This is a genomic window from Lentisphaera araneosa HTCC2155, assembly GCF_000170755.1.
Lineage (GTDB): Bacteria > Verrucomicrobiota > Lentisphaeria > Lentisphaerales > Lentisphaeraceae > Lentisphaera > Lentisphaera araneosa.
On sequence record NZ_ABCK01000015.1, the window covers coordinates 1 to 57,671 of the forward strand.

General features: G+C 41.0%; 51 protein-coding genes, 3 tRNA genes and 2 pseudogenes (1 of these 56 running past the window's edge). 26 read left to right on the forward strand and 30 right to left on the reverse strand.

Annotated features, from left to right (window positions below; all coding sequences use genetic code 11):
• The 4 genes from LNTAR_RS14960 to LNTAR_RS27245 form a co-directional block, all read left to right on the forward strand.
• On the forward strand, positions 1-434 hold a 434-nt coding region (locus tag LNTAR_RS14960), incomplete at its 5' end, for a hypothetical protein (protein WP_007279569.1).
• Between the two features lie 21 nt (positions 435-455).
• Positions 456-1,379: a hypothetical protein gene (locus LNTAR_RS14965; protein WP_007279570.1), complete on the forward strand. Its 924-nt coding sequence runs from the start codon at positions 456-458 to the stop codon at positions 1,377-1,379.
• A gap of 2 nt (positions 1,380-1,381) precedes the next feature.
• Complete coding sequence (locus LNTAR_RS14970) at positions 1,382-1,828, forward strand: DUF3465 domain-containing protein (protein ID WP_007279571.1); 447 nt, start codon at positions 1,382-1,384, stop codon at positions 1,826-1,828.
• Between the two features lie 15 nt (positions 1,829-1,843).
• Entirely contained in the window at positions 1,844-1,987 is a 144-nt protein-coding gene (locus LNTAR_RS27245; RefSeq protein WP_007279572.1) for a hypothetical protein, read from the forward strand.
• Positions 1,988-2,088: 101 nt separating this feature from the next.
• Here LNTAR_RS27245 and LNTAR_RS14975 read toward each other — a convergent pair whose 3' ends face one another.
• The 6 genes and pseudogenes from LNTAR_RS14975 to LNTAR_RS15000 all read right to left on the reverse strand — a co-directional run bounded on the left by LNTAR_RS14975 (position 2,089) and on the right by LNTAR_RS15000 (position 8,971).
• On the reverse strand, positions 2,089-3,282 hold the full coding sequence (locus LNTAR_RS14975) for a tyrosine-type recombinase/integrase (protein ID WP_238527773.1): 1,194 nt from the start codon (positions 3,280-3,282) through the stop codon (positions 2,089-2,091).
• 133 nt (positions 3,283-3,415) lie between these two features.
• A tRNA-Ile gene (locus LNTAR_RS14980) sits at positions 3,416-3,489 on the reverse strand.
• Positions 3,490-4,560: 1,071 nt separating this feature from the next.
• Entirely contained in the window at positions 4,561-5,910 is a 1,350-nt protein-coding gene (locus LNTAR_RS14985; RefSeq protein WP_007279574.1) for a sulfatase family protein, read from the reverse strand.
• A 212-nt stretch (positions 5,911-6,122) separates the two neighbouring features.
• Positions 6,123-6,917 (reverse strand): annotated as a pseudogene (locus LNTAR_RS14990) (transposase); the annotation flags it as partial.
• Between the two features lie 3 nt (positions 6,918-6,920).
• Positions 6,921-8,390, reverse strand: a pseudogene (locus tag LNTAR_RS14995) (IS5 family transposase).
• 98 nt (positions 8,391-8,488) lie between these two features.
• The gene (locus tag LNTAR_RS15000) at positions 8,489-8,971 is read right to left on the reverse strand and encodes an IS110 family transposase (RefSeq protein ID WP_007279577.1); all 483 of its coding nucleotides are present in this window, start codon (positions 8,969-8,971) and stop codon (positions 8,489-8,491) included.
• Between the two features lie 336 nt (positions 8,972-9,307).
• On the opposite strand from LNTAR_RS15000, the gene LNTAR_RS15005 reads away from it, so the two are divergent.
• Positions 9,308-10,474, forward strand: coding sequence for an IS256 family transposase (locus tag LNTAR_RS15005; RefSeq protein WP_007277098.1), 1,167 nt, complete (start codon positions 9,308-9,310; stop codon positions 10,472-10,474).
• 535 nt (positions 10,475-11,009) lie between these two features.
• Here LNTAR_RS15005 and LNTAR_RS15010 read toward each other — a convergent pair.
• The 8 genes from LNTAR_RS15010 to LNTAR_RS15045 all read right to left on the reverse strand — a co-directional run bounded on the left by LNTAR_RS15010 (position 11,010) and on the right by LNTAR_RS15045 (position 18,790).
• Positions 11,010-11,924 carry a sugar phosphate isomerase/epimerase family protein gene (locus LNTAR_RS15010; protein WP_007279578.1) on the reverse strand — a complete coding sequence of 305 codons (915 nt, stop codon included), beginning with the start codon at positions 11,922-11,924 and terminating at the stop codon, positions 11,010-11,012.
• Position 11,925: 1 nt separating this feature from the next.
• Positions 11,926-12,219 carry a putative quinol monooxygenase gene (locus tag LNTAR_RS15015; RefSeq protein ID WP_007279579.1) on the reverse strand — a complete coding sequence of 98 codons (294 nt, stop codon included), beginning with the start codon at positions 12,217-12,219 and terminating at the stop codon, positions 11,926-11,928.
• 138 nt (positions 12,220-12,357) lie between these two features.
• Positions 12,358-13,353, reverse strand: a complete 996-nt coding sequence (locus LNTAR_RS15020) for a dihydroxyacetone kinase subunit DhaK (protein WP_007279580.1) — start codon at positions 13,351-13,353, stop codon at positions 12,358-12,360.
• 1 nt (position 13,354) lies between these two features.
• Positions 13,355-13,996 carry a dihydroxyacetone kinase subunit DhaL gene (gene dhaL, locus LNTAR_RS15025; RefSeq protein ID WP_007279581.1) on the reverse strand — a complete coding sequence of 214 codons (642 nt, stop codon included), beginning with the start codon at positions 13,994-13,996 and terminating at the stop codon, positions 13,355-13,357.
• Positions 13,997-14,193: 197 nt separating this feature from the next.
• Positions 14,194-15,066 (reverse strand): 3-hydroxy-5-phosphonooxypentane-2,4-dione thiolase, encoded by an 873-nt coding sequence (gene lsrF / locus LNTAR_RS15030; RefSeq protein WP_007279582.1) that lies wholly within the window; start codon positions 15,064-15,066, stop codon positions 14,194-14,196.
• Between the two features lie 110 nt (positions 15,067-15,176).
• Positions 15,177-17,141, reverse strand: coding sequence for a bifunctional aldolase/short-chain dehydrogenase (locus LNTAR_RS15035; protein ID WP_007279583.1), 1,965 nt, complete (start codon positions 17,139-17,141; stop codon positions 15,177-15,179).
• Positions 17,142-17,143: 2 nt separating this feature from the next.
• Complete coding sequence (locus LNTAR_RS15040; RefSeq protein ID WP_007279584.1) at positions 17,144-17,983, reverse strand: sugar phosphate isomerase/epimerase family protein; 840 nt, start codon at positions 17,981-17,983, stop codon at positions 17,144-17,146.
• A gap of 3 nt (positions 17,984-17,986) precedes the next feature.
• The gene (locus LNTAR_RS15045; protein ID WP_007279585.1) at positions 17,987-18,790 is read right to left on the reverse strand and encodes an alpha/beta fold hydrolase; all 804 of its coding nucleotides are present in this window, start codon (positions 18,788-18,790) and stop codon (positions 17,987-17,989) included.
• Between the two features lie 169 nt (positions 18,791-18,959).
• On the opposite strand from LNTAR_RS15045, the gene LNTAR_RS15050 reads away from it, so the two are divergent.
• The 9 genes from LNTAR_RS15050 to LNTAR_RS15105 all read left to right on the forward strand — a co-directional run bounded on the left by LNTAR_RS15050 (position 18,960) and on the right by LNTAR_RS15105 (position 31,943).
• Entirely contained in the window at positions 18,960-19,700 is a 741-nt protein-coding gene (locus tag LNTAR_RS15050) for a helix-turn-helix domain-containing protein (RefSeq protein ID WP_007279586.1), read from the forward strand.
• Between the two features lie 52 nt (positions 19,701-19,752).
• Positions 19,753-20,376 carry a dioxygenase family protein gene (locus LNTAR_RS15055; protein WP_007279587.1) on the forward strand — a complete coding sequence of 208 codons (624 nt, stop codon included), beginning with the start codon at positions 19,753-19,755 and terminating at the stop codon, positions 20,374-20,376.
• Positions 20,377-20,803: 427 nt separating this feature from the next.
• A complete protein-coding gene (locus tag LNTAR_RS15075) occupies positions 20,804-21,532 on the forward strand; it encodes a hypothetical protein (RefSeq protein WP_007279588.1) in 729 nt (242 codons plus the stop codon).
• Entirely contained in the window at positions 21,529-22,068 is a 540-nt protein-coding gene (locus tag LNTAR_RS25865) for a lytic transglycosylase domain-containing protein (protein ID WP_007279589.1), read from the forward strand. Before LNTAR_RS15075 ends, LNTAR_RS25865 begins: the two co-directional genes overlap by 4 nt.
• Complete coding sequence (locus LNTAR_RS15085; protein WP_007279590.1) at positions 22,065-22,895, forward strand: hypothetical protein; 831 nt, start codon at positions 22,065-22,067, stop codon at positions 22,893-22,895. Before LNTAR_RS25865 ends, LNTAR_RS15085 begins: the two co-directional genes overlap by 4 nt.
• The gene (trpC, locus tag LNTAR_RS15090) at positions 22,882-23,664 is read left to right on the forward strand and encodes an indole-3-glycerol phosphate synthase TrpC (RefSeq protein WP_007279591.1); all 783 of its coding nucleotides are present in this window, start codon (positions 22,882-22,884) and stop codon (positions 23,662-23,664) included. Before LNTAR_RS15085 ends, trpC begins: the two co-directional genes overlap by 14 nt.
• Before the next feature lie 27 nt (positions 23,665-23,691).
• Positions 23,692-27,831, forward strand: a complete 4,140-nt coding sequence (locus LNTAR_RS15095) for an amylo-alpha-1,6-glucosidase (protein WP_007279592.1) — start codon at positions 23,692-23,694, stop codon at positions 27,829-27,831.
• Positions 27,832-28,028: 197 nt separating this feature from the next.
• The gene (locus LNTAR_RS15100) at positions 28,029-28,442 is read left to right on the forward strand and encodes a hypothetical protein (RefSeq protein WP_007279593.1); all 414 of its coding nucleotides are present in this window, start codon (positions 28,029-28,031) and stop codon (positions 28,440-28,442) included.
• 177 nt (positions 28,443-28,619) lie between these two features.
• On the forward strand, positions 28,620-31,943 hold the full coding sequence (locus tag LNTAR_RS15105; RefSeq protein WP_007279594.1) for a DUF7133 domain-containing protein: 3,324 nt from the start codon (positions 28,620-28,622) through the stop codon (positions 31,941-31,943).
• A 69-nt stretch (positions 31,944-32,012) separates the two neighbouring features.
• Here LNTAR_RS15105 and LNTAR_RS15110 read toward each other — a convergent pair whose 3' ends face one another.
• The 4 genes from LNTAR_RS15110 to LNTAR_RS15125 form a co-directional block, all read right to left on the reverse strand.
• Positions 32,013-32,459, reverse strand: coding sequence for a GatB/YqeY domain-containing protein (locus LNTAR_RS15110; protein WP_007279595.1), 447 nt, complete (start codon positions 32,457-32,459; stop codon positions 32,013-32,015).
• Positions 32,460-32,552: 93 nt separating this feature from the next.
• Entirely contained in the window at positions 32,553-33,269 is a 717-nt protein-coding gene (locus tag LNTAR_RS15115) for a TVP38/TMEM64 family protein (protein WP_007279596.1), read from the reverse strand.
• A 155-nt stretch (positions 33,270-33,424) separates the two neighbouring features.
• Entirely contained in the window at positions 33,425-34,405 is a 981-nt protein-coding gene (locus tag LNTAR_RS15120; RefSeq protein ID WP_007279597.1) for a LacI family DNA-binding transcriptional regulator, read from the reverse strand.
• A gap of 259 nt (positions 34,406-34,664) precedes the next feature.
• Entirely contained in the window at positions 34,665-35,108 is a 444-nt protein-coding gene (locus tag LNTAR_RS15125; protein ID WP_007279598.1) for a SufE family protein, read from the reverse strand.
• A 185-nt stretch (positions 35,109-35,293) separates the two neighbouring features.
• On the opposite strand from LNTAR_RS15125, the gene LNTAR_RS15130 reads away from it, so the two are divergent.
• Positions 35,294-35,367, forward strand: a tRNA-Arg gene (locus LNTAR_RS15130).
• A 190-nt stretch (positions 35,368-35,557) separates the two neighbouring features.
• On the opposite strand, the gene LNTAR_RS15135 is transcribed toward LNTAR_RS15130, so the two are convergent.
• Positions 35,558-36,076: a hypothetical protein gene (locus LNTAR_RS15135; RefSeq protein WP_007279600.1), complete on the reverse strand. Its 519-nt coding sequence runs from the start codon at positions 36,074-36,076 to the stop codon at positions 35,558-35,560.
• A gap of 552 nt (positions 36,077-36,628) precedes the next feature.
• Positions 36,629-36,829 carry a hypothetical protein gene (locus LNTAR_RS15140; RefSeq protein ID WP_007279601.1) on the reverse strand — a complete coding sequence of 67 codons (201 nt, stop codon included), beginning with the start codon at positions 36,827-36,829 and terminating at the stop codon, positions 36,629-36,631.
• A gap of 684 nt (positions 36,830-37,513) precedes the next feature.
• Between LNTAR_RS15140 and LNTAR_RS15150 the strand changes: the two genes are divergently transcribed.
• The 4 genes from LNTAR_RS15150 (at position 37,514) to LNTAR_RS15165 (ending at position 40,969) form a co-directional block, all read left to right on the forward strand.
• Positions 37,514-38,761: an IS110 family transposase gene (locus LNTAR_RS15150; RefSeq protein WP_007279603.1), complete on the forward strand. Its 1,248-nt coding sequence runs from the start codon at positions 37,514-37,516 to the stop codon at positions 38,759-38,761.
• Between the two features lie 296 nt (positions 38,762-39,057).
• Positions 39,058-40,206, forward strand: coding sequence for a 3-dehydroquinate synthase (gene aroB, locus LNTAR_RS15155; protein WP_007279604.1), 1,149 nt, complete (start codon positions 39,058-39,060; stop codon positions 40,204-40,206).
• Between the two features lie 98 nt (positions 40,207-40,304).
• A tRNA-Arg gene (locus tag LNTAR_RS15160) sits at positions 40,305-40,378 on the forward strand.
• A gap of 294 nt (positions 40,379-40,672) precedes the next feature.
• Positions 40,673-40,969 carry a Dabb family protein gene (locus tag LNTAR_RS15165; protein ID WP_007279605.1) on the forward strand — a complete coding sequence of 99 codons (297 nt, stop codon included), beginning with the start codon at positions 40,673-40,675 and terminating at the stop codon, positions 40,967-40,969.
• 14 nt (positions 40,970-40,983) lie between these two features.
• Here the strand turns inward: LNTAR_RS15165 and LNTAR_RS15170 are convergent, their stop codons facing one another.
• The 4 genes from LNTAR_RS15170 to LNTAR_RS15180 all read right to left on the reverse strand — a co-directional run bounded on the left by LNTAR_RS15170 (position 40,984) and on the right by LNTAR_RS15180 (position 45,035).
• Positions 40,984-41,808 carry a MaoC/PaaZ C-terminal domain-containing protein gene (locus LNTAR_RS15170; protein ID WP_007279606.1) on the reverse strand — a complete coding sequence of 275 codons (825 nt, stop codon included), beginning with the start codon at positions 41,806-41,808 and terminating at the stop codon, positions 40,984-40,986.
• A gap of 265 nt (positions 41,809-42,073) precedes the next feature.
• The gene (locus tag LNTAR_RS15175; protein WP_007279607.1) at positions 42,074-43,243 is read right to left on the reverse strand and encodes an acyltransferase family protein; all 1,170 of its coding nucleotides are present in this window, start codon (positions 43,241-43,243) and stop codon (positions 42,074-42,076) included.
• Between the two features lie 469 nt (positions 43,244-43,712).
• On the reverse strand, positions 43,713-44,039 hold the full coding sequence (locus LNTAR_RS27250; protein ID WP_157473613.1) for a hypothetical protein: 327 nt from the start codon (positions 44,037-44,039) through the stop codon (positions 43,713-43,715).
• A gap of 402 nt (positions 44,040-44,441) precedes the next feature.
• Positions 44,442-45,035 carry a hypothetical protein gene (locus LNTAR_RS15180; RefSeq protein ID WP_007279608.1) on the reverse strand — a complete coding sequence of 198 codons (594 nt, stop codon included), beginning with the start codon at positions 45,033-45,035 and terminating at the stop codon, positions 44,442-44,444.
• A 196-nt stretch (positions 45,036-45,231) separates the two neighbouring features.
• Here LNTAR_RS15180 and LNTAR_RS15185 point away from each other — a divergent pair, with 196 nt between their 5' ends.
• Positions 45,232-46,329 (forward strand): FAD-binding domain-containing protein, encoded by a 1,098-nt coding sequence (locus LNTAR_RS15185; protein WP_007279609.1) that lies wholly within the window; start codon positions 45,232-45,234, stop codon positions 46,327-46,329.
• Complete coding sequence (locus LNTAR_RS15190) at positions 46,316-47,761, forward strand: cryptochrome/deoxyribodipyrimidine photo-lyase family protein (RefSeq protein WP_007279610.1); 1,446 nt, start codon at positions 46,316-46,318, stop codon at positions 47,759-47,761. The genes LNTAR_RS15185 and LNTAR_RS15190 overlap by 14 nt, the downstream gene beginning before the upstream one ends.
• Before the next feature lie 417 nt (positions 47,762-48,178).
• Here LNTAR_RS15190 and LNTAR_RS15195 read toward each other — a convergent pair whose 3' ends face one another.
• Positions 48,179-48,484 carry a nucleoside triphosphate pyrophosphohydrolase family protein gene (locus tag LNTAR_RS15195; RefSeq protein WP_007279611.1) on the reverse strand — a complete coding sequence of 102 codons (306 nt, stop codon included), beginning with the start codon at positions 48,482-48,484 and terminating at the stop codon, positions 48,179-48,181.
• A 315-nt stretch (positions 48,485-48,799) separates the two neighbouring features.
• Between LNTAR_RS15195 and LNTAR_RS15200 the strand changes: the two genes are divergently transcribed.
• The 4 genes from LNTAR_RS15200 (at position 48,800) to LNTAR_RS15210 (ending at position 51,560) form a co-directional block, all read left to right on the forward strand.
• Positions 48,800-49,960 carry a PAS domain-containing sensor histidine kinase gene (locus LNTAR_RS15200; protein WP_007279612.1) on the forward strand — a complete coding sequence of 387 codons (1,161 nt, stop codon included), beginning with the start codon at positions 48,800-48,802 and terminating at the stop codon, positions 49,958-49,960.
• A 152-nt stretch (positions 49,961-50,112) separates the two neighbouring features.
• Complete coding sequence (locus LNTAR_RS28250; RefSeq protein ID WP_007279613.1) at positions 50,113-50,247, forward strand: hypothetical protein; 135 nt, start codon at positions 50,113-50,115, stop codon at positions 50,245-50,247.
• A 334-nt stretch (positions 50,248-50,581) separates the two neighbouring features.
• Positions 50,582-51,001, forward strand: coding sequence for a globin domain-containing protein (locus LNTAR_RS15205; RefSeq protein ID WP_162026408.1), 420 nt, complete (start codon positions 50,582-50,584; stop codon positions 50,999-51,001).
• Positions 51,002-51,134: 133 nt separating this feature from the next.
• Positions 51,135-51,560: a hypothetical protein gene (locus LNTAR_RS15210; protein ID WP_007279615.1), complete on the forward strand. Its 426-nt coding sequence runs from the start codon at positions 51,135-51,137 to the stop codon at positions 51,558-51,560.
• Between the two features lie 227 nt (positions 51,561-51,787).
• On the opposite strand, the gene LNTAR_RS15215 is transcribed toward LNTAR_RS15210, so the two are convergent.
• The 3 genes from LNTAR_RS15215 to LNTAR_RS15225 form a co-directional block, all read right to left on the reverse strand.
• Complete coding sequence (locus LNTAR_RS15215) at positions 51,788-53,269, reverse strand: ISNCY-like element ISLar7 family transposase (protein WP_007277838.1); 1,482 nt, start codon at positions 53,267-53,269, stop codon at positions 51,788-51,790.
• Between the two features lie 372 nt (positions 53,270-53,641).
• A complete protein-coding gene (locus LNTAR_RS25870) occupies positions 53,642-54,316 on the reverse strand; it encodes a type II secretion system protein (RefSeq protein ID WP_007279616.1) in 675 nt (224 codons plus the stop codon).
• A gap of 152 nt (positions 54,317-54,468) precedes the next feature.
• Positions 54,469-55,575 (reverse strand): YHYH protein, encoded by a 1,107-nt coding sequence (locus LNTAR_RS15225; protein ID WP_007279617.1) that lies wholly within the window; start codon positions 55,573-55,575, stop codon positions 54,469-54,471.
• A gap of 278 nt (positions 55,576-55,853) precedes the next feature.
• Between LNTAR_RS15225 and LNTAR_RS15230 the strand changes: the two genes are divergently transcribed.
• Positions 55,854-56,576 (forward strand): YebC/PmpR family DNA-binding transcriptional regulator, encoded by a 723-nt coding sequence (locus tag LNTAR_RS15230; protein WP_007279618.1) that lies wholly within the window; start codon positions 55,854-55,856, stop codon positions 56,574-56,576.
• A gap of 107 nt (positions 56,577-56,683) precedes the next feature.
• Here LNTAR_RS15230 and LNTAR_RS15235 read toward each other — a convergent pair whose 3' ends face one another.
• Both LNTAR_RS15235 and LNTAR_RS15240 read right to left on the reverse strand, forming a co-directional pair.
• Positions 56,684-57,487, reverse strand: a complete 804-nt coding sequence (locus LNTAR_RS15235; RefSeq protein ID WP_007279619.1) for an enoyl-ACP reductase FabI — start codon at positions 57,485-57,487, stop codon at positions 56,684-56,686.
• A gap of 1 nt (position 57,488) precedes the next feature.
• A protein-coding gene (locus LNTAR_RS15240) for a tRNA threonylcarbamoyladenosine dehydratase (RefSeq protein ID WP_007279620.1) crosses the window boundary here: on the reverse strand, positions 57,489-57,671 show its final stretch. It continues 609 nt past the right edge of the window; the window shows 183 of its 792 coding nt (coding positions 610-792); its start codon lies off the right edge, out of view — the gene reads right to left on this strand; the stop codon is at positions 57,489-57,491.

The window sequence follows — 57,671 nt, forward strand, 5'->3', positions numbered from 1 at the left end:
GTAAAGCAGGCGAACATTATGTCACGTCAGAATTGCTTTTCAGAGGCTACAATGCCAGTATAATGAGCGTTGATGTGGGAATGGATATTATCGCGACCAAGAATAACAAACTCTTATCACTGCAAGTTAAAACATCTAACTGGCACAAGCGTACAAACTCTTATGTATTTGATATGCGCACGGTGGCCTTGGAAAGAGATTACGCCGGAAATGTCTTTTATGTTTTTGTCATGCTGCATACCGACGGCACAAAGTCTGCACTTATTTTACCCACCGCCAAAATCGATGAGCTGATGCACAGTAATGCGATAAAGGCAATTCAGAATAAGGAACGCTTCCGTGTAACACTCAAAATTCGTAAAGACCAGATCTATATAGGAACACTTGATAATCCTATTGATTATTTCTGGAATAACTGGGGCTGTATTAAGTAGATTGAAGAGAGGGAAGTAACCATGAATACAAAGAAAATATCATCATCGCAATTATCGAAAGCTAATAAGCTTCAGACACGCGAAGTCTTTGCACAGCTACTGGCGGCTGGTTTAACGACGCAAGTCGAAGGCAAGTGGCAACTAACAGATAATGGTAAAATACTAGGTGGAGAAATTCGTAGTTCTAAGCAGTATGGCGATTATATTGTCTGGCCGGAGGACTTATTACAGAAATTGAATAGTGCGCCGGAGTCATCTGGACAGTCACCCACGACGGCCGCTCCAGGGAAATCCAAAACAACTTTGAGCTCAACTAAGATCGGTTCTCACTTCAGTTACTCCGCATCCAAGATCAATAAGATTCTGGCGGAATTGGGCTGGATTGAGAAAGGCGTTAAGGGCTGGAAGATCACTGATGCTGGGCGACAGCACGGTGGTGTTGAACAGGAGCATTATCAATCAGGTATTCCCTATACACGCTGGCCTGAATCAATTCTTCAGGACTCCGTTCTAACGAAAACAGTTGAGAGCCTGAGTAATACAAGTATTGCGCCACCTCAAATCAATGAGGATAAAGATACCACAGATGATTATCGCAAGAAATATCCAGCTAATATTCGAACTCATGATGGACACCGCGTGCGCTCACGTGGCGAGGCAATGATTGATAACTGGCTCTACATTTCCGGTATTGTTCACGCTTACGAACGCCGTCTACCAATCGAGGAAGATGTTCTTTGCGATTTCTATATTCCGCACGGTAAAGTTTATATCGAGTACTGGGGGCTCGAAGAACAAGAACGCTACGCTGCCCGCAAAAAGCAAAAACAGGAAATCTATGCCAAATACGGCTACAAACTCATCGAACTCACCGATTCCGACATTGAGAGCCTCGACGACGTTCTCCCCCGTAAACTCCTCAAATTCGGTATCTCGACAGAATAGATATGAAAAACTTCCTAATAATCCTAGTTATTGCTACGATTGCTTATGCTGTAAATCAGCAGAAGAGTTCTTCAAGTAAGCCTTCTTCGAATACTCAGCTTAATACTTCGTCTATTGAAGATCAAAGGATTCAGAAGGCCTTTAGAAATCAGCAGAGTGATATTCAAGTTAAGGGCTCCGGCTCCGTGATTAAAGTATTACCCGATGATACCAAAGGCAGTAAACATCAGAAGTTCATTCTCAAGTTAGCCTCTGGTCAGACAGTACTCATTGCTCATAACATTGATTTGGCTCCGAGAATCAATTCTCTTCGCAAGGGTGATATCGTGAGCTTTAATGGTGAATACGAATGGAATTCACAAGGGGGAGTGATTCATTGGACACATCACGATCCTCAACGCCGTCACGAAGATGGCTGGTTAAAGCATAAAGACAAAATATATAAATAAAAGGAGATGACGATTATGTCTAACAACGAATATGAAGAAGATCACGAATATCCGAAACAGGATGAAACTTGCCCTGATTGTGAGGGGACTGGTTTTCAAATTGGTGATGATGGAGAAGAATCATGTGATAACTGTGCTGGGTCAGGTGAAGTAGATTAAATCGCTGGTAATCATTTGTTCAGTCTAAAAATCTAGAAGATTCCATTTGTTATCAATGACTCATGAATCATACATGCACCATATTTTGTATGTCACCTAAACTAATTTTTCTTTGAGAGAATTTCTTTTTTAAGCTCTTTCCAATTAGACTTATTCATGGATTCTACCAAAGCAAATAGTTCATTTATTTCAATTTTAGGGACTTCTTTATTTTTAGGCTCTAGCCACTTGCGGGCAGATTCTATATCAATATGTGTATAATGGCGCGTCATGGCTGGTGAACCATGCCCAACGATGGCCTGAACTACTGACATCGGCACACCAGCTTTCGCACAGGTACTTACGAAAGTGTGACGGAGTGAATGGAACCCGACCTTCCCATCCCTTATTTTAAGGTCGATAAAAATGCGCTTCACTAAAGAACTGAGATTTGTTCTACTCTTCTGATATGATGCTGCCATCTCCGGCAAAACTAAGTCATTACTTAGTTTTTGTTGTTTTACCCATTGCAAGGCTTTTCTTAATTCCGGTAAAATAGGAACGTGAACTACTTTTTCAGATTTGGCTGTTTTCCATGGAGTGAAAATTATTTTTTCCCGCTTCAAATCTACATCTGCCCATTTGAGTAAAGCGGCATCTTTTAATCTCATCCCCGTATAGATACCCAAATTCATTAAAACCCACACCTCCCCTTTGGGGTAACTTGTCAGCTTATCGACTTCATCATCATTGAGTTCTCGCCACGATTCCTTCTTCAAACTCTTAGAAATAATTCCCTCAAAAGGATTCTTAGTCACACCACAATCTTTACTGACTGTATCAAAATAGAGCTTCAAGAAATTTTTATACTTATTGTAGGTATTGGGTGACACCTTTAAAGATTCTAAAAACTCCTCTGCTACCTTGGGAGTTAATTCATCCAAATAGATCAGCTCATCATACTCCGCTTCGACAAACCTCACAAATTTCTGTAGATGTTGTTTATAAGACGTTATTGTTGATTTACCACTATCCCGCCTTCGCTTTGACTTAAAGTATAAATCCCAGGCATCGTCTAAAGAAATACGTTCAGTAGAAATCAGGCCTTTCGCTTTTGCTATGAACTCTGCCGCCTCTGCTTCATTACTTGCCTTCTGTGGAGATAAGTACTTTTCTGCTTCTTTTGTCGCTATTGCCTTATTGGGGGTTTTTAAGGATACGACTTTCTTTTTTCCATTAACGGTAAAACGTAAGTAATAGATATTGCCACGCTTAAAAATATTCCCTAACCCCTTAGCTCTGGCCATCTTCTTCATCTCCATTCATATCAGTTCACATCTGATCATAAAGGTACATGACGAAAAAGCAAAGTGCTACAAAAGTGCTACAAAATTAGTTTTTTTAACATAAAAAAAGCACTTACATTGCTGTAAGTGCTTGATTATCAAGTGGGCCCTGAGGGACTTGAACCCGCGACCGTCCGATTATGAGTCGGATGCTCTAACCAACTGAGCTAAGAGCCCGAAAAACGAGTTGAACTATGCCACCAATGCATATGAATTCAAACATATTTGAATCATAAAAAGGAAAAATCCTTCTATAAAATGGCTCTTGATTTTTATTCCCCATTCTTCAATAGAATTTCTAATTGTTTTAGTCTGCTATGGGGCAAGAACTTAAAGTCATATTGAATGATATGTAAGGATCGTTTAAGCGAAGAATTAAAGAGGCTCCGCACCCTTTCCCGCAAGGTGTGGTGCTGCCACACAGGCTGTTCCAAAATGCTTGCGAGACAGATAAAAAGATTTAATTTAAAACTATCTTTCCATATGTTACGATTAAATATAACACTTTAAGTTTTTTTTCGACTCGTAAAACTCAGCACTCGCCAAATTAAAGCCGCAATGATTGCGGAGCTCCCAGCTAAATCTTTTATTTATTTGTGTTTATCTGTGGATGAATATTTACCCACTCTTATTAATAGCGCATTGGAATGCGGGGCTCCCAGGCGCTAACAAAACACCATTTACCTGATACCTAAGCACGAAGTGCGCTACCTAAGCACGAAGTGCGCTACCTAAGCACGAAGTGCGCTACCTAAGCACGAAGTGCGCTACCTAAGCACGAAGTGCGCTACCTAAGCACGAAGTGCGCTACCTAAGCACGAAGTGCGCTACCTAAGCACGAAGTGCGCTACCTAAGCACGAAGTGCGCTACCTAAGCACGAAGTGCGCTACCTAAGCACGAAGTGCGCTACCTAAGCACGAAGTGCGCTACCTAAGCACGAAGTGCGCTACCTAAGCACGAAGTGCGCTACCTAAGCACGAAGTGCGCTACCTAAGCACGAAGTGCGCTACCTAAGCACGAAGTGCGCTACCTAAGCACGAAGTGCGCTACCTAAGCACGAAGTGCGCTACCTAAGCACGAAGTGCGCTACCTAAGCACGAAGTGCGCTACCTAAGCACGAAGTGCGCTACCTAAGCACGAAGTGCGCTACCTAAGCACGAAGTGCGCTACCTAAGCACGAAGTGCGCTACCTAAGCACGAAGTGCGCTACCTAAGGCAACTTGTTGCCGCTACCTTGAGCGCAGCGATCAACCCTTTTTCTTTTTTACTTTGGGTTTAGGCGCTTTAAAAAGACTTTTTTGCTGGGCCATTTCATCGATCACTTGTTTTAAATTAGTAAAGATCGCCTGATCTTTTTCACTGGCAGAGTCAAATTTAACTTTTTCTTCCACAAAGTGTGCTGGAAATTTTTGGTAAATAATTTTTTTATTCTTGTCTAACAAAACTCCATGAGTCACGTTGCGAGCCCATTCACCGCCTTTGAAGTACCAAATATAAATCAGTTTTTTCTCACGTGTTTCTTTACCAGAAAGAGTTGACCACAAGCTAACTCCATCCCCTGGATAATTATCGGGAAGCGGTGCACCAGTGATCTCACAAAGAGTGGGCATGATATCAGAGAACTCCACCAATTCAGTTTTTTGGACTTTGGGGGCGATTTTGCCGGGCCAGTTAACTATAAAAGGAACTCTTGTTCCCTCGTCAAGAACCTTACCTTTTTTACCAATAACTTCGCGACCACTCCATTGAGTCCTGATCGGTGCTTCAGTACCATTATCACCAGTGAAAATCACAAGCGTATTTTCACGTAGGCCGAGGCTTTCCAACTTTGTAATAATTTTACCGACGATTTTATCTGCATACTGCACCATGTCGCGAAAATGAATTTTCTTCTGATCATTATCACCTGGTCCCTTATAGGTCTTTGAACCCGGTGATTTAGGATCCCAAGTTAATGAATCTGGCGTCGCATCAAAGGGACAATGGGTGAGAATCATCGGGTAATAAATAAAGAAGGGCTTATCCTTATTGGTCTCCATAAAATCACAAAGAAAGTCTGCGCAAACATCTGGTCCATACTCACCATTACTATAATCCACTGCTTTGCCATTGATCTCTAATTGAGGGTTGGAAAAACGGCTATCAAAAGTCGTTCCCTCTTTCGCTTTTGGACGAAAATGCTGCCATAAACAGGCTTGATCAAAACCAAAATGTTGGGGCGCATCTTTTTCTCTTCCCAGTTGCCACTTCCCCGCAATTGCCGTTGTGTAACCCGTTTTTTTGAGCTGGTGAGCAAAAGTCGTCTGAGATCGATCTAACACACCAAACTTCGTGAAATTACGTTTGTTATAAAGGCCGGTCATGATCTTTATGCGAGACGGAGTGCAGATGGGATTGGCAAAGCACTGTTCAAAGCGCATGCCTGTCTCTGCCAGCTTATCCAAGACAGGTGTTCTATAATCTTCACTTCCATTAGAACTAATGCATTCATAGCCCATATCATCGGCCATAATTAAAACGATATTGGGTTTATTTTCCGCCGCCAAAAGCTTGAAACAAGCCATCGATAAAAAGAGTAAGATTGAAAATTTGTTCATATTTCCTCATTAATAATTTTTCTATTACTACACCAGACTTGTCGTAAAGGTTACTTCACCCAGTGAAGTATAACACATTTTTTAACCCCTTCGATTAGCTAAGGCCCCTTGGGAGATCGCATTCAAACTACTGCCGTAGGGGCGGATAATTATATCTGCCCGTATGATAATTCCCGGGCTTTTCTGAGTGCACTTACAACTAGAATACGAGATTAATTAACGAATTTCTGAAACCATGCAGGTCGCCTTCGCTCCAATACTTCCAGATAGGTCTTTTCATTATATGGATTTCTCGTTTTCCAGCAGCGATACATGATACGAATCCATTTGTATGCCAAAGCTCTAAGTATAGTGAAATGAGGTATGTTAAGAGCTTTCTTATGATAATAAAATTCATGTGCCCATATTGACGATCTTATGGAATTATTTGCGAACTCCACAAAACTAAGTTGAGTGAACCTATCACATAAAAAACGTCTTCGGACAATATTCATTTTTCCACTCTGAATTGTCACAGGAGCTATTTCACTGATTTTAAGAACCTCATTTACAGACTTAAATTTATCTCGATCGTCCCCAAAGAAAGCCATAAGACGTGGGCCGATACTAGGGCCTGCTCCTGGGAAAGATTGAAACATTTCATAGTCTTCATTACTGCGATATGCTTGCTCAATTTTTTCGTCATAAGCTTTAATGACCTTATTTAAACTCCTGATTCTGTGGCAGAATTGTTGTATCTCAAATATGTAGTAATCCAACTCACCTTCATCATTAACAACAATTACGGAGGAGCGTAATATTTGAACTCTCTCTTTTGTTTTACTATGATTGGTACTGCGTTTGTTAAAGAATTTGGTAATGCCGATTTGATGAGCATTAATAACATCCTGCGGGCTTGGATATTTGTCTAAAAAGTCTAGAAACATATCTGCATATAAATGATTGCCCACGACTTTGAGGGCGTTTGGGTAATAAATCTTCAATAACGCAGTTAATTGATTAGTTAGGCCTTACTGAATGACTCGCCTTTTGAGATACTCACCCTGGCTAATGAGACTTATAAAATTAAAAACATGGACGAATAGCTGCTTATAATATTGGCCAAAAAGTGATAAAAAGGCTAATGCCTTGTCCAAGTTCATCACCATGAATATTAAAGCAATAAGTGTTTCAGACGAAGCTTTAATTTTTGTGAAAATGCGATCGAGTTTATAGCGTCTTTTGGCTACGCCAAAACAACCTTCTACTTGGTTTCGTATAGCTTCATCTTGGCGTTGTATTTCCTTTTGTTCTTTACGTAATTTTTCATCTTTGGGAGGCCTTCCAAGGCTGGGGCCACTTATCCTTATCCCGTGTTTTTTACAATATGCTCGATTTTCTTTGGTTCGGTAGATTTTGTCCGCATGTGTTGATTCGGGATAATAACCGAATCGTTCTTTGTACTTTTCAATTTATGAAATCAGTTCGGTTCCTTCATTATAAGAGTCAAAACTAATCGTATCGGTAAAGGTCCAGCCATCGACCACACTGACAGATATTTTAGCTCCGAATTCCGTATGAGCTCCCGCTTTCCCGCGAACTATGGGACGGATATGTGGTTGATGAATGCTTACGATGCGATCATCTACACTTGTTACTTTGTTATCGTACATGTATTGCTGTTGCTGATAAAGTGTCCCGATCACCAGAAGTTCACGGTATAAACTAGGCTTCAATAGAGTAAGATCGGCATGTTTTTTGAGTTCATTTATACTGGCGAGATTCCTCCTTACGCAATGAAGTTGTCTGTTAATCACCTCTCGCCTTTTCTTTTTCGAAACACGTTTTTTTAGAACAATACTTAAAAAGCTTTTCCTGCCATCTTCACGATAAGTTCGAGGCTTAACTTTATCTTCTTTGTTTGAGCGATGACACCAAAGGATATCGATTATTTCCTCCGTTTTTTCGCGGGCTTTATTTAGCAATCCTAGGTCTGTTGGGTAGTGAATATCAGCAGGAACACAACTAGCGTCAACAATTAAAGAACCCTTATTTGATGGAGGATCATCGTCTGAATCATCATTAGAACCCTCTTCTTTTTTAAGTGTCGCTGCATGTAGGAGTTCGTCAATGTCTTTAATATCTTGAGCGCCAAAACGCTTTCGAAAATGTGTCATCATACTCGGATCAAAAGGTGCTTCCTGTTTATATCTTTCAAAACCCAAGAAGTATTGAAGGTAGGGATTTTCAGAAATCATTTCCACCGTTTCTTCATCAGTTAAACTCAGCTTTACTTGAATGATAAGGGAACCGAATGCAGTTCTTGCAGGAAGAGCTTTTGGCCCAGTATGACTGGTGAAATTTAGTGCATAGATTTCCTCTACATCTGTCCAAGGAATTATCGCTGCTAACTTGACCCAGCGATTATTGATATTGAGTGTACCATCTAGAAAGTAAGGTAAATTGGCCATTTTGGGCTCTGAGCCCGTATTTTTATACATCTTATGCAAACCTAATGACTGTTTTGAGGGGTTTTGTTTACATATAATATAGCATGATTCCTACTCATCTCATTGTCTGTGAGTAATATATGACTTAATCAGTGAGCCCTAGTTAAACGAGTTCTATCACCTACTAAATCACGCCTTTTTATATTAAGTCGCTTCAGTTTCCCCTTTGAAAAAGATGAGTCTACTTTTTGAACTTTATCAGGATGTTTTAAATACAGTTCAAGTAATGATTTAGTATCTGCTCGGTCACTTTTAGCACCACTCAAATGAAATGTTTTAGCAAACCTTGAAGCAGTCGTAGGATGAACCACATAGATATCAAACTCCGTGAATGATATTAATAAATTCATCAGTGCAGATTGGCAGCTCTCGATGACAATGGCAATGGAACCATTAACAGTTTCAAGTATGAGTGTATCAAAGAAGTTTTTGAGAGTAAGTAAATCACTACTGATAACTTTACATTCTTCTTCACAATCCTTAAGAATTCGTAGGTCATGCTTTTGATCCGCCCAGTCGATCGCAATAATAACTTGATATTCAGATGGATTTTTAGTTCTTGTATTATACATTTTTACTCCTAGGGAATATATAGATTTAAAAAACAGCATGCGAAATTCCTATAGCATTCGTGCCTGAAGCTTTCTGAGTATTCGTCCCGCTGGTAAACATTCCCGGTCGAAATGCCCAGAAAGTCTTTAAAAGACAGGAGCGCCGATTCGTACCGGTAGTGTCCCAAATTTTCTGTAAATTCTGCTATTGCTCTACTTTAAGAGTTATGAATAGCTTCCGAGACTTCGCGAGAATGGGAACTTTCTCGTCGGAGCGAAATTGAGGAAGTTGTTTGTAACTCGGGGTAAAGAAGATGCAGAGTGGTGTTGTACCAAAACAACCCACAAGGAATTATTATGCACCACTCTACACAAGAAAACAGTAGCGTCTTATTAGAAATGATCCAACAAGTTACAGAAAACGGCGAAAGCGGAATGCTTGAAGCGATGAGAGTTTTATTAAATGAAGCGATGAAAGTGGAGAGAAGTAATTCTCTTGAAGCTGATCCATATGAACGTAATGAAAGTCGCTTGGGTTATGCTAATGGCTATAAAAATAAAACTGTAAACACTCGACTTGGAGCAATGAAGCTTAATATCCCTCAAGTCAGAGGTGAAATTGATTTTTATCCAAGTTCTTTGGAGAAAGGCTTGCGAAGTGAACGAGCTTTAATGACAGCTATGGCAGAGAGTTATATTCAGGGGACATCGACTAGAAAGGTGACTAAACTTTTAGAGAAAATGTGTGGTCTATCTGTAAGTAAATCACAGGTATCCCGTGTGGTAACTGAGCTAGATGAGAGTTTAGAAAAGTGGCGCAACCGTCCTTTAGGTAAATATTCTTATCTTTTGGTGGATGCGAGATACGAGAAGGTTAGAGTAGATAAGACTGTTCGAGATTGTGCTTTACTTATTGCCTATGGAATAGATGAATCAGGAAAACGTTCAGTCCTCGGAACAAGTGTTTCTTTAAGTGAAGCGGAAGTTCATTGGAGGAACTTTTTTCTGTCATTGAATGCTCGAGGACTCCATGGCCTCAAGATGATTACCAGTGATAGTCATTCGGGCCTAAAAGCAGCGTTAAAGACTGTATTTGGTTCTATCCCATGGCAGAGATGTCAATTTCACTTACAGCAAAATGCTGGTGCTTATGTCCCTAAGAAAGCTATGCGCTCAGAAGTAGCTCAAGATATTAGAGATATCTTTAATGCACCTTCAAAGCTTGAGGCTGAAAGGCTTTTAAAGCTTACTTGCTTAAAGTATGAAGAAAAGGCTTCACATTTATCTGAATGGATGGAATCTGCACTTCCTGAAGGCTTTTCTGTATTCGATCTCGAGCGTTCTTGTTGGACAAAACTGAGAACGACCAATATGGTTGAAAGACAGAATCGAGAAATTCTCAGGCGAACTAGAACCGTATCTATATTCCCAAATGAAGCTTCACTTCTTAGATTAGCATCCGCTATTCTTATGGAATTAGATGAAACCTGGATAGCTACAAAAAGAGTTTATCTATCTGTTTAACTAAAATTGGTCAACACCAATTTACAGAAACAACGGGACTCTATCTTCGTACCGAGAATGATTAAATTTATATGTTCCTTTTTTAATTCTAAAATTTCTCCCCCAGACCCCCTCATTATATTTATCTATTTAATTACTTGGACTACTATAGGAGCACCGCATTCCAATGCGGCATCATATTGCGGACTCCGCAAAGAGGATTTTTATAGAAGTGAAATTTAACCACAGATTAACACAGATGTTTTTTAACTGACAAAATTAATCCCTGTACTTTTACGTACTCTTTAGTGCTTCGATATTTTTTATAATTAAAGAAGTAATACTAAGTGATTTAACCACAGAAAATCACAAAATAACACAGAAGAATTTTATCTATTTTAATTATTTAATTTAACCAAGCTTAATACCGCATTGGAATGCGGGGCTCCCAGGGTATTGCCATACCAGCGAGTTATTTTTCTCATTGTATAGCCTAATCAAGATACAAAAAAGCCGGAGTGCGACTGCTACTCCGGCTTTTCTATGGCTTTCTAACTTAAGCTTTCGCTGCGTACTTTTCGTTGAGTTTATTCATGAACTCAATGCAAGTTTCCGTAGCGCCCCAGGCGTCATCCCAGAAGCAAAGGTCATTTGTCCACCAGCCATCTGCTGGGTGATATTCGAGGATCGCCGGAACGATCTTATCGAAATCGAGAATACCGAGACCAAAAGGTGGGTGAGCAGATGTTTCGTCTTCGCCATTAGCATCTTGGTGACATTTGTTATCTGAATCAATCAAGTGAACGTGATTGATGCGTGGGCCAACCATTTTGAGGAACTCAGTTTGACATTCGAAAACTTCTTTTTCACCATTCTGACGTGTACCCATAACACTCATAATTTGAGCGTGGCAAGTATCATAGAGGAAACCGAAGTTTGGCTTTTGAATTGCATCGAGGATTTCAACGATTTCTGAAGGCTTATTGAAAGCGAAACCTGGCTCAGCTTCCCAAGTCACCGCAAGGTCGTATTCAGCTGCAATGTCGCAGCACTCATTCCAAGTATCCACAACGCGTTTTTTAGCTGTTGCATAATCAACCGTGTCAAAAATTATCGGTGGTTGAACTGTATCTACACGAATCGTTTTGATACCCATATCAACTGAGAATTCGCAGTTGCGTTTGAACTCAGCGACGTACTTTGAGTTATCGTCTGTATCCACGAGGTTTTCACCCCAGAGGTTTGCGGCAATACCGCTAATCTCGAGACCATAAGATTTAATTTTTTCGACCACTGCCTGACGTGATTCCTTTGTAGGGAGATCATCAGGATTGGGGTGTGGCGGGAATGAACCCAATTCTAAAGCATCGTAACCGAGCTTTGATAATTTTTGGCATACGGTGTCAAAATCGACAGGCTTGTCTGCGTAAGGACCGATTGTGTAGGCCCAAGTTCCAATTGAGGTTTTCATTTCACTTCTCCTTTGTTATTGAATCGAGCTCTAAAGCTCGTTTATTTAAAATCATATCACCACAGCTGCTTTTAAAAGCTTTTAGGTGGGGAGCTTGGCGGTGCGCTTCTAAATCTTCTGCGCTTGCCCAGCTCTCTAGAACTGTGAATAATGAGCTATCATCCTTGGATTGATAAACGGCGTATAAAACGCAGCCCTGCTCCACTTTTGATTCACTTTCCAGGCCAGCCATGACTTTAGCAAAAAACTCAATGCTTTCTTCAGCTACCTGAAATTCTATCCACTTAGTAATCATTTTAAGCCTTTACATAATTCATGTTGTCGCACATTTTTATTGCTGTACAAACGTGTGCTTTTTATCTGCCCGTCCGGCAGGACCTTGCTAGCCTTTGATCCGGCGACTGGTGCTTCGCACTTACTATACTTAATCATTTTAAGCCTTTACATAACCGGGGCTATCGGCCGGCATGTCGTAGTATTCTTTGAGCTCGTCATCTAAACGCATGAGAGTCACTGAAACACCCGCCATTTCCTGTGCAGTACAGAATTCGCCGAGCTCGGTTTCGTGAATGCTCATACCCTTCGATTCAAGATATTTGTGCATGTGACGCATAACAATGAACATTTCCATTCTTGTTGTCGCTCCATAACCATTGACTAAAGCAATGATATCATCCCCTGACTGAAAAGGAAGATCGGCAATAATTGCATCACAAAGACGTTCGGCAGTGGCATCGGCAGTCATTAGATCCACTTGCTCAATACCGGCTTCACCATGAATACCCATACCGAATTCCATGCGACCTTCAGGAAGTTCAAAAGTCTTGAGTCCCGTTTCTGGGAGGGTGCATTCGGAAGTCGAAACACCGAGTGAACGACAGTTAAAAACAGCGCGCTCAATAAGTGCCTTGAGATCATCAAAACCCATACCGGCTTCTGCTGCTGCACCTGCAACGTGAATCACCAAATGATCCGCAGTTGTACCGCGACGTTCTTCGGCTTGATCCACTGGGAAGGCTGAGATCTCGTCATTAATGAGTACAGTTTCGACTTTATGGCCTTCGAGACGGGCAAAATCTTGTCCCATATCGAAGTTCATCACATCACCAGCATAGTTATTATAAATCATAATAACGCCCTCACCTGAATCGGCGGCTTTGATTGCATCAAGAACTTTGTCGGGCGTTGGTGCGGTAAAGACTTGACCGTGGACCGAAGCGTCGGCCATGCCCTTGCCAATGAACTCGAGGAAGAGTGGCTCATGCCCTGCTCCGCCGCCAATGACAATGCCGACTTTTCCTTTGATGGGGGCATCGACTCGTGCACAAACGTGGGGCGCAATACGCTTCACTTTTGATTTATTCGTCAAGCAAAAGCCATCGATGAGTTCAACGGCTAAATTATCGGGATTATTAATAAGTTTACGCATCTTAAGCCTCCTTAGTTGCTTGTTCGGCAAAGCACTTGATGATCAGTGTCACGGAAGTGGCTCCAGCATCTTGGTGGCCAAGACCTCTTTCGCCTGCATAGCGTGAACGGCCTTTATTGGCCACGAGTGTTTTGGTTACTTCGATGCCCTCAAGTGCCGCTTGGTGCATTTTATTGAGTGCGACACCGAGTGATTCGCCCGCTTGAGAACTGGCTTTTAAGGCACGAATCCCTGGCGCGAGTGCATCGATAAGTGTTTTATCACCTTCGGCTGATTTACCTATCTTCATCACACGCGCTAAACCACTTTCAAACGACTCCACTAAGTGAGATAGGGTAACTTCTTCTGAGCCCTGAGTCGTCATTCCCATGCCGAGAAACATGCTGGAAAAGATAGGACCGGACGCTCCACCCATAGTGGAAACCATGCCCATTGCGTAAGCCGCAAAGAGTTTGTCGACTTGCTGGGGTTTTTCGGTATCAATTTTTATCTGTGCCGCTTTGACGCCGCGACGAATAGTTGTGCCGTGATCACCATCGCCAACGACGGAATCCAGTTCGCAGAGGAACATGGCGTTATCGCAAATGACTTCCGTCACATTGCCGAGAATGGCGTAGATATCTTCTAATTTAAATGTTTCCATAATCAGTCCTTAAAAAATTCGAGTTTATTAGATTAAACAGCATAGAGGGTATGATGCTTCGCATACGAAGGGGACGCTGTCCCCCTCGAGCTCCCTTGCAAGGGTCTTCGCCAGACGGGCAACAAATTATTTGCCCGTACGGCAGTACCTTGACCAGGCGCTTAGGGGCTTTGCCTCTTTATCTACTTAATCCTAAATTATTTTGCGAGGTCCTGATAAAGTTCGAATGCTTCGGCAGGTGTACTGTCGTCATGAACAACGGCTTTTACTGCTTGCATCATGGCGAGTGGAGCTTCTGATTGGAAAACATTACGTCCCATATCAACACCGGCTGCACCACACTGAATAGCTTTGTAGCACAAGTCGAGTGCTTCGAGTTCAGGAAGCTTCTTACCGCCAGCAATAACGACTGGTACTGGACAAGCTGCTACAACTTTTTCGAAACCTTCTGTGTAATAAGTCTTTACAATGCTCGCACCATTTTCTGCGCAAACACGTGAAGCCATACCGAAGTAACGCGCATCGCGAGCCATGTCTTTACCAACTGCAGTCACACCCATAACTGGGATGCCGTATTTGTTACCGATATCAACGAGGCGACTGAAGTTGGCGATAGTAATTGCCTCAGTAGCTTTGTCGCCAATTGCGAGCATCGCAGCCATTGCCGAGACATTCATGCGAATGGCTTCTTCTTCAGCAATCAAGACATTGTGGTTCATTTCTGTTAAAATCGTCGTACCCGTATCAGTACGCAAACACACTGGTGTTTCGCAGTCTGCAGGAATGGAACTACGGATCATACCGCGAGTACCCATGAGGCAATCTGCATGTTCTGCAAGTGGGGCAATATTGAGGTCAATACGCTCGAGACCAGAAGTTGGTCCCATGAGGAAACCGTGGTCAAAAGCAAGCATCACTGTGCGGCCTGATTTTCTATTAAAAACACGTGAGAGACGATTTTTAAGTCCCCAGTCGCCGTTATTTAAACCTTTGAGATGAAAACCATCTGTTTTTGCTGGTGTATTGAGTCCGAAGCTGCTTCCGTCTCTGATGTCGTCTAGATCTGCCATGATATGTATTCCTTGTTTTTTTATTTTAAATTTAAGTGCCGAGCAGGAGCTCGGCGTTCCCGGGGTACTCCCCTTCGGGCTTGAGGTTTGAGTCCGCCTATTGGCAAGACTTAGATTATTCGATCGTTACCACCATCAACGGGAACTTGTGCTCCAGTTGTTTTACTGAAGAGTGGTCCCACCATGGCGGTACACATTTCAGCAATGTTGGCTGATTTGATTTCTGTTTTGAGTAGGTTGCGAGTTTTGTATTCCTCAATCGTCATGCCGTAGCGCTCTGCTGAACGAGCCAAGGCTTCTGGCGTCCACAGATCCGTATCGAAAACTGCATCGGGATGAATGACGTTGACGCGAATACCATTTGGTGCTAACTCAAGTGAGAGTACGCGGGCTAATTGAGTTAAACCTGCTTTGGAAACTGAGTAAGCAGCTGCGCCTGGTCCAGGTGCCCCCACATTGCGTGATCCCACAAAGAGTACTGCGGGTTCAATACCGAGTTTTAAGTAAGGTGCGGCATATTTCACGAGCAATTGATTCGCCGTGAGGTTGATACGAAGTGTGGCATCCCATTTATTGGAATCAAGATCTTCGACGTATTCACCCGCAGTAAAAATACCTGCGTTGCAAATAATGAGATCGAGACCGCCAAAAGTGGCCACAGTTTTTTCCACAACCGCTTTGAGTTGATCTTCCTTACCAATATCACAAACGAGGCCAAGTGAACTTGCACTCGTGAATGACTCAATACTTGGTGAAATATCAATGCCGACAACCAAAGCACCATGACTCATGAGGTCTTCGGCACATTTACGGCCAATACCTGCTGCGGCACCCGTTACGATGGCAACTTGACCCTGAAGCATGGGTTTAGAACCACCCTTTTTGAGTTTGCGTTGCTCGAGTTCCCAGTACTCAATCTCGAAGAGATCTTTTTCGCTTACGGGACTCCAACCACCAAGTGCTTCCGCATCTTGAATGCCATTGGCTGTGTGGCCGGCAATATCGCTAATCTGACCCGCTTCTTTAGTATTGACGCCAAAACTCAAGATACCTTGACCTTTCCAGACGCCCCAACGAGGTGCTGGATCTAAGATGGTGTGTTCTGCACCCGCATTGCGAGCAAAGTAAGCTTCGTGATCAGCTTTAAAGCTTTCAAGTGCCTGCGTTGAATCATCACCAATAATCACTGGTGTACGCTTGGTGCGAATACTATGATCAGGAGTGAGTGTTCCACGTGTCGCAATTGAATTCACATCTGAACGATTTGAGAAACCGACCGCTTCTTTAGATTGATTAACTTTTATGGTCACAGCTGAACCGCGTAGATCGGAAACTGTTTTTCTAATTTTTGCTAATTCGAGTAAGTTGAGCTCGCCAGCAGATGACTCCTGTCGAGCCTCTTGACGCTTTTCTAAAATAAGCTTTTCCGCTTTATCCACGGCTTCGATATGCAACTCGTAAGATTCCTTTGCGTCATCCGCAAAAGTAAAGAGTCCGTGCCCAATGAGAATCACACCCTTTTTACCTTCGAGAAGTCCATCTTTAACGACCTTATCGAATTGTTTAGCTAGATCAAAACCTGGCATAACATAGGGAAGTATAAGGAGTTCGGGGAATAAATCCTCGAGTTGATCTCTATAATCATCGCTATTAGAGACAACAACAATCGCATCAGCGTGACTGTGATCCACATACTTAAAGGGGATACAGGCATGCACTAAAGTTTCGATTGAACCATTTGGTGCAGCTGGATCAAGCAAAGCTAAACGCAATTGCTTCACCATTTCCACATCACTGAGTTCAGGCATGGCCGCGAGCTGTAAACATTCTTTCTGACGTTCAGGTGAAAAACCGGCTTTCTCGATTGTCTTGAGATCCCAGCCACTGCCTTTGATATAGAGCACTTCGACTTCATTGCCAAAAATATCTTTTTGAGTGGATTTCACCGAGGTATTACCCCCTCCGTGAAGTACGAGATCTTCGCTTTGCCCAAGAAGGCGCGAAGTATAGACTCGCATAGCTAGGTCATCATCGGCAAACTTTGCAGCTTCTTGATCGTTCCAAAGACTTTTCATATTTATCCTTTGCTAATAGGCTCTAGAACCTTCTTGGTGTACTCACCACATTCTAGAGTCACTTGATCCGGTTCATTTACAGAACGCTCACATTCATCTTCCACAATGATCCAACCTTCGTAATTCGTATCAACGAGATCTTGTGTAAGAGTTTTGAAATCAATGATACCCTCGCCCATGAGTGCCCAAGACTTATCCTCGTGCATATCTTTGTAGTGAACGTGATTGATGATTGCACGGTGGTCGCGCATCATTTGCACTGGATCCATACCAGTGTAAGCCATGTGGCCAACATCAGGCGTCCAGCCTAAAACTTTTGCGTCGAGCATAGGAAGAAGACGGTCGTAATCCGACTGAGTACGCCAGATTGAAGCTTCAGGTGAATTCGGGTGATAAGAACACTTAATGCCCTTGGCAACTGCACGACGAGAAATTTCGTTGATGCAAGAAATGAGGTTATCTTGACGCTCAATGAGATCTTTTTCATCACGTGTTGTGGGCATCTGACAAAGCATCATGACGGCATTTGGGAAAAATTCAGCGAGGAAGTCAATGAGCTTATCAGCTGCTTCTCTTTCTGCAGCAGTTTCCTCTGGGCTGAGCCAATCATCGAGAAGTACAACTGAAGAAAGTTCGATGTCCGCAGCATTCATTTCGTCTTGGAGTACTTTTCCATCATAGGAACTGTACATAAATTTGTCGATGGGCTCGAAACCTTCGAAACCTGCCTGACCACAAATCTTTGCCATGTGACCAATTTTATCCGTATAAGGCTCATCTGGGTTGATACAACCAGCCATAACCCATGCGTAATGTTCGCTTGCTATTTTTATCTTGCTCATAATTTATTTCCTTATTAATGAATGTTTTAACATAAATTCTGTTGTGTCACGATTGAAGTCTTCGAGGACTTCCCAGTGGTGTGCGTGACCTGTACCTGGATAAATTTTCAGTTCTGAGCCCTCAATAAGCTGATTAAGCTGCTGAGAAAATTTAACCGGTGTAAAAATATCTTGATCACCTACTGTGATAAGTGTGGGAAATTGGCTGAGAGCCGAAACTCGATCGACGGCATCGTGCCCCATGCAAGCATCTGCTTGTGCCAAGAAAGCGTGAAGCTCCATGTAGTTTTCATGGGCCGTTTCCTGTCCTTCCACAAGTGCCTCCTGGCATTCAGGTATAGTAAAGAAAGGCGGGGCAAAAATCCAAAGCTGAAGAAGCTTCATGAAATCTGCGGGATTCGCAATCTTTCTCATATCTTTAAAGTGGTCGAAAACCTGTAAAGCATAAGGGTCACATTTGGCCCAGCTACTAATAATCACTAATGATTGGATCAACTCTGGGTGAGCTAGAGCTAACTCCTGAGCAATGATGCCGCCCATAGAAATACCAGCAACATGACATTTACCTAAGTTTAATTCTTTTATTAAAGCCGCTGTATCATCTGCCATCATGCGGCTAGTGTAAGGACCTTCTGGTTTGGGCGAATCACCCGCACCGCGATTATCCACGATGATACATTTAAAATGTTTCTCATACTCAAGTACGTGATCTTCCCAAAAAGCACCACGAGCGCTGAGCCCCATTATTAAGACTAATGGCTCACCTTCGCCACGGATTTCATAGGCTAATTTCACATCGTTACTCATTTCTTTTATTCTCCTAATTTTAGAACTTGATTAAGTTTAAATTCAGGATGGCAAAAGAGATATAATACGATTTCCAATTTTTATAACAAAATCGTCAAACTACATATTTAAGGCTTGTTATGTAACAAATTAGGCAATATATATAAGAGCATAAACAAAGGAATAAATTATGAACAATAATATTGTTTACCTAGAAGGTTTTTATAATGAAAACGACTGCCAAACCCCGAGTAATCTATTAACTGACCAGATGGATTCCTTTTATTTCGTCAAGGATTTAAAAGGTATTTTTGTCTGTGTCGACAAAAGTCTTCTCAAGCACTTTCACATGCAATCAAGCAGCGACATCATTGGCAAGTCCGATTTCGATGTTCAACGTCATGACTTGGCCACTAAACATAGAGAAGATGACCAAATCATTATAGAAAGTGGACAAACTTTCCCGAGTAAAATTGAACTCGTTGGCGACGGCAAAGGCAATGTTAAATGGTTTCAAACAACCAAGGCTCCCCTATACAATAGAAAAGGCGAGATCATTGGCGTCGAGGGTCTATCTCGCGATATTAAGATGACAAAAGAAAGTATTGAGCCCTATAGTGAATTTAAAAATACGATTACTTATCTTCAGAAAAACTTTAAAGGTTCAGTAAACATCAAAGAACTTGCTTATCAAAACGCTATGAGTGTGAGTACCTTTGAGCGCAAATTCAAAAAACACTTTGCTTGCAGCCCCAGTCAGTTCATCAAAAAATTGCGTATTGATCACGCCTGTGACTTACTTAATTTAAACTACGATATAGCCGAAATTGCCCTCAAGTGCGGCTTCTGTGACCAGAGCTACTTCAGTAAAGAATTCAAAAAAGTCATGAAGATGACTCCAAGACAATTTAAGGTCAACTGTAAGAATTAGTTTTTTTCTTGCGATATAGAGACATATAGTTAAACAAAAAAGAGAGTAACTTATGTCGAACCGTCGTCGTTTTATGAAAATGGCTTCCCTCGGAAGCCTATTTGCTTTTGGTGCTAAAGCTCAACAAATCCCTAGTCCTACACAAATTGAGGGCCCCTTTTATCCCACCTACGAACAAAAAGATAAAGACTTTGACCTGACTAAATTTAAAGGAAGTCAACAATCTGCCAAGGGAACTATTATTGAAGTTTTTGGTCGCGTTCTCGACCTCCAAGGCAAGCCCATTGAAAATGCCACAGTCGATCTTTGGCAAGCTAATGCCGCAGGGCGCTACCGTCACCCCCACGATGATAATAACGCACCTTTAGACCCCAATTTTCAGGGTTGGTCGATTGTTCCCAGCGGAAAAAAGGGTGAATTTAAGTTCAAAACCATCCTACCAGGCGCCTACCCGATTGGCAAAAAGCGTTTGCGACCACCGCACATTCACTTCAAGGTCTCAAAAAAGGATTATCACGAGCTCACGACTCAGATGTATTTCCCCGGGCAAGACTTAAATAAGAAAGACAACTTATTGCAAAGGCTCAGCAAAAAAGAACAAGACTTATTGATTGCTAAAAAGATTGAAGGAAAGATTCCACGCTACGAGTTCAGCATCTACCTGAAAGAAGTGTAGGTCATTTGAAGGGGGGTATGAAAGGGGAGATTCAATTTTCTTTCTGCTACCCGACCTGGACTTGAACCAAGAATGAGAGGATCAAAACCTCCTGTGTTACCAATTACACCATCGGGTAATAAAGAAAAGTAAGCTACCCGACCTGGACTTGAACCAAGAATGAGAGGATCAAAACCTCCTGTGTTACCAATTACACCATCGGGTAAAAATTTGTACAGCTACCCGACCTGGACTTGAACCAAGAATGAGAGGATCAAAACCTCCTGTGTTACCAATTACACCATCGGGTATGCTGAACGGATTGAAACATAATCAAGGTCAAAAATATTTCCACTGGATAACAAGCAAAATTTTCACTTTTCTTAAGGATAAAAACAAATCTTAGATTAGATTGCACAAATTAATAATTTTTTACGGTAGCCCTCACATGTCTTTCAGCTTATTTGTTAACGGCGAAACTGACTCCATCATCATTGAAAGCAGCGATTCTACTTTCCAGAGTTCTTCGCACGAGGCTTTATCTCAGATGCTTGGCAGTGCTAGTTTTTCGGTCAAAGAAGCCGATCGAGGCTTCCAATTTGAAATCCAAGATAGCGAAGCCCAGCTGGAAGACGAAGTAATTAAAGCAAACTCAACTACCGCTCTCCCGAGTGGTCGCGAGCTGAAAATTGGCACACTCACAATCATTGCTTCAATCAACTCCACACGTGCTGAAGTTTCGGGTAAAGAAGATGTAAAATCGTGGACTGCTCGCTCCTTGATTGCTTTAATCATTCTTTTTGAAATACTCTTCATTACTGTGCTTCCCTCAACTTTCACTGGCGAAGAAAATTTCCAACGCGAGTACCTATTGGAAGAAATAAGCGAAGAACTCGACATACTTCGCAGACGTGTTCAAAGTGACCTGAAAGGGCACAGTAAAAAAAGCTCTATGAAAAGTGGCATACTAAAAGATATTAAAGAGGCATTAGATGGCATCGCCAACGATCTACGTCTCAACCCCAAGGCTTTTAGCTTAACAGATCTCGAGAGCACAAGCCAAAACCTAGCTGCCTGCAATAAGCTACTCAACCGCCTGAGTTACTCACCAGTAGTTAACGAGGGAAACATTAGCATTAACAAACAAGCCCTACTGGACCAAGCCTTCACTGAATGAGAAAAATCATTTTTATTAGCTTGATTATCAGCTTAAGTATCGTCGCCTACCTCAACCGAAACCGTAGCAGCGACCTCTACGACAAAACGATTCACAAGGCTTCTCAAAGACATCAAGTCCCCTTTTCTTTAATCAAAGCCGTTATTCGCAAAGAAAGTAGCTTTGTCGCTCGCCAAAAAGGTGCCGCAGGCGAATACGGCCTCATGCAAATTATGCCTATTGCCGCCGATGAATGGGCCCGTCTAAGCAAAAGGCAAAAATTAAAATACTACGATATCCTACTCGACCCAGAGATTAATATCGATATAGGAACCTACCTCTTATCAGTTAATCTCAAGCGATGGAGAAAGTACGACGACGCGACTGCTTTAGCCCTAGCAGAATACAACGCAGGCTTAGGCAATGTTCGCAAGGAAAACTGGGCGCCAGAAAAATATGACGAAAAAGTATTGGAAAGAATCACTTTTCCCATGACGAAAAAATATGTAAGTGATATACTTCTATATAGAACTGAATATTTGGAGCAAGACCAATGAGCGAAAAAGAAGCTCTCTTAAAACTTTTAGAAGACGAAGATCCGAAAATTGCGACCATCGCAATTGGCAAGCTCCTGCAGTATGGACCTGACATTTTCCCCGCCTTACGTGGCTTACAGGAGTCGGCAAACCCCCTACTTCGCAAACGCGTCCACCAAATCGAGGCTATTCTAGAGAAGAAAATCAATTTTTCCCATTTCATTGAACGCATCGAAAAGGACGAAATTCTGATTTGGGAAGACCTCATCTACCTCAACTCGATCTATTACCCCGACCTCAAACCCTCTGAGCTACAAAGTTCAATGGAGGAAGCGTACAAAAATCTGAGCGCCGCGGAGTTCAATACTAAGGCCTTGTGTAATTACATGAAGGACAAAAACTATTACGTCCCCAAAAACGACATTCTCGATTCTGGCATTAACCTTATCAGTAGCGTGCTTATCAATGGTGAAGGCAGCCCACTCATGCTTTGCATCATTTCCCAACTCTGGGGAACGCGTTTTTCATGGCCTTTTCAAATTGTCCTCCACAAGGGACATCATTGCCTCATTGACAAAAACAAGATGCTGATTGAACCCGCCAATAATTGGAAGTGTTCTTTGATTGATGAAAAAATCAAAGCTCACCCCTGCACAGAAAAAGGGCTTATCTTGACTGTCATTGCGAACCTTTACTTATCCGCTTTAGTTGAAGGTCAACTCAAGATCCTCCATACTCTATCGACTCTCATGTCAAAAATCAGCAAGACCGAACTCGCTGACTTCCCTTTCCCCATTGGTAAAGAAAATGAAAACACTTTAAGCACAAACCAAAATGAATCCTGCTGACATCCTCAAAAAAATCATTGCTACAAAACATATCGAAATCAAAAACCAAGAGAGTCAAAGAGACGCCCTTAAAAAAGCAGCTTACGAAGCTGGCCCGACTACAAAAGACTTTGCTCAAGCGCTGCAAGTCAACAGTGGCCTTGCCGTCATTGCCGAAGTTAAGAAAGCCTCACCTTCTGCAGGAGTGATCTCTGCCGATTTCGATCCCGTCAAAACAGCAAAAAACTATCAAACACTTGGAGCTGCAGCGATTTCAGTCTTAACTGACAAGGATTACTTTCAGGGTTCGATTGATTACCTCAAGCAAATTCGCCAAGAAGTCGAATTGCCACTGCTGCGCAAAGATTTCATTATTGATGAATTACAAATTCACGAAGCTCGCGTCGCGGGCGCCGACACCTTTTTATTGATTGCCGCAGTTTTGACTGAGGATGAGATGCGCAACTTCCTTGCTATCGGTAGAGAATTTGCCATGGAAGCCCTTGTGGAAATCCACGATGAAGAAGAAGCTCACAAAGCCTTAGCGGCGGGCGCAAAGATTATCGGGGTCAACAATCGCGACCTCCGCAACTTCACAACTGACTTAAGCCTCACCGGTAAACTCGCTAAATTTATACCAGAAGATAAAATTCTTGTTGGCGAGAGTGGCATAAAAACTGGAAAAGATAGTCGCCAACTCCTAGATTGTGGCTGTTCCGCAATTTTAGTCGGCGAATCACTCATGCGAGATCCGCAAAAATTTAAAGAACTCCAAGCAGGCCAAGCTTAAAAACACAATAATTTCGAGGGTAGAAAAATGTCACAAGCTAAGTTATCTAGCTCACCAAGCACAGGCGATCATTTAGTTAAGTTTTCGGGGGATTTACAAAAATTCACATTACAAAGCAGCGTTCCTGGAAAAGCTTTTCTCCGCACCAATCTTAATCAATCCGCAATTAGAAACGAGCAAGTCATTCGTCATATAGAAAATGACGAAACTGAATTTGACCTCGGCTGGAATGATTACCCCATGAATGACGAAGGCAATGGAAATTTCGCCCTCACCCTTCCTCTTAGTGAAGCTGGGCATTTTAGAGCGAAAGCTTATTTAAAACTCGACGATGGTGAACTCTTGTGGCAAGATGGCCCCGATATTGTACTCAATATTGAGCCCAACAGCAGCCGTTATGCCAATTCAATTTACTGTGCTTTCCCTCGCCAGTTCGGCAAAAATAAAACTCTCTTAAACGCCCCTTCTCACGACGAGCTTAAAACACTCGATGAAGAAGGCTACACAGTTATTCCTCCCTCCGGAAAATTCAGTGATCTCATCTGCGAACTCGACCATATTTTTGATGACTTGGGCTGCAATATCTTGCACCTGCTCCCAATCAACCCCACTCCAACAAGTTACGCTCGCATGGGACGCTATGGTTCGCCCTACGCCGCCCTCGATTTCACTGCGGTTAATCCTGAACTCTGCAACTTCAATCTCAAAACCACGCCAGTTCAACAGTTCTGCGAACTCGCCGATGCCGTTCACCAAAAACAGGGACGCATCATTATCGACATCGCCATCAACCACACGGGCTGGGCTTCGAAAATTCACGAAACCAATCCGGAATGGGTACGTCGTCACGATAATGGCGACATCTATCAACCTGGTGCTTGGGGCACGGTTTGGGAAGACCTCACTGAACTCAATCACAAAGACACTGAGCTTTGGGTTTATTTAGCCGACGTCTTCCTCACTTGGTGTGAACGTGGTGTCGATGGCTTCCGTTGCGATGCAGGTTATATGATCCCTGAACCCGCGTGGAAATACATTGCGGCTAAAGTCCGTGAACAGTATCCCGAAACAATCTTTTTATTAGAAGGTTTAGGCGGCCCCTGGGAAACGACCGAGAATATGCTCAATCACTGCAACCTCAACTGGGCTTATTCTGAGTTATTCCAAAACTATAGCAAGGACCAAGTCAGCGCCTACATGAAGTACTCCATTGACTTTAGTCAAAAATATGGCCCCATGGTTCATTACGCAGAAACCCACGATAATGCACGTCTCGCAGACACTTCACCACTTTGGGCTAAATCACGCACCACATTATCAGCTCTACTTTCTCATAACGGATGCTTTGGTTTCACTAACGGTGTCGAATGGCTCGCTACAGAAAAAGTAAATGTTCACGGAGCTAGTGGACTCAATTGGGGCGCTGACGAAAACTTAATTAGCGAGATTAAAGAACTCAATGAGCTCTTACTCACTCACCCAGCTTTCTTCGAAAATTCTCTGATCAAAGAAATCCCCTTACAGAACTCCTCTTTACTTGCTTATGAAAGACGTTCAAAAGACGGGTCAAGCCCCCTCCTCATTCTCATTAACTTGGATATGGAACACGGCCATCAGCTCGAATTAGAGACTCCCTTTTCTTGCCCTGACCTACTGATTGGCAGTAAGCAAATTGATAGTCAAAATTTAAACTTCCAAGTCGAGCCTGGAGAAATCCTTTGCCTCGGTACAGAAAGTGACAAAATTGCTTCAGCTGATAAAAAGAAACAAATTCATCATGCCCAACGTGTGATTGCGAACCTCGCCTATAAAACAAATAAATTTGATTTATGTAATAACTTAGAGGCTCAGAGTCAAACGCTACTTGCTGGCCCGATGAATTGGCTCAATGAACAAAACATCATCCCTACAACTTGGGAATTCCCCTTCGACCTTAAACGCCAAGTTCCTTGTCCGGTAAATTCGTCCCTGCTCTTCAAAGCCCCTCACAATTTTAATATCTTTGTCTTTGGACGTAAACATGACTCCTTCCTAGCTCACGATGGTCAGCACTACATTTTGCTTCTTCCTCTTGAAGATCAAGGAAAGATTTCCTACGAACCCCTTAACTTAGAGATCAATACTCCAGAAGGGATTCAAAAACACCAATCAACTCTGCTGCGATTAACAACTATCGATCAGCCCTACACCGACAAATACCCTGTTGAAGATTGCAACAAGGTGATTTTAGACACCAATGGTAAAGGCGCTATGATGAGACTCAACACGGGCATCTCCAATATTTGGACTCGTTACGATGCGCTTCTCGCTGCCAACTTAAGTCCTGACTACCCAGAAAACCGTCACATCATGTGGAGACGCAACCGTATTTACGTAGACTGTCATCACGCCACCTATGAGCTTAGCGAAAAATTTCTCACTGAAATTCGCGGCAATGGACGCAATCGAAAACTCATCTACGAACTTCCCCTCGGCCATCACCGCTGCTTAATCCTGAGTGTACAAGCCTTTATGCTCCCCGGAGAAAATGCTACCACCTTTATAATCACAAGAGAAAAGAGCTCGCTCAAAGAAGCATCGCAGACCAGTGTCAAAATCTATATCCGCCTCGACCTCGAAGATCGCGACTTCCATTCGGATACAAAAGCGGGTGCAGGACTCGAAGGACTCTGGGCAAGCAAAGTGAAGTCCACGAAACGCGAATTACAGTTTAGCCCCGCCAATGACCGTCAACTCCGCATCACCAGCTCTAATGGTAAATTCATGCGTGAAGACGAATGGTCCTACAACCAATACCAAAGAAATGAAGCTCTGCGTGGACTCGAAAGTCATTGCGACCTTTATAGCCCCGGCTTCTTCCTCTTAGATCTCAAACCTGGTGATTCCTGTACGCTTCTCGGCCAAGTAATCCGCAATAAAAAACAAGCGGTAATTAAAATTACGGACATCCCCTTCCCAGAAGAAAAAGCACTTAACTCATATATTGATCAACTTCGTGAAGCGGTTGGCCATTACGTCGTAGCACGAGATGGCATGAAAACCGTCATCGCTGGCTACCCTTGGTTCTTAGACTGGGGTCGCGACACACTAATTTGCTGCCGTGGACTCATTAGTGCTGGTTTTGGCAAAGACGTTGTAAAAATCCTCCAACGCTTTGCTAGCTTTGAAGAAGCGGGAACACTGCCCAACTCCATTCATGGTGCTGATGCCGCTAACCGCGACACGAGTGACGCCCCTCTTTGGTTCTTTGTTGCCTGTGATGACTATATAAATGAGTCAGGTGATGAGAAGGTTCTCAAGCTCGATTGTAATGGCCGTTCAATCCTCCAAATCATGGAGTCAATTGCGACAAACTATATTGCTGGCGCTCCCAATGGCATTAAAGTTGACCCCGAATCACTCCTCGTTTATAGCCCCTCACATTTCACTTGGATGGACACCAACTACCCAGCTGGCACACCACGAGAAGGTTACCCCGTAGAGATTCAAGTTTTTTGGATTAAAGCCCTCAACATTCTTCATAAATACACTAAGCAAGACAAATGGAAAGAACTTGCCGACAAAGCTCTCGCTTCATTCATTCAGTATTTTTGGGATGAGCAACGTGGCTTTTTATCCGATTGCCTGCATTGCAAAACTTATCACCCGGCGGCACAATCACCTGCCGATGACGCCTTACGCTCGAATCAACTCTTTGCGATCACCCTCGATGTTATTCAAGACATAGAAATGCAAAAAGCTATTTTTGAATCTTCTTCTTGCCTCTTAATTCCAGGCGCTATCAGAAGTTTAGCTGATCGTAAAAACGAATTCCCACTCCCAGTCTACTCCAATTATGGTAAACTCCTTAACAATCCTGAAAACCCTTATTTCCATCATTATGAAGGTGATGAAGATACACGCAGAAAACCTGCTTATCACAATGGCACGGCTTGGAACTGGCCTTTCCCTTCTTACCCAGAAGCAATGTTAAAGATTTATGGCGAAGAAGCTATACCAACAGTTAAGTCCTTACTTTACAGCTCGAGAATACTCTTTAACACAGGTGCTGTCGAACAAATCCCTGAAGTCATGGATGGCTCTGCCCCCCACACACCACGTGGTTGCGATGCCCAAGCCTGGTCGGTAACAGAGCTCATAAGAGTTTTACAAAAATGTGAGAAATAAGCTAAATTAACTAAATATTGTTTTTTTATCACTTTTTTTTCCCTTCTTTTCCTTGCTCAATTAAACTTTACTTGAGTATGGAAGTATATTAATTTGAGAATTTCCAGAAAAGTAAAACTTTTTTGACTTGTGTGAAAGATGTGCTTTAATGGGTGCGATTAAGACTATGTAGATTAATGATTATGGAGCATATAAATATGTCTGAAAATAAAGAAAAGAATACAGCTAGAAAACCAAAAGCCTTAGATTATTTCAAAGCGGTAGTATTATCTGCCATAGTTGTTGTAGTTGTATTTTATAGTCACGAAGAACTTCAAGTTAAATACGATGCCATTCTTCCTGACATCTACCCTAACGAAAATGTCGTCGGCACATGGAATAGCGACAAAGATGCAAGCAGTGTTAATTTTGACGCCAATGGTGCCGCTAAAATCAAAAATAAAAAAATGATTTACATCAAAACCACTCCAGACAACTTCACACTTTTTCAGTTTGGTCGTGATAAAATGGGTAATCGTACAGGACTCATTGCACACAAAGTCAAACTACTAGGAGATACAAAATTAGAGATGGGACGTGACTCATACTCCAAACTTGTTGCTCAAAAATAATTTCCATAAGCCCGCTCAATGCGGGCTTTTTTATTGCCTATAAGAGTCCGCTTTATTCGGACTTTCTTGTTGCTAGACATTACCAATTGTATTATTTTAATTTTTTTCTTCTATAAGTGTTGAGATCTCCCTTCCGTATTTTAGTTCATATGAAACATGACTAAAAAAGGAAACACCGTGAAACAATTCAAATACAGCCCCTTCCTAGCTTGCATTGCCCTTGTCAATGCCTCTTTATTTGCTGCCCCTCAAAAAAGCAATATCAAATCCTTTACTCGTAAATCGATGGACAAAGAAAAGGCTTATAATAGTCCTGCTTATGTCAAGCATCGCGAAGGTTCACTCTCATTAGACAAGCGTTTCCAACACAACCTTTTTGCATCACCTCCCTATATCGAATATGTAACTGCACTAAGTGCTGATGTTGATGGCACCCTCTACATCTCCCAAGACCCTAACGGCAGCCTCGGTCACTACGCAGGACTCGGCAATGTCGTAAGCGCCAAAGATACCACTGGTGATGGCAAAGCCGACAAATTTGTTGAATATATCCCAAAAATCGAAAGTGCACGCGGTGGCCATATTGTGGCCGGCACCTACTACTTACTTCACCCTCCATACCTAACTTCTTTCCAAGACACTACTGGTGACGGCAAAGCGGACAAAAGAACTCTCTTAGCCGATGGCTGGGGTGGTGGCATCGAACACCCACGAGGTGCCGATCACACCACAAATGGCGTACGCATGGGTATCGATGGCTGGCTTTATGTTTCAGTCGGTGACTTTGGTATCAAAGATTCTAAAACTGCTGCGGGAGATACCTTCCGCTTTCATGGTGGCGGTGTCGCACGTATTCGTCCTGACGGAAGCGAAATCGAAATGTATGTCGAAAATACCCGTAACCAATTCGCCGTAGCAATTTCTCCTACACTCGAGCTCTTCACTCGCGATAACACCAATGATGGTAAGGGTTGGAACCTGCGTGTGCACCACCAAGTTCCCGAATCTGATTTTGGTTACCCAAAACTCTACCAAAACTTCCCCGATGAACACATCGCTTCGCTCGGTGATTATGGTGGCGGTTCAGGTATGGGCGTGCTCTTCCTCGATGAACCCGGCTTCCCAAAAGACCTTAATAACAAGCTCTATACTTGTGACTGGACCACGGGTAAAGTTTTTTCTTTCGACATGAAGCCTAAAGATGCCACTTATGAAGTGAAACAAAACATCTTCACTCCCCTTACCCGTGCGACAGATATTGAAGTTGATGGCCAGTCACAACTCTACTTCTCCGACTGGGTGGGTGCTGGCTTTGCCTTTGCTGGTAATGATAAACCCGTGAGTCGCATTTTTACGGCTAAACTTAAAGATTATAAAGCGCCTAAAACACCCAATTTAAAAACAGCGAGTGATGCAGAATTAATTAAACACCTCTCTGGTGAGAGTTCTACTATTCGACTTCATGCTCAGCAATACCTCTTGCAAAAGAAATTATCTCCTCAAACAATTGCTCAACTCACAACTGAATGCTTAAATAAAAAGCTTTCAGTCAATGCTCGTACTGCTATTCTCTTCACTCTGAAGCAAGCTTTAGGCGAAGCGAGTCACGATACCTGTAAAAAACTTCTCGCGGATCCAAGCATGCGTGAAATGGCCTTAAAAGCTCTCACTGATCGCAAAACTCAAATGACTACAGTCACACCTGAACTCATCACTCCTTACCTTAAGGATGCTAATCCAAAAGTCCGACTTCAAGCCTTCATTAGCTTACGTCGTCTCAATAAATTCAGCACTTCAGCAAGCAATGCGATTATTGATGCCGCTGTTCAATCTTGGAAAGTAGATAGCGTCGGTAAACTTGGTACAATGGCTTTGCCTCACCTCGCTTCACGTACCCTTGCAGGACTTGGTCAAAATCATCCTCAAGCTTGGAAGCACTACCTCGAACGTTTTAAATCTGGCGATTACAAAACTCAGAAAACCCTTTCTTACGCACTGAAAACCATACATGACCCAAAACTCATTGATCTCATGATTGCGGAACTCGCTAATGATCAATACAATGATGCGAGTCGTTTACTTGTACTCGATATCCTAGCGCGTCTTTCTCAAAAGGAAGCCGAATGGGATTTAGTTGCTTGGTGGGGCACTCGTCCAACAGACCACGGCCCCTATTACGAGGGTAAAACTTGGGAACAAACGCCAAAAATTATCAAGGCAATTGAAAAGAACTTTGGAAAATTCCAAGCCTCTTCGCAAGTTGATGTTATTGCCCAGCTCAACCTCAACCAAATCAACACCTCGCAACTTAAGCTAGAAGGCGTCGATATCCTCTTCTCTGCACTTGATGCAACCAATCCAAGCCCACAACATATTGCCACCCTACAAACTGCTGCGATGGATAGCAAAACCGCTTGGCCCACACGTATTAAAGCTGCACAAAAACTGGGTACTTTTAGTCAATGGATAGATGCAGGTGCCATTCGCTACGTCAAAAAGGGAAAAGGTCGTAAAGCTCCAAAAGAAAGAGTTGTTAACGAGAAAAAAGTAAAATCTTCGCAAGAAATAAGAATGGTCGCTACTAAAGCCCTCCTCACTTCCATCTCAAAATTTCAGAAAGATATCGCTACACTCGACAAAAAAGATCCAGCCTATTTAGCTGCTAACGCCTTAGCCCATGATTACTGGACCTTCCCCTCAGAACATAACGATTTTGCAGAAATCGCAAAACTCGCCAATGAACTCGACGATGATGCTGCCGCTCTAGCTTGGAAGAAAATTTTCTTTGCCTTCTACAAAAACATTGGCAAGAAAATTGTCGCAAATCAAAAAATTATCGATAGCGAGATCGGACTTCATAATCCGGGTTATTACCAAGCGATTGCCGACCTCTATTTACTCGATGAGAAATATAAAACTCGCGCCAAGGCCAACCTCAATTGGGATTATGCAGGGACACGTAAATCAGCAAAAACTGTTATGGACATGCACACCGCTGTTGCGGAAGTCGCAAAAGACCCCAAGAAATCTGCACCACTTGTGAGTGCCGGCTTAGAGGGAGCAGCCAAATATGCCATGACGAATAAAGGCGATGTGGCTCTCGGCGCCAAGTTGTTTAATAAAAATAACTGCATTGCCTGTCACGCCGTCAATAATACCGGCATCCAAAAAGGTCCCTATATGGGTACTGCAGGCAGCCAATTCCAACGTCAGTTCTTGATTGAATCTATCCTCAATCCACCGGCCGCTATTGCTCAAGGCTTCCCTACTTATGAGATCATCCCCAAAGGCAATAAGCCATCACATATAGGTTTTCTAGTAGAAGAAGATAATACCTACTACCACTTAATGAATGCTGCTGGTCTTACGGAGAAGGTAACCAAAGAGCACATGGCCGATAAGAAAATTATTAAGATGTCGCAAATGCCTCCTGGCTTAGTCTTCAATCTTAACCTTCACGAATTCACTTCACTCGTTGATTACCTCGATTCAATGAAATAAGCAATTCACCTAAAGAAAAAGGCCAGCTTCGTCGAAGCTGGCCTTTTTTGTGATCATTTAAAATGACTCTTAGCTCAATGCCGCCTTCACTAGACCCGAAAGCTTACCGCCATTGACCAAGTAGCCCGCACCCTCGACCTGAGACTTAACGCTAGCAATTGTACGGCCCATATTCTTCATCGACTTATCTTCCAAGTCATTCACAACCTGCTCAATGATTGACTTCATTTCTTCTTCATCCATTTCTTTGGGCAAGTAAGTTGCAACGATTTCTAAGCGCGCTTTAAGCTCCGCAACTTGTTCGGCATTGCCCGCTTTCTTAAAAGCGTCGAGTGACTCATGCATTTCTTTTTGAATTTTTTGAATGATGGCGGTGATTTGCGCATCACTTGCTTCAATCTTTTCATTGATTTCTTTATTTTTGATTGCACCGCGAATTTCCGTTACCACAGCTTTCTTGGTGGCATCTTTATTTTTCATGGATTCTTTAAAGTCATTCATCAAGCGAGTTTTCATGGGGGCTCCTAAGTTAAATTGAATCCTTCACGCTACTCGCAAAAAGCTGCTTTAAAAGCACCCGCGGATGACTAATTTTGCGAAGTAAGCAAATTACTCTGCTGCTGCCTCGATATTCACCATCTTGCGCAGAGCCTTTTTCGAGACATGACCAATGATCGCCAAACTCGCGATTGTCGCAATAATCCCTAGAGTAAAAAGGGAACGATCCGCACCCTGACTTAAGTCGAGCGTCGATAACTGCGAGCCCGCAATCGTCACTAAAATAACGCGTGGGGCAAGCCCCAACGCCGACCCACAAAGAAACTCTAATTTATTCACTTTACCTGCGGCCAAGAGCACATTCGTACCCGCAAAAGGCATCACTGGTGAGAGGCGAATTAAAATCACCATAGATAAAGTCTTAAGACCATGACTCTTTAAAAGTTCTCTGTAAATCATGTTGGCTCGAGGTTTTTTCTCTAACAAACTTAAAAGTTCGTCATCTAAGAGACGACTAAAGAGCACATAGGACACTAGCGATGCCGAGGTAATCGTGGTCAAGGCATAAGCAGGCCCCACAAAAGAACCAAATAAGATCCCCGCCACTAAAGAAACCGCGTGAGTCGGAATTAAGGAACAGCCTGTAAGCACCAAGCCGAGAATAAAAAAGATTAATAGTGAGAATGAACTATCTCGCAAAGGATCTAACCATTGTGAGCCCGTGGCACTCAGCACAATGGCTCCGACGCCTGGCCCGACTACCGAAAAGAGTAAAATGGGTCCAAAGTTACCCAAATCTCTAATAAAATTTCGTATTTTTATAATCATTTATCGCTGCATTTTCCATTGATTTAAACGTCCCATCCCAATGCTTGGAATTTATCGATTTCATATATACTCCACTTAAATCAGAATAAAAACCAAAGATACAAAATATTGATTAGCTAGACTTTACGAGAAAGTAGCAAACGATACTACCCCTGCTAAGACGAGTAAGTACTCCCCTCAATATATTTGCCTTTGAGATAAACTTGATAAGCCGCTTCTTCGCGTTCAAGCACGCGCTTAGTGATCCAATCCCCCGACTTGCGCCCTAGCTTATTAATCTGCAGGCTCACGGTACGCAGTTCACTTGCCAGCATCGAGCTGACACTCGAGCCATCGAAACCCGACAGAGAAAAATCTTCTGGAATCTTGTAGGAGTTTTTGAGTGCCTGAAACATAAAGACACTGGCAATTATATCATTCATCGCAACAATTTGCTTTTTGCCTTTCTTGGTAAAATTCGTTAATAAATGACGATCAATTTCGTCTAAAGAGTTGAGTTGAATAAATTCATAATCTGCAATCGATAGTTCCTCACAAGCATTCAAAAAACCTTGACGCCTCTCAGTAGTAATTTCATTCTCCGAATACATCTCTAGGAAGACCGGACGACTGGTTTTAACTAAACTCTTTTTCACTAGCTCATTCATTGCCTCTTTATTGTTAAAGGTAATAAAATCATTTTCTTCTGGTGAACGGTTGAGTACTAAAAAAGGAATATTGTTTTCTTTCAGGTATTGCTCAGTCGACTTGGGAACTTGGCAGAAAGCGAAAATGACTGCATCCGCCTGGCCACTCTTTTTACTAGAGAATAAATCCTTTGTCTTATTGCTCGTTTCGCAAATTATATTGAGCTGATTCTCGGGCACACCCGCCTTAATGCCATCGATTAATTCTGGTACTGAATACACCAAGGGTAAAGAAGGGTCATTAAGTTGCCCCAAGACCAGTTTAATATTTAAAATTGCCCGACTCTTCTGCTTTTTTATCGCACGCTTGGTATAACCTAAGCGATTCGCTATTTCAATAATATTGCTACTGCGCTCATCACTAATCAGTGAAGAACTATTGAGCACGCGAGAAACCGTACTCGCAGAAACCCCTGCTTCTTTTGCAATATCATAAATAGTTACCGACATAAACTCACCTGCTGATTAATTCTTTCTCCTACAATAACGAGATTTTTACATGCAACAAATGCCAATGCAACTTTTCTCGTTCTAGCTCCTCAAGTATCAGTCCTTTTAACTTTTGTATCATTGCACGCTCAGACCAATGGCGCTTGCAAATGATAAAAAGATTAAACCTAAGCGCCAGCGCAACCTAAGGCAACTTGTGCCTATCTCCTGAAACCTAAACGAGTGCAGCGAGTACTACCTAAGCACGTAGTGCACCTTCCTAAATAGCGTAATCCTGAATACCTTGTCCCGCAAGTGCAGAGAAAGTCGCACAGTAAAGCATGATTTGCTTGTGCAGGCTACTGAGTCCATTGCGACGATTCATCGATAAATGTTCACTCAAGCCCGCAGTCTCCAAGAAACTCGCGTCAAGACTCATCGCTTCGGCAGGAGTTAAACCAGAGTAAACTGAAGCAAACACTACCCCGAGACCTTTGGGAATAGCTGCGTCACTATCAGCCGAAAATATCACCTTGCCGTCCTTGAGCTCCGGAACTAACCAGAGCTGAGAGGTACAGCCAGAAATTTTAAATTTATCTACACGTTTGTCTTCTGCCAAATCACCTGCTTGTCGCCCGTATTTGATTAACCAAGTGAAGCGATCGTCAATATCTTCAATTTTGCCCAAATCTGCAATGATTTTATCTTTGTCTTCTATAGCCATTGTTTTCTCAAAAGTTTGCTTATTAATTCGCGCTAAGATAGCAGAGCTTCATATCTGAGCAATCGCAAAAACTAAGATTATTCTTGTCCCATTTATCTTCACTCCAAAAAAGCGGAAATTAAACTCAAAAAAGAACTTTTTACGATTTGCTTTTTTTTCATGTTGTTGCAAATTCAAGGCCACATGCGCTCGTAGCTCAGCTGGATAGAGCAACGGACTTCTAATCCGTAGGTCATAGGTTCGAATCCTATCGGGCGTACTAAAAGCCTCAGTAATTCACTTTACTGAGGCTTTTTTTTGATTTTCCCCTTCCATCTGCATCGCGATCTTTCAGTGCAGAGTCTTGCAGCGAATGAAATGAACGACCTTTCAGCGTAGTGGTCTTGCAGTGAGCTTTTGAATGATCTTTGAGCGCAGCAATCTTTTTATCCGCAATTGCCGAACGTTAACTATTGCTTTTCGTATACTTTCGTATCGACTGCAAAGCTATTTAATTTAAAGTTGACCTTGTCTGTAAAGACCGAGAACTCTAGCTTAATCTCATGATCAATAAAAACATTTTTGAACACATCTTTATTTTCACCTATCGTTTTAATTGACTTGATCGTATAATTATCCTTTGTCATGAGGATCGTTTTTATGGGTTTGGGGACATCAGGGTAAACGCCACAGGAGTGTTGATTATTCACCCATTTTTTCATTCCTTCATCTGTCACCATTTTATCAAAAAAATAAATTTTAGAATCGAGATTAATTTTATCCTTTTTCTTATCTATGTGTATTCTTAATATAGATTTCTTCTCTTTAAACAAATAAAAAAGCAAGGTACTCCTAGGTCCAATATCACCATAACGCACTTCGATTTTCTTCGCTTGTTTCACATCCAACTCAATTATAACCTGCTGTTCTGCAAAACAACTTATAGAAAAGCACAATAAAAAGAGTTTTAATAGTAGGAGAACATTCATTATATATAAAATTTCCTTTAGAATTAAAAAATTATTCCTCGAGCATAAAGACGTACGAAAATGAAGTTTCTTACAAGAAACTAAAAAATTAATTAAACAATTAAGAATCCAAGATAAAACACCTCTCATATCTGCCTTAGAGGGCGGCAACAAGTTACCTTGGGTTGCGCACTTCGTGCTTAGGTTGCACTCGCTACGCTCGTTTAGGGGGCGCCTGCGGCTTAGGTTACAGGCTTAAGGTCATTAACCACGGATTAAACAGATGGGGCAGATTTATTTTTGGGAACGATTCCATAGTTAGACAAATCCACAGTTGGGGATAAAGAACAAAAGACAGCGAACCACGGAAAGCACAGAAAAACATGGAAGGAGAGCAATTTTTAATGGAAGGTCAAGGGAAGTTTAACCACAAATCCAACAGATAAAACAGATCTTTTTTTGTGCTTTTTTGTGGTTCAAATTACTTCAGATTTCAACTGATAACTGCAGGCTCGTCGAGCCGATCTGTAGCTAATGGAATGAGCGATCTTTCAGTACAGCGGTCTAACTCTCTTATTCCTCGACTAAATTCGAGAGGTCATCTAACCAAGACTTATCGTGTTCAACGGAATCTTGAACTGAACCATCCAAATCAATGCGAACTTCCTGATGACAATCTTTACAGGTGGCGTGATAGAATTTCGCTTGATTCTTGCTATCGGTAATGGGTGTGAGATGTTCGAGGTTTTTGCTTTGGCAATGGGGGCAATTCATGTTCTTTCCTTTTTCGTTTCTCCAAACTGCTTCACCCTTTCAGTTTCATCAAGTATTTCCTGTACTCTTTTCATTATTAGATCATCAATTTACTAAGGAGGTTGCGCCTGCGGCTTGGGTGGCGCTCGTCCCGAGCTTAGGGAGCGGCAACAAGTTGCCTTGGGTTGCACTCGCTGCGCTCGTTTAGGTTGCGCTGACGCTTAGGTGGCAGGGAGCGCTGTGCGATAATTTTTAATTGAAATCAAGATCAAGGGAAATTTAACCCCAGATTGAGCAGATCAAACAGATCTTTTCCGTGCTATTTTGTGATTTTTTGTGGTTCTAATTACTTCAGGTTTTTCCTTTCCATCTGTCCTATATGTTTGATCTGTGGTTAAATTACTTTAGGTGGTCGGAAGCAGGTGATAGGTTCCGCATTGAATGCGGTACTCCTATAGTAGCCCAAGTAATTAAATAGATAAATATAATGAGGGGGTCTGGGGGAGAAATTTTAGAATTAAAAAAGGAACATATAAATTTAATCATTCTCGGTACGAATTGGTGCTCCTGTCTTTAAAAAGACTTTCTGGGCATTTCGACCGGGAATGTTTTTCAGCGGGACGAATACTCAGAAAGCTTCCACCACGAATGCTATAGGAATTTCGCATGCTGTTTTTTAAATCTATATATTCCCTAGGAGTAAAAATGTATAATGTGACTCATAAAAAACCATCTGATTACGCGGTAATTGTAGCAATTGACTGGGCTGATGAAAAGCATAATTTCAGAATTCTTCGAGATAATCATGAAGAAACAAAAGTTATTAGTAATGATTTGTTTGAGATTCAAGATTTCTTTTGGAGCCTTCAAGGTAATTCTATAGCCGTCGTTATAGAAAGCTGCCAAAGTGCATTGATGAACCTACTGCTGTCCATGAGTAATTTAGATGTATACACGGTTCATCCCACGACTTCATCTAAATTTTCAAAGACTTTCCATGTCAGCGGTGCAAAAAGCGATCGTTCCGATACCAAGGCTTTACTTGAATTATATTTAAAGCATCCGAATAAAGTTAATAAAGCTGACTCTTCCTTCTCAAAGGGAAGTCTGAAAAAGTTAAATCTTCGCAGAAGAAATTTAGTGGATGATCGAACAAGTTTAACTAATCAATTAACTGCGTTGCTTAAAATTTATTATCCACAAGCCCTTAAAGTAGTTGGCAACCATCTGTACGCAGAAATATTTATGGAATTCCTAGATAAGTATCCAAGTCCGCAGTCGATTCTTAATGCCCATCAAATTGGGATCACGAAATTTTTTAATAAGAGAAGTACCAGTAGTAAAAAAACAAAAGAAAGAGTTAAAGCCTTACGTAGTTCTATTGTTGTTGTACACGATGAAGATGAGTTAGACTGCTATGTATTCGAAGCTCGACAATTCTGTGTGCGAATCAAAAGCTTGAATGAAGTTATTAAAGCTTATGAGAAAAAGATTTTGAAGATCTATACAGAACATGAGGACTATGAACTATTTCATTCCTTTCCAGGAGCAGGACCAAGTATTGGACCTCGACTCATGGCTTTCTTTGGAGATGATAGAGAACGTTTTCAATCAGTAGAAGAAGTCTTAAAGACTAGTGAAGTAGCACCTGTAACAATTCAGAGTGGAAAGATGAATATTGTGAGAAGGAGGTTTTTGTGTGATAGATTCACTCAGCTTAGCTTTGTGGAATTTGCTAACAATTCAATCCGATCATCTATCTGGGCTCATGAATTTTATTATCACAAAAAAGCTCTCAATATGCCTCATTTTTGCATCTTAAGAGCTTTAGCATACAAATGGATAAGAATTATGTACCGATGCTGGAAAACGAGGACTAACTACTGTGAAAAAACCTATTTGCAGGTTTTAGAAAAAAGAAAACCAGCGTGTTATCAAAAAGTTATGAATTAAGACAAAAACCTACTTGCAAGTGCACTCAGAAAAGCCCAGGTTTTAACTGATGTCTGCAGGGCGAAGACCGATCTGCAGCGAATGAAATGAGCGGTCTTGTAGCGGAGCGGTTTTTTATCCGCAATTGCCAAGCTGGAGCTTGGCGGTCCCAAGTGGAGCGGTTTTTTATACGCAATTGCCAAGCTGGAGCTTGGCGGTCCCAAGTGGAGCGTTCTTTCAGCGAAGCTGATCTTTACCACTTGAAAAAAGCTACTTTTTGCTTTACTTAAGGCAAATAATTTTCGGAGCAATAAATCATGGCTACTTTTCACGTACCCCTCAAAAAAACTGTGGATGATTCCTACGACATCCAAATTGGTTTCAACCTCTTTTCTACTTTGATTGAAGACCTCAAAAATGGTCTCTTCCCCAAGGCTAATAAACTTGCCCTCATCACGGATTCAAATGTTCTTCCCCTTTATGCGAGCAACTTGATTCTCGCTATCAAAGAAGAAGGCTTTACAGTCGAGCTCTTTAGCATGCCTGCGGGTGAACATTCTAAGACCCGTGAAACTAAGATTCGCCTTGAAAACGAAATGCTTGACAAGGGCTTTGGGCGTGACTCCGCAGTGATTGCCCTCGGTGGCGGTGTCGTTTCAGATTTGGCCGGTTTCTTAGCCGGAACTTTTGGACGTGGCATTCCCTTTGCGAACTATTCTACCACCCTACTTTCAGCTGCCGATGCTTCGGTGGGCGGAAAAACGGCTGTGGACACCCCCCATGCCACCAACCTCATTGGCCTCTTTAATCAACCCGTTAAAGTTTATATTGATATTGCGACTTGGAGTACTCTTCCCGATCGCGAAGTCCGCGCCGGACTCGCTGAAACGATTAAGCATGCTTGCCTCGCCGATGCCGAATTCTTTGCTTGGCTCGAAGCTAATATCACCAAGATTGCTTCTGCGGAAGACGCAAAACTCGATGCCGAGGCCTGCGAATTCATTGCCGAAGCCAACTGCCGCATCAAATATGATGTTGTAAGTCGCGATGAAAAAGAAGCTAACTTACGCCAAGTCCTCAATTTAGGTCACACCGCAGGACGCGCGATGGAAACCCTCTTTGAGTATCAGCTTTTACATGGCGAATGCGTTGCCGTGGGCCTCTCGATCCAGGCACTTCTCGCCAACAAGCTCGAACTCATTTCTGATGAAGATCACCGTCGCGTTGATGCGCTCATTGCTCTCTGTGGTCTACCCACCGAAGTCCCCGAAGAGATCTCGACTGAGGAACTCGTGGAAAAAATGTATACCGATAAAAAAGTACGCTCGGGTCAAATTCGCTTTGTCCTCATGGATGGCATTGGTGCAATGAAGACTTTTGAGAATGGTTCCTACACCAAGGCCCTTGCAGATGACTTCCTCATCAGCACCATCAACGAATATCGCACTCGTCAATCAGCCGAATAAACTTCCCATACTTAATCAAGGACTTTTGTTCACCGTGGTGATTGAAAGCCTATGAGTGAAGATTAGATTCAAATTCAGTTCAAACTGTTCTAAAACTTGCTCCCGTAGCTCAGCTGGATAGAGCGTTGGTCTCCGAAGCCAAAAGTCGGCAGTTCGAATCTGCCCGGGAGCACTAAGAGCCTCAGTAATTATTTTACTGAGGCTCTTTCCATTTTGATCTTTCCCAGTCTAACGACAGATCAATGACAAATCACCCTAAATTCAGTCGGTGTAATAACAGCTCCTAAATGATGCACAGAGATCATATAGTGAGCTTGCACACGATATTATAAGCCAGAATTTTCCAAAAAAATTAGACAAATCAAACAAATTTATTACACAAAAAGCTTATACCTAAAAATATTAATGAATCATCCAAGGGGTAAAATATGAGTGCTTGATAATTAAACCCACAAAGGCTGCGGCTATGTTTGTTCACACAGTATTATTCACTTTACAAAAAGATTTATCCATAGAGAAACAAAAAGAGTTCGTTTCGGAAGTCAGTAAACTCATGACGATTACACCTGCCGTCTTATACACGCTAGGAACTCCCGCAGATACTGAGCGTGCCGTTATCTCAAAGGATTATGATTATAAGCTTACGGCGGTATTTGATTCCAAGAAAGACCACGATAATTACCAAGTCGTACAGATCCATGACGACTTTAGAAAAATCGTCAAAAACTATGTCGCTAAAGTTGTAATTTTTGACGCCGATTAAAGGTCGACTGAAGTTTAAGAAAGGCGTCCAAGAATGACCGGACGGGGATTACCGCAGTAATAGAGATTGAAATCTAAGTCCTTTTGCATGAGCTCCACATAACCTCCTGTAAAGACGGGACCCTTAAAGGCGAGCTCTAGAGAAGTAGCTTCTTTGTTGAGTAGTGGCAAAGCTCGCGCAGACACCCACATCCCGTGGGCAATGGAGCCTTTGAGCCCAAATAGCCAGGCACTAGGGCTTGAGATATGGATGGGGTTAAAATCTCCGCACATCCGTGCATATTGTCGACCGATATTTCCCGGAATAGCAAAGCTCCCTACAGGATTTGCGTAATCTAACTTATTCAGTACGGGCTCTTGTGATTCTTTTGCCTCGGGAAATGATCCACGACGTAAAAAAGTAGCAGTGCAAGACCAGCGAATTTTACCCCCCTGCTCCAAAATGGAGATAGCATCAAATTCAAAGCCTTGGGGAGTCAGTTGACTCTGTCCGCTACGGCAAATGAGTTCGCAGGGACTAAGGGGATCAATAGCGTCGATTAAATTTATTTGACTCCGCAAGTGGAGCAAACCCATGGCAGGTATGGGAAGGCTCGTGAGTAATTGTAAATGCAAAGGCCCACACAGTACATAAGGAAAGCAAAGAGGTACTTGATCACTAACAGCATACGCGCAGAGATTCTGGTAATCATGAAGTTTTGCTAAATCTATACAGTCTAGCGCTAATCGCAACTCTACTTCAGGCAGTGGCGCATGGGCATGAAACTTGGGACGATGCATTAATAAACGCATGCTATTTTTTAAAACAGAAGGTTTTTCAGTAAAAGTCTGTTGAATCACGAGCTTCTCCTAATTAATTGCCTAATATAGGGGCCCAATTCCGCGGAGAGTAATTATTTAATTGAGCACCTTCGACTTAGGGAGCGGTAATACGTTGCCTTAGGTAGCGCTAACGCTTGTCTTGTGCTCGTTTCGAACTTAGGTTTCAGCAGGGGCTAGTGATGGCAAACTGATAACAGAATTTTTCTAATTGTCTTTATTTGTTCAGCGGAGCTGCCTTTGCGCGAAGTAGTCTAATCTCTGCCAATTCCTACAATTAAAAAGCTCATATTACATTGGGCTTAAAGCCTTGTGGAACATATCTTGATCTAAGTTTAAGAAAAGGTTTTTCAATAATCACTGTAGCTAAGTAACCTACTAAAATCGAAAGTCCTATATAGAAGGCAGCTTGGATTAAAAGAACAATTTCAGGAAGTGTACTAATATTTGAAATAGCTATTTGTATCGGCTCATAAAAAGGTTTAAAAAGTTTTGGCAAAAAGAAATGCCATAGATAGATATTATAAGACCAACATCCTATATGAGCTAAAGCTTTTGCTGCATAAGTAGATTCAAAAGAACCAAAACCATGACAAATAACTCGAGATAATATTAATCCGTACCCCAAGGTTAGAAGTGCAAAACCTAACGTAAACATAAAGGGGGTATTTCTACCCCAGAACATCGACGGAATCACACATAAAAAAGCCAAGCTAAATAGAGTGAGTTGATGCTTAGCCAATAAAGTTTTCATTTTTTCTTTATTATTGCGATAAAAGTACTGTATAACGACCCCTGCTAATAAACTATCAAAACGAAAGTGAGATAGCATAAAATGGTTCTTTAAATCATCTACGTTATAGCTATGTATGAATCTATTTGCAATAATCATAATAATGATAATGCTCATAACGATAGGCAGGGCTTTAAGGTTTTTATTAACTTTACCAGAAAAATGGTAGATGGCTAAAATCAAGAAGGGTAAAATGGTGTAAAAATGTTCTTCAATTGTCAATGACCAAGTAGGTCCATTAGTGCCTATATCGAAATAATTCTGCAAATACAAAACATGAACGATCACCTGAGTCAATTGCTCACTAAAATCTCCCTCTCTAATCCAATTCGTTGCACCAAACAGTGCCAAAACAACAATTAGTAAATAATACGAAGGCCAAATTTTCAAACCTCTTCTTAACAAAAAGCGCTTGATATTAATTTTTTTAAATTGCTCAAGTTCAGATAAAAGAAGGCCTCCAATTAAAAAACCACTCAAGACAAAAAATAAATCGACCCCAGACCAACCAAGCCCTCTTATTTTCCAAAAGATAAAACCTGACACTCCTGTAAGCTCAGGTATATTGGGAATACTATCAATACTCACATGATGTATTAATACAATCATAATACAAATACCTCTGAGTATATCTAGAGATAAAACTCTTTTATTCATTTTCATTATTTACTCGCTTCACATTTTTATTGTCACCGGAGCTATAGCACAAACTAAACATTTTATATCACATAAGTTATATCTAATTAAAAATGAGGGGTTTAAAACTTTCATATAAGCATATTTTTTTCCTCTTAAAGATGTGTACCAAAATAAAATTTACTTATTTCGCACACATCATTAGATCTACTTGATCTAAAAAAACTTACAGCAAGTTCTTCCAGCGTAGCGTTCTGATTCTGATAACTACACTGATCAAATTATCAAGAAAAATAGATGATACGTTGGCTTTTGTGTCTTTCGAAATTACACTGCAGCTTGCGAGCCCTATTCCTCTTTCCCCGTCTTGGGGGAAAGAGGAATAGGGCTCGCATTTCTCTTTAGAGGCAATGATATATTTTGTGATTAAAGTTTTTCAAGGCTGCCAACTGCAAAGCGAAGCCGATCTGTAGTGAGCTTGCGAACGATCTGCTGGTCAATGAGTCTGGCTTCTGCAAACTGACCAATTTATTTGACTCCGCAAGTGGAGCAAACCCATGGCTGGTATGGGATGGCTCGTGAGTAATTGTAAATGCAAAGGCCCGCAAAGTACATAAGGAAAGCAAAGAGGTACTTGATCACTAACAGCATACGTGCAGAGCTTCTGGTAATCATGAAGTTCTGCTAAATCTATACAGTCTAGCGCTAATCGCAACTCTACTTCAGGCAGTGGCGCATGGGCATGAAACTTAGGGCGATGCATTAATAAACGCATGCTATTTTTTAAAACAGAAGGTCTGTCAGTAAAAGTCTGCTGAATCACGCGATTCTCCTAATTAATTGTCTAAATGTAGGGGCTTAAATCTGCTGAGAGTAATTATTTAGGCTAGTACTACGCTTAGTTTGCAATCGCTTAAGGAACATTTATTCCGAGATTAGGTTTCATTTAACAGGTCGCTACACTCTGATAATGAGTGCCCTAGTAGCCTGTCGGGCTTCTCTCCGTTAGACTGCAAAACAGCTTAATCCCACCGAGTTCCTGCCCGAAAATCGTTAAATAAGTCCAATATTCGTCTCATTTCGTACTAAAACCGTCTTTATTCACTCCGTTTTTCCTTAGGAAGCTCAAAGTCCGACAGACTGCTAGCTATAGAGCGAAAATAGAGCTGGCCTCAATTTTATATTTATTAATATTATCATACGGCCTTATACTGGATTAATTTTCTTAGAATTTATGACTTGTTAAGTCTTGCCTATTTTTTATAACTAATAAAGCACATATGATCACTATTAATGCAACAGTCTCTAGTGCTTTAAGAATATTAGTAAAATTAATTGTATAGGTTTGTTCATTGAATTTTGCGGCGTAAATCATCGTAAATTTCCCCACACAAAATGAAATAAGCAGAAAAAGTCCCGTAGTAAACATCCTTGTGTAGCGCAAGAGTTCATCTCTTTTTTTGTAAAGCTTTAAACAAAGCACAATGAGGCAAACACTCATAATAGTAATAAAAAGCAGCAGAACTAATAATTTATATTTACCAAGCTCGAGGCTATTAATAATTTTTGCGACTACTTCGTTGAATAAAACATGTAAGTCTAGTTGTTTATTAATTCCCAAAACAAAGATTAAATTAGTACTTAAAATATAAAGGCTTTTGTCGTATTTTTTATTAAGTGATTTTAAATAAATAATAAATTTAATGTTTAGAATAAGTGCAATAAAATAAAGTAAGGTGATCAACCAACTCCATAGGTCTTGGTCACTCACTTGTAGCTCCCATTTTAATTGAAAATTGGCAAGCATGAACTCATTCATTATCTTTCCTTAGCTTCGAGTTAGAACGACACAGCACTATAGGGTGTGAAATCATAAGAAAATAATTTTTTAAAATAGGCGCTCTATAAAATAAATTATCTTTAAAAGATGGCCTAAGTTATTCCGCCTTCAAAATACTAAACTTAGTTTGTTTTTAAGCATAATTAACACAGTTTTTTATAAAACATGGAAGTTAATGAAAACCTTTACCACATCTTATGAACGCATTCTATCTTTAGTGGATAATTATAAGCCCGATTTATATGCGAAAACGAGAAACTTTCTCGACGGGACAGTTTCATGCTTATCTCCTTACATCTCGCGTGGTGTGATTAGTACTCGCACTGTATATGATTCTTTAATTAAGCGTGGCTATAATTTGGAGAAAATCGAAAAGTTTGTTCAAGAGCTGGCTTGGCGAGATTATTGGCAGAGTCAATGGAAGTTTTATGGTATTAAAATTAATAAAGATCTACGGCATACACAGCAGGCTTTTCATAATCATGGCATGCCTCATTGCTTAGTTAAAGGCCAATGCAGTATACAAATGTTTAACACGGCAATTAAGCAACTTAATTCAACTGGCTACCTGCATAATCACATGCGTATGTATTTAGCAATGAGTATTTGTAATATTGGAAGCTACCACTGGCATAAGCCTGCCCAATGGATGTATTATAATTTGATTGATGGTGATTGGGCTTCGAATGCTTTGAGTTGGCAATGGGTAGCGGGCTGTTTAAATAGCAAGAAGTATATTGCTAATCAAGAAAATATAAATAAGTATTGTGGAAGTTCAGAAGTGAGGACTTTTTTGGACAAGCCTTATGATCAATTATCAAAAGTTCAATCACTGGACGAATTCGATAACTCTGTTGAACTAGAACTCAAATGGCGGGTTCCACAACAAGCCAATCCCAATGAGCTAGTTCTTGATGATTGCCTCATTTACAATTACTATAACCTTGATCCCCAATGGCGAAAAGAGCAATTGGCTAATCGTATTTTACTTCTCGAACCCCAAATTTTTGATCAGTACCCGATTTCTCCTAGAGTAATGGATTTCTTTTTAAAGCTTAGCAAGAATATCCCTAACTTAATTTTATTCACAGGTAGTTTCGCAGAGTTACGAGCGCTATGTAGAGGAAAGATTTTTTATCGCCAGCACCCCTTAAATCAATATAGTGGCACGGAAGATTCACAGCCAAAACTGTGTAATATCCAAGGTGATTTCTCATCCTTTTTCAAGTATTGGAAACTATGTAAAAAAGCTCTAATAAATGAAAGAAATTAATGTAGTTTGGCTAAAGCGTGACTTGCGTTTGAATGATCATGCTTGCTTAGCTGCCGCAGAAGCATCTAAGCTCCCCTATTTGATTATATATTGTTTTGAACCGCGCCTAATTAATGCCCCCGATGTTTCGGAGAATCATTTAAATTTTATTTACTTATCGCTCCTGGAAATGCAAAAGAAACTTGAACCATTTAATCGTCCTCTCTACATCTTACATGCCAGTTCTGTAGAAGCTTTCGCATACATTCAAAAGAATTACCAAATTAAGAACATCTTTGCCCACCAAGAGCATGGTACGACTCGCACATGGAAACGTGATCGTCAAATTATTGACTTTTGTTGGCAAGAAAAAATTGAATTGCTGGAAGCTGAACATAGCGGAATTAAACGTGGTATTCAAAATCGTGACAAGTGGGACAAAGCCTGGTTTTCTTGGCACTCTGCCAACATTATACGAAATAGTTACAGCAAAGGTCATTTTACTTTTGATCAAGATTTGTTTCCTGCTGTATTTTATTTTAAATATCATTCAAAACCCTACTCCAAAAATCTGCAAAACCCTGGAGAAGATACAGCTCATCGCTATCTGACAAGTTTTTTGGCTGATCGCGGCAAAGATTACCATAGATTTATTTCTAAGCCTAGTAAAAGTCGAAAATCCTGTGGCCGTTTATCACCCTACTTGGCCTGGGGAAATATAAGTTCGCGACAAGTCTATCAATTTATTAAAGAATCACCTAAATACAAAGATAATAAACGAGCATATTCGGGTCTATTAACTCGAATTAAATGGCGAAGTCATTTTATCCAAAAATTCGAAGTAGAATGCTCATATGAGTATCTTTACCTCAACAAAGGCTATGAGTTATTGTCACTTAATTTTAATGCAGAACACATAAGGGCCTGGGAAAAGGGAAAAACGGGTTACCCACTGGTCGATGCCTGTATGCGTTGTTTACATGCTACGGGATGGATAAATTTTCGTATGCGCGCCATGCTCACAAGCTTTTTTTGTCATCATTTAGCTCAAGATTGGCGTGATGGTGTTTATCATTTAGCTAAGTTATTTTTAGATTATGAACCGGGTATTCACTTCCCTCAATTTCAGATGCAGGCAGGAACTACTGGAATCAATACAGTTCGTATCTATAACCCGATCAAGCAATCGATGGATAATGATCCCCATGGTGAGTTTATTCGCCAGTGGGTTCCGGAACTCAAAGAACTCAATAACAATGAAATTCATGAGCCATGGAAAATCGAACTGATGGAAGCTAAAATGAAGGGGTACGCAAATCTTCATTTATATCCTGATCCAATTATTGATATTAAAGAGACTTATCGCTTAGCGAGAGATCGTATTTGGGGCTTGCGGACCAATCCACTTGTAAAACAAGAAAAAATAAGAATTCTAAAAACTCACACCCGGTAGTTAAACAAATACCTGCTTAAGTAATACTTTGGATTAAACAATTATATATAAGAAAATCTTATAGCATTGCCTCAATCGTAAGGTTTCATTTCTATCAAGGTGCAAAAAAGTTTTCCAAATCATCAAGAAAAATAAACAATGCCTTGGCTTTTATGCCTTTCCAAATTACAATGCAGCATGCGAGCCCTAATTTATCTTTCCCCGTCTGGGGGGAAAGTCATTGAGCCGACTGTTTAGGGCTCGCATCTTTACTTATTATGATAAGTTTTGAGCATATATTTGCTTAATGAGTAGTAATAAGTAAACTTTAGAGCCAGTGATGATAGGCTATTCACATTTAGTGAGGCAATTTTGAAGCTGACAACTTCAAGGGCCGCCAACAGATGAATAAAAACTTTAAAAGATAGTTCTGAGGAATTAACTGCCTGTCTTATCAATCCACTTTTCCCTTAGGGCTTTCTCTAAATCAATATCATAGAGGTCCGCATTGATAATTGCGAGAGCCATAATATCAACCAACTCCTGTGTCATGCGGTCCTTGGCTTCTGCTGCGTTTAATTTCTTAGTAGAAATACCCTGTTCAATAAGTCTCGCTTCCGCAAATTGCCCAATTTCTTTGACTAAGTTGAGTGCTGCAAATTCTTTGTCTACACTGACCTTAAATTTATCGGCATACCAATCTGCATTCCGGCAGATTTCCTTGATTAGTTCTTGTACGGTCATTTTTCTCTCAACTTAAAAAGAATTTTAAAAGCTCTCTTAGACTTAGTGACTAGCTTATTGAGCAAGATAAAATATTATCATTTATAAAAAACATATCCATAGCACTTAGTAAAATAATTTCTGTAAATATGATTTTTCGCAAAACCTCAACTCAATGATCAAATTTATATATATTTAAAAGCAATACTAGGATTTAAATAAGAAATGATCAAACCATCCTACATGAAAAACTTGCTTCCGCTTACTTACTGAGCTTATAGTTAAAACACTAAGGATTATGAACCCTAATAAGCAAAGAGAAATAGAGTAAAGTCAATGAATATAAAGACAAATCATAATGCTTTACCACCGTATGATAATGAGTCTATTATCAACACCTTAGCTATGGTTGCTATGAGTACTGAAAATGCTGTAATTGTAACTGATGCTACAGGTCATATTGAGTGGGTGAACGAGGGTTTCACTCGGATAACTGAATATCAATTATATGAGATCATAGGAAAAAAACCTGGTGATTTTTTACAAGGAGAGAAATCAAGCCTCCAAACTCGTGAAAATATCCGAAAAGCTTTAATAGAACAAAAGCCCATTACAGTAGAAATTTTAAATTACTCAAAATCTGGACGTGAATATTGGTTAAATATGAATATCCAACCAATTTTTGACAAAAATAACATCTTGCAAAAATTCATTGCAATAGAACTCGATGTAACCGTGCAAAAAAAAATTGAGATTAAAATAAAAAAATTAAATCAAGAACTTACAGATGCCTTAGAATCAAAAAATAAAATTTTCTCTATAATTTCACATGATCTCAGAGCACCTTTTAATAGCTTAATAGGCCTGATGGAAATTTTTATTAATGATGATGTGCAATACTCCCAAAAGGACATGAAAAGTATTTTAAGAGAGATCTATGAAAGTAGTAAATTGACTTTCAATCTATTAGAAAATCTACTCAATTGGTCAAGAAGTCAAAATGGAACAATTACATGTCACCCAAGCTTCTGTAACCTATCTCAAATATTAAATGAAGTTCAAATTATACTTCAACTCAACTTCCATAAAAAAGAGATTGAACTTGAAATTGATTGTAATAAAGATATAAATGCTTTTTTTGACCGAGAGATGATTATTTCAGTACTACAAAATTTACTTTCCAACGCGATTAAATTTTCTAATCGTAAGTCTAAAGTAGTGATTAATGTTAACCCCACAAAAAATCATATGCTACAAATTTGTATCATTGATTCGGGCCTTGGAATTGATAAAAATCAGCTAGAAAACATTTTTAAAATAAAAGGAATCAAAAAGAATTTCGGTACTGAAGGCGAAGAAGGATCAGGCTTAGGTCTATTACTCTGTAAAGATTTTATTGATTTAAATAATGGCGTAATGGAATGCACTTCTAAGTTGGGTCATGGTACATGTTTCACAATTTATTTACCTTTAAATGAAAACTTATGTAATAATTGAATCTAAATATTGATGAAATAATTTTCATACGAAAATGACTGTCAAATAGAGCATTTTTTAAAAATATTTCATAAAAACTTTTTTTTATGAACTTAAGTGAGTTTATTTAGTCTGTGGTTTTTCCACTTAATTAATCAAACGAGGAGTTTAAAATGAAAAAACTTTTAATCTTAGGTGTTTTATTGTTTGCAGCCGTTGGTTGTAATAGCTGTGGCCACGATGGCGATCATTCCCATGCCGATGGCAAAGAATGTTGTGGCAAAGATGGTAAGTGCTGCAAAAAATAAGCAGAACATATCGATCGATTTAAAGCGGGACTTCGATCTCGCTTTTTTTTTGTGCGCAAAAGAATTGCGCTGACGCTTGGCTTGCGGCAACAACTTGCCTTAGGGAGCGGAGAGGAGCTCCTCGCGTGGCGCACTACGTGCTTAGGAAGCGCTGACGCTTAGGATGCACTCGCTGTGCTCGTTTAGATTGGGGTAACGCTTGGGTTGCGGCAACGAGTTGCCTTAGATGAAAGGTGAGAAGTACCTTAAAAAAGATGGCCGATAATCTACAGAAAAAGATGCAAAAAAAACTTTTATCTCGAGCAAAGATTCAGTATCGTATTTATAGAAAGAGATGAGACGAAAAATGAATGAAATAGACTTCAATAAATTGTTTAATGATAGCTATGAATATATTCAAAATCATTCTGATGAATTCTATGATTGTTTTTATCAACACTTCATTGAAAGTTCTCCGAAAATAGGAGAAAAATTCACCGGCGTGAATTTAGAAAATCAAAAACTCATGCTTCAACAAGCCATCTCGCATACGATTGGGTTTTTCGTCACCAAGACTGCGAGTCCCTATATACTTAATATTGCGAAGCAACATCAAAATTTAGGTGTAAGTGATGAGATGTATGAACTCTTTATGACTTCACTAATTTTTACCTTGGAGAAACAATACCCTCATTATACGGCTGAATGTGGCTTAGCGTGGAGAATCTTTATGTCCCCAGCCTTAGAACTGATGAAACATATAAATGATGTTTAAAAGGTAGATCTAAGCTCCCTCATACAAAGCGTAGATATATTAAAAATAGATGTAAAAAAGCGACTAGACCTTGCTCCCTAAATAAACTTGTAAGTTATTAACTATTATAAACTTGAATTAAGGGAATAGAAAAATGAAAAATTATAACCAATATCCTAAGAAGTATGTCGCCTATGAAGTCAATCGCATTTCCTGTGATTTTGAAACTGAAGAGGATTTCTTGGAAACACTCAATGAACTGGATAAGCAGGGACTCGATCAAACTAAATTCTATATTCTGCATGGGCCCGATGGCATCAAAGCTTTTGATCCTACTGGGCTTGAACATGGCTTCTTATCAATGCTATCTCGAAAAATTCATCGCTTAGCAAGTGAAGCCGAAGAGCGTGTTCTCGACGAACTCACTGATGATCTTAACAATGGCATGATCCATCTCAGTGTCCCAGCTAAAAAACTAAATGTTCGTGACCTAGTTCATCATATCATGGATGATCATCATGGCAAACACACCCAGTATAGCGGCCGTTTTTGTGTCGAGCATTACGCTAAGGCACAATAAGAGAAAGACATAAGTAGTGCGTGACCGAAAACCCAGTGTTTATGAGTTTGTTGATGATTTTAAGTTAATATAAAAATTCAAAATATGGTTATACGTGTCGTGCAGTCATAGTATTATCATTTTTTTAAGGCCTAGGCGTCAGAACAAAGGCTTTTTTTCTATTTATTCACTAAGTCAAGGCAGGAGAAAGTACGCCGTGAATGGCGTTTTTATTATTATGAAGAGCTTTAAGCGCTTTTTCTTTTTCTACGTAGGACTTTGATTTCTCTGGCCATGATGATAGCACCAAGATGATGGATATTACTGGCACTTATCGCCATAGCGGCATAACGTTCGAAATTAGGAGTACCCTTATCAGGGCATCGGTCAAAACCATGACTTTCAAGAGCGTTAATAGCTGATTCAACTGCGGGGTGTTGTTTGCGAGCGACGACAAAGGCCTCCTTACTTTCACGCTCTTGAGCAGCTTTATTTCGGCGACCTTTTACAGGGAGGTGAGCTCTTACCTCTAATGCTTCAATGCGGGAGTGATTATTTTGACCATCCTTATCTACCTTTGAATAAAAACCCTTATCAAAACTCATCGATGTCAGCCCAGGGTACAGCTCCTTACTTTTACGAACCATTTCAACCGCCACGTCTTTATCCTGCTCGCCCTTCATGATCCTATGGTCGAGAATAAAGCCAAACTGATCTTCAACTACACATACCTTCACGCCAAGTTCCTGACGAATCCCAGCTTTTCCTTTGCATATCCATTCTGTGTGAGGTTCAAAAATCGAATACACCTTTTCATCGGGTGAAATAGTCTCTCCATTAAGAACTCTACGACTTATTTGCTTAATGAATAAGTCCGTGTAATCCATGTTTAACTGAAGCTTGGGACACTCTTCATCTAAAGAATTCTGGAGAGTTCTTGCTTTGAGTAAATGAGCTCGAGCCACACTAAGGTAATCCTTAATTATCTCCTCTATTTCTAAGCGACGTTTTTCCTTTCGCTCTTCTTTCTTCGAGTTAGAGTGACGCATCTTGCTCAGTTTATTATAAAGGCTATGGAATTTCTTTTGCTGGCTTTTTACTTCACGCCAGCCAGTGATTTTCAAAGATGAAGCCAATTTGCCTCCGATGCTCAATACTTTGCGTACAGAATCTTTTAATAGATTCAAATCAGTGGGGAAATGAACATTCGTTTCAAAAACAAAAGAATCGCAACGACTATGTAATTCTCGTTCTTCTGGGAAAAGTAATTCATGGCTGAAAGCAACTACGAGTTTACTAATTTTATTGGCAATTTCTTTTGTAAAAAGGCTAACGTTATCGTGTATTGTTTGGCGTCCTGTAACTATGTCGACATCACAAAAAAGATCAACTCCACAGATCTCCCGAATTTTGTGATGATAATCATAGCAACTTTTGAGCTTGTCATAATCCCAATTACAGCTCAAACGCAAAGTGCCTAAAACAAAAATAACCCAGAGATCCATTCCTTTACGTCCATCATTCCAGGATGTTCCTTTAGGAACTAATTCAGACAAAACATCTTGGATTTCTTTGAGTAAAACTTTGTTTCGATAAATTTCTTGTAAACCACGAAGAGTTTTGGTTATTTCATCACGGCAGTATGTGTCGAGTCTCACTTGTTCAATTGGCGTGACTCCGAGAAGTGGGTTTTCTCCTAATTCTGCTTGTGTACTTGTAAAATTACGCATGCTATATGACACCTTGGATTCTTTTATTTTATCTGTATCCTATTGGATAAATAGTAGTTTATGATGAAGTACTATACATTTAAACAAAAGTTTTATAGGGTACTTTAATACTGTTTTCTAGAAAAACTCACAACTTATTTTCCTTATAAATTATTATACTTAAAAGACTTAGGTTCATTTCGGTCAGGCACTAAGTAGCGCTGACGCTTAGGTTGCGGCAACAAGTTGCCTTAGGGGGCGGGGTAAAACTCCTTGGGTGCGCACTACGTGCTTAGGTAGCGCTGACGTTTGAGTTGCACTCGCTGGGCTCGTTTAGGGGGACGCTTTAATTTTTAGAGGCCGTCATTGGCTACTAGGGGGACGCTTTAATTTTTAGAGGCCGTCATTGGCTACTGTATAGTGTCCCATGGTATCTTGTCCTGGTATAATCCGAGTGAATTGCGTGTGACCATCTGCATAGAGAAGATTCCAGCGATAGTCTCCCATATCGGTGTGATTGTAAAATTCTCCAAGCTGTGCACGTCCAGCTTGTGCTACCACCCAAAGTCCGCCGTGTTCACCCATGGTGATAAATTTAACTGGATCAATAATTTCTTGATGACGTATGGCATTTTTAGGCTGAGATTTCACCCATTGAAGTGTATTATTTCTAAAATAGGAACTGCCATATTCATTGTAGCGATTGAGGCTATCTTTTTCGGATACACATTGAGCAAAAGGAGCTTCGGCGGTATCAGAAGGATTTCCCAAGTAGGAATTTAACCAACGTTCACTCGCAAGAGGTGCAGGACTCAGTGTCCCCGTTTTTCCCGACCATAAATTACCACCAGTCCCCCCGTAAGATCCACTTGTTCCCGTTGGTGGAAACCAGTCGTCATTATCATCGGCAAACATGATTAAAACGGAACCGTGGGTTTTTAAATTATTTAAGCAACTTGCTCGGCGACTGCTTTCTCTCGCATTGCTCAAAGCTGGAAGGAGTAAGGATCCTAGTATTCCAATAATGGCAACTACGACCAAGAGCTCGATTAGTGTAAACTTTTTCATGGGACATGCTCGCTTTTATCGTTCATTTCCAATTACTTCGTTATAAAGATATACACTTTTGACAATTATTTGAATTTTATTAAGATTTTTATTAATTTCCTATTCCAGAGGTCTTTAACTCTTCAAAAAACTGCACCCACTTATAAATTAGCTCATAGGATCTCGATTTCTTTTTGTTCCTTGCGATCACGATGATGGGGTGGTGGATGAGGAGGACGAAAATCTGAGTCACCACGTTGACCCGGTGGTCCTTGACGGCGATCGTCCCCCTGCTCTCGTCCGCCGCGTCCTTGACCGCGTCCCTCTTGATTTTCACGACCTTGATCGCGACCTTCTTGGCCACCGCGACGCTCTTGTTGATTCCCCTGACCATTATTGCGCCCTCCTCGACGATCGAGAAAACTGTCATCGGGTGTACCCTTCCAAAAACGCGAAACAAAAGGAAAACTCTTGGTTATTACATAATAGTAAGTCCCTTTGGGGTAATCTGGTGTAACACCAAAACGACCATTGCATTCATCTAAGTCTCCACTGTCCTCGACATATTCATAATCATTGGCATAGGTACCATCATAACGGCCTGAGGGCCCATCTGAGGGACGCTTACCTTTTTTGAGTTGATAAGATGATTTTAACTTAGTGAGACCTGAACGAGAATTCTTAGCACTCCTATAACCATATTCACTATAAATGGGAAAACCATCGGCAGCGTAACCTACGAGTGCCATACGTTGACGAGTGGTTTTTTGCTGAGTTTTAATAAAATCTGTTGGTGTTCCATGGTAATGATAAAGCCCTGAGTGATCGACGTGACCATAATTATTGTCAAGACCTAGAAGCCGTTTTCCACGACTACTAATAGCCTCTTCTACCCAATCTCGATTATTGTTCCAATACTCGGCTGTTGAAGGTCGAAAGGGAACGCCGTTAAGAGCGACGCCAAAAGAATTCGGGTTGGATTGTGTTGGCTGATCATTTGTTTTGGGGCTCACTGGTACTCGGTAAGATTTGGATGTTTCCTGCATGGAGTTCGGCCCACGGCTATTGACTGAATGATCCGGAATACTATTGGTCTCGATATAGACATAGGATTGGTCTTTTTTAATCGTCACTCTATTTTTGATTTTGCCTGACGACGCAGCTAAGATCAGGCGGCCAAAGGATTCTTCCTTTTGTTCTTGGTATTCTACATGACCATTCTCGTGAGCCATCGCTAAACTAAAGGTAAACAGAAATGGCAGGTAAATAAATTTTTTCATAAAGTCCTCGTTGTTATTGCTTATACTCACTCAATCGTTTTAATATTTGCAAAGCTTTCACTTAGTTTAGAAATAAGCGGAGTTTTACTCAAGGGCTAAGGTTCAAATAATAATCAAGTTCACCACAAAAAGAACCTTCATGTGGAGTCGAGTCGTGGTTCTTTTACTCTCGACAAGAAAAGAAGCGGATATCTAGTTTTTTCGTGCTTAACACACTTTCAAAAGTTCTAGCCCCCGTTAGATTCAAAGATAATATAAACACAAGCAAGAGATCTATTATGGGAAGAACATTCGAAAACCGCAAGCACTCAATGGCCAAAACTGGTGCAATGAAAATTAAACTTTATACGAAATTTGGTAAAGAAATTTATGTTTGCGCCAAAAACACCAGCTCTGATCCCGATAATAACCCTATACTCCGTCGTTTGATTGATAAAGCTAAGAAAAGCTCTGTTCCTTCTCACGTCATTGAAAATGCTCTCAAAAAAGCCAAAGGTGGTGGTGGCGAAGACTACCAACCTGCGCGTTACGAAGGTTATGGTCCTGGTGGCTGCATGGTCATTGTCGATTGCCTCACAGATAATAATAACCGTACGATCTCAGAAGTTCGCAACTGCTTTACTAAGTGTGACTGTAAACTCGGCGGCCCTGGTTCAGTGGCTCACATGTTTGAACACCAAGCCATTTTCGTTTTCCCCGGTGATGACGATGAAGTTGTCTTAGAAACCTTAATGATGGCTGATATTGACGTGACAGACATTACAGTTGAAGATGGCATGCTCACTGTATTTGCACCTCATACTGAGTTCTACAAAATCAAAACTGCTTTAACTGAAGAAACTCCAGAGATCAAATTCGAAGTTGAAGAAATCACTTATGAACCTCAAAACATGCACGCTGTTGCAACTGCTGACGCAGCACGTTTCGAGAAATTTATCAATATGCTCGACGATTGTGATGACGTTCAAGAAGTCTACCACAACGCAGAAGTAGAAAGCTAAGATCTTTCTCTTTCAAACTTAAAAAGGCTTTATAGAAAATTCTATAAAGCCTTTTTTATTTCTATGGAATTTCGTTAAGTTGATAAAACCATAACTAAGCCAAGTGACTAACGCATGCAGTCGTTAATCACATCACGATCAAAGTAATTGATGCTCATGCCCGCATCTACAACAATTGTTTGAGCATTGATTCCGCTGGAGCGAGGGCTCAGTAAAAAGAGTGCTGTATCGGCGGCTTCTTTTGTTTGTAGAGCTTTTTTGCGAGGGATCACTTTTTCGGCAAAGAGATAAGAGTTGATGTAGTTAGGAATTCCTGCAGATGCAGAAGTCTTCAATAGTGAGGCACCTACGGCATTAACACGAATATTAGTATCTTCACTCAAAGACTTTGCGAGGAAGGCAACAGATGAATCGAGAGCGGCTTTCACCGGTCCCATGTAACCGTAGTTTTCAGAGGCCATACGCGTTGTGGAAATTGAGACTGTGACGATTGCCGCGTCTTCGTTGAACTGTTCTTTCAGTGCTTTTGTCATGGCGAGCAAAGAAAAGCAAGAGATATCCACTGCCTGTAAAAAGTCTTTTCTCACTGTTGAGTGGAAAGGCTGAAGGCCTTCTGAATAATTGGCAAATGCAATGGAGTGAACAAAACCGTCAAGGCCATTGGGAGCGAGAGTTTTTATTTGCTCTGCAGCAGCGTCAATTTGCTCTTGATATTCCACATCACAAATAATGATTTCTCTATCTTTTAATAAGCGGGCTGAGAGTTCTTCTTTACGCTTTTCTGAACGAACGATGTAAATAACTTTGGCACCTTCTTGTTCCAGTCCCGAAGCAATTCCCCAGGCAACTGACTTTTTGTTAGCGACACCGAGAACCACAAAGGTTTTTTCTTCGAGATTTAGAAATGACATTTTACTTTTCCTTAGTTTTCTTTAAAATTCCTGCAACCGCACGTTCTGACATCATAAAGCCAATCACCCCAGTAATAAAAGTAGCCGTCCCATAACCGCTTCGGCAATCCAGATTTCTGGACTCACCTTCTTCCACTTCACCTACTTCACAGGCTTCTGGTAAGACGGGTAGTTCTTGCGTGTA

Excerpts from the sequence above, each read along its gene's own strand:
- LNTAR_RS15180 (WP_007279608.1), bottom strand. The coding sequence starts at position 45,035 with ATGAATGAGTTCATGCTTGCCAATTTTCAATTAAAATGGGAGCTACAA.
- LNTAR_RS15050 (WP_007279586.1), top strand. The coding sequence starts at position 18,960 with ATGAACAATAATATTGTTTACCTAGAAGGTTTTTATAATGAAAACGAC.
- LNTAR_RS15045 (WP_007279585.1), bottom strand. The coding sequence starts at position 18,790 with ATGAGTAACGATGTGAAATTAGCCTATGAAATCCGTGGCGAAGGTGAG.
- LNTAR_RS15095 (WP_007279592.1), top strand. The coding sequence starts at position 23,692 with ATGTCACAAGCTAAGTTATCTAGCTCACCAAGCACAGGCGATCATTTA.
- LNTAR_RS25870 (WP_007279616.1), bottom strand. The coding sequence starts at position 54,316 with ATGAAAAAGTTTACACTAATCGAGCTCTTGGTCGTAGTTGCCATTATT.
- LNTAR_RS15190 (WP_007279610.1), top strand. The coding sequence starts at position 46,316 with ATGAAAGAAATTAATGTAGTTTGGCTAAAGCGTGACTTGCGTTTGAAT.
- LNTAR_RS15010 (WP_007279578.1), bottom strand. The coding sequence starts at position 11,924 with ATGAAAACCTCAATTGGAACTTGGGCCTACACAATCGGTCCTTACGCA.
- LNTAR_RS15015 (WP_007279579.1), bottom strand. The coding sequence starts at position 12,219 with ATGATTACTAAGTGGATAGAATTTCAGGTAGCTGAAGAAAGCATTGAG.
- LNTAR_RS15230 (WP_007279618.1), top strand. The coding sequence starts at position 55,854 with ATGGGAAGAACATTCGAAAACCGCAAGCACTCAATGGCCAAAACTGGT.
- LNTAR_RS28250 (WP_007279613.1), top strand. The coding sequence starts at position 50,113 with ATGAAAAAACTTTTAATCTTAGGTGTTTTATTGTTTGCAGCCGTTGGT.
- LNTAR_RS14970 (WP_007279571.1), top strand. The coding sequence starts at position 1,382 with ATGAAAAACTTCCTAATAATCCTAGTTATTGCTACGATTGCTTATGCT.
- LNTAR_RS15205 (WP_162026408.1), top strand. The coding sequence starts at position 50,582 with ATGAGACGAAAAATGAATGAAATAGACTTCAATAAATTGTTTAATGAT.
- dhaL (WP_007279581.1), bottom strand. The coding sequence starts at position 13,996 with ATGGAAACATTTAAATTAGAAGATATCTACGCCATTCTCGGCAATGTG.
- LNTAR_RS15115 (WP_007279596.1), bottom strand. The coding sequence starts at position 33,269 with ATGATTATAAAAATACGAAATTTTATTAGAGATTTGGGTAACTTTGGA.
- LNTAR_RS14985 (WP_007279574.1), bottom strand. The coding sequence starts at position 5,910 with ATGAACAAATTTTCAATCTTACTCTTTTTATCGATGGCTTGTTTCAAG.
- LNTAR_RS15120 (WP_007279597.1), bottom strand. The coding sequence starts at position 34,405 with ATGTCGGTAACTATTTATGATATTGCAAAAGAAGCAGGGGTTTCTGCG.
- LNTAR_RS15140 (WP_007279601.1), bottom strand. The coding sequence starts at position 36,829 with ATGAATTGCCCCCATTGCCAAAGCAAAAACCTCGAACATCTCACACCC.
- LNTAR_RS15100 (WP_007279593.1), top strand. The coding sequence starts at position 28,029 with ATGTCTGAAAATAAAGAAAAGAATACAGCTAGAAAACCAAAAGCCTTA.
- LNTAR_RS15085 (WP_007279590.1), top strand. The coding sequence starts at position 22,065 with ATGAGCGAAAAAGAAGCTCTCTTAAAACTTTTAGAAGACGAAGATCCG.
- LNTAR_RS15150 (WP_007279603.1), top strand. The coding sequence starts at position 37,514 with ATGTATAATGTGACTCATAAAAAACCATCTGATTACGCGGTAATTGTA.
- LNTAR_RS15035 (WP_007279583.1), bottom strand. The coding sequence starts at position 17,141 with ATGAAAAGTCTTTGGAACGATCAAGAAGCTGCAAAGTTTGCCGATGAT.
- lsrF (WP_007279582.1), bottom strand. The coding sequence starts at position 15,066 with ATGGCAGATCTAGACGACATCAGAGACGGAAGCAGCTTCGGACTCAAT.
- aroB (WP_007279604.1), top strand. The coding sequence starts at position 39,058 with ATGGCTACTTTTCACGTACCCCTCAAAAAAACTGTGGATGATTCCTAC.
- LNTAR_RS15125 (WP_007279598.1), bottom strand. The coding sequence starts at position 35,108 with ATGGCTATAGAAGACAAAGATAAAATCATTGCAGATTTGGGCAAAATT.
- LNTAR_RS15135 (WP_007279600.1), bottom strand. The coding sequence starts at position 36,076 with ATGAATGTTCTCCTACTATTAAAACTCTTTTTATTGTGCTTTTCTATA.
- trpC (WP_007279591.1), top strand. The coding sequence starts at position 22,882 with ATGAATCCTGCTGACATCCTCAAAAAAATCATTGCTACAAAACATATC.
- LNTAR_RS14975 (WP_238527773.1), bottom strand. The coding sequence starts at position 3,282 with ATGAAGAAGATGGCCAGAGCTAAGGGGTTAGGGAATATTTTTAAGCGT.
- LNTAR_RS15110 (WP_007279595.1), bottom strand. The coding sequence starts at position 32,459 with ATGAAAACTCGCTTGATGAATGACTTTAAAGAATCCATGAAAAATAAA.
- LNTAR_RS15165 (WP_007279605.1), top strand. The coding sequence starts at position 40,673 with ATGTTTGTTCACACAGTATTATTCACTTTACAAAAAGATTTATCCATA.
- LNTAR_RS15200 (WP_007279612.1), top strand. The coding sequence starts at position 48,800 with ATGAATATAAAGACAAATCATAATGCTTTACCACCGTATGATAATGAG.
- LNTAR_RS15225 (WP_007279617.1), bottom strand. The coding sequence starts at position 55,575 with ATGAAAAAATTTATTTACCTGCCATTTCTGTTTACCTTTAGTTTAGCG.
- LNTAR_RS15000 (WP_007279577.1), bottom strand. The coding sequence starts at position 8,971 with ATGTATAATACAAGAACTAAAAATCCATCTGAATATCAAGTTATTATT.
- LNTAR_RS14965 (WP_007279570.1), top strand. The coding sequence starts at position 456 with ATGAATACAAAGAAAATATCATCATCGCAATTATCGAAAGCTAATAAG.
- LNTAR_RS15055 (WP_007279587.1), top strand. The coding sequence starts at position 19,753 with ATGTCGAACCGTCGTCGTTTTATGAAAATGGCTTCCCTCGGAAGCCTA.
- LNTAR_RS15185 (WP_007279609.1), top strand. The coding sequence starts at position 45,232 with ATGAAAACCTTTACCACATCTTATGAACGCATTCTATCTTTAGTGGAT.
- LNTAR_RS27245 (WP_007279572.1), top strand. The coding sequence starts at position 1,844 with ATGTCTAACAACGAATATGAAGAAGATCACGAATATCCGAAACAGGAT.
- LNTAR_RS15210 (WP_007279615.1), top strand. The coding sequence starts at position 51,135 with ATGAAAAATTATAACCAATATCCTAAGAAGTATGTCGCCTATGAAGTC.
- LNTAR_RS25865 (WP_007279589.1), top strand. The coding sequence starts at position 21,529 with ATGAGAAAAATCATTTTTATTAGCTTGATTATCAGCTTAAGTATCGTC.
- LNTAR_RS15195 (WP_007279611.1), bottom strand. The coding sequence starts at position 48,484 with ATGACCGTACAAGAACTAATCAAGGAAATCTGCCGGAATGCAGATTGG.
- LNTAR_RS15040 (WP_007279584.1), bottom strand. The coding sequence starts at position 17,983 with ATGAGCAAGATAAAAATAGCAAGCGAACATTACGCATGGGTTATGGCT.
- LNTAR_RS15235 (WP_007279619.1), bottom strand. The coding sequence starts at position 57,487 with ATGTCATTTCTAAATCTCGAAGAAAAAACCTTTGTGGTTCTCGGTGTC.
- LNTAR_RS15075 (WP_007279588.1), top strand. The coding sequence starts at position 20,804 with ATGTCTTTCAGCTTATTTGTTAACGGCGAAACTGACTCCATCATCATT.
- LNTAR_RS15005 (WP_007277098.1), top strand. The coding sequence starts at position 9,308 with ATGCACCACTCTACACAAGAAAACAGTAGCGTCTTATTAGAAATGATC.
- LNTAR_RS15215 (WP_007277838.1), bottom strand. The coding sequence starts at position 53,269 with ATGCGTAATTTTACAAGTACACAAGCAGAATTAGGAGAAAACCCACTT.
- LNTAR_RS15020 (WP_007279580.1), bottom strand. The coding sequence starts at position 13,353 with ATGCGTAAACTTATTAATAATCCCGATAATTTAGCCGTTGAACTCATC.
- LNTAR_RS15175 (WP_007279607.1), bottom strand. The coding sequence starts at position 43,243 with ATGAAAATGAATAAAAGAGTTTTATCTCTAGATATACTCAGAGGTATT.